At 61.5% G+C, this 57,671-nt stretch carries 47 protein-coding genes, 1 other RNA gene and 1 riboswitch; of the genes, 14 read left to right on the forward strand and 34 right to left on the reverse strand.

The features are described from left to right. The first annotated feature begins 39 nt into the window (after positions 1-39). The 3 genes from ssrA (at position 40) to H3T90_RS02330 (ending at position 1,204) form a co-directional block, all read left to right on the forward strand. Positions 40-438, forward strand: a transfer-messenger RNA (tmRNA) gene (gene ssrA / locus H3T90_RS02320). A gap of 240 nt (positions 439-678) precedes the next feature. Then, a complete protein-coding gene (locus tag H3T90_RS02325) occupies positions 679-933 on the forward strand; it encodes a type II toxin-antitoxin system RelB/DinJ family antitoxin (RefSeq protein ID WP_198190621.1) in 255 nt (84 codons plus the stop codon). Beyond that, complete coding sequence (locus H3T90_RS02330) at positions 926-1,204, forward strand: type II toxin-antitoxin system RelE/ParE family toxin (protein ID WP_198229453.1); 279 nt, start codon at positions 926-928, stop codon at positions 1,202-1,204. The genes H3T90_RS02325 and H3T90_RS02330 overlap by 8 nt, the downstream gene beginning before the upstream one ends. Before the next feature lie 323 nt (positions 1,205-1,527). Here the strand turns inward: H3T90_RS02330 and H3T90_RS02335 are convergent, their stop codons facing one another. Further along, the gene (locus H3T90_RS02335; protein ID WP_198229454.1) at positions 1,528-2,862 is read right to left on the reverse strand and encodes an FtsX-like permease family protein; all 1,335 of its coding nucleotides are present in this window, start codon (positions 2,860-2,862) and stop codon (positions 1,528-1,530) included. Positions 2,863-3,170: 308 nt separating this feature from the next. After that, positions 3,171-3,234: riboswitch (guanidine-III (ykkC-III) riboswitch) on the forward strand. A 135-nt stretch (positions 3,235-3,369) separates the two neighbouring features. Between H3T90_RS02335 and H3T90_RS08855 the strand changes: the two genes are divergently transcribed. Both H3T90_RS08855 and H3T90_RS02345 read left to right on the forward strand, forming a co-directional pair. Then, positions 3,370-3,558, forward strand: coding sequence for a DMT family transporter (locus H3T90_RS08855; protein WP_232350489.1), 189 nt, complete (start codon positions 3,370-3,372; stop codon positions 3,556-3,558). A 68-nt stretch (positions 3,559-3,626) separates the two neighbouring features. Next, entirely contained in the window at positions 3,627-4,145 is a 519-nt protein-coding gene (locus H3T90_RS02345; RefSeq protein WP_198229455.1) for a GNAT family N-acetyltransferase, read from the forward strand. 216 nt (positions 4,146-4,361) lie between these two features. Here the strand turns inward: H3T90_RS02345 and H3T90_RS02350 are convergent, their stop codons facing one another. Continuing rightward, positions 4,362-5,927 carry an oligopeptide:H+ symporter gene (locus tag H3T90_RS02350; RefSeq protein WP_198190616.1) on the reverse strand — a complete coding sequence of 522 codons (1,566 nt, stop codon included), beginning with the start codon at positions 5,925-5,927 and terminating at the stop codon, positions 4,362-4,364. 458 nt (positions 5,928-6,385) lie between these two features. Between H3T90_RS02350 and H3T90_RS02355 the strand changes: the two genes are divergently transcribed. The 3 genes from H3T90_RS02355 to dtd all read left to right on the forward strand — a co-directional run bounded on the left by H3T90_RS02355 (position 6,386) and on the right by dtd (position 10,147). Continuing rightward, positions 6,386-8,704, forward strand: coding sequence for a beta-L-arabinofuranosidase domain-containing protein (locus tag H3T90_RS02355; protein WP_198229456.1), 2,319 nt, complete (start codon positions 6,386-6,388; stop codon positions 8,702-8,704). A gap of 111 nt (positions 8,705-8,815) precedes the next feature. After that, entirely contained in the window at positions 8,816-9,628 is an 813-nt protein-coding gene (locus H3T90_RS09015; protein WP_332468229.1) for a helix-turn-helix transcriptional regulator, read from the forward strand. Between the two features lie 18 nt (positions 9,629-9,646). Beyond that, positions 9,647-10,147, forward strand: a complete 501-nt coding sequence (gene dtd / locus H3T90_RS02365; RefSeq protein WP_198190612.1) for a D-aminoacyl-tRNA deacylase — start codon at positions 9,647-9,649, stop codon at positions 10,145-10,147. Here dtd and H3T90_RS09020 read toward each other — a convergent pair. From H3T90_RS09020 to mraZ, 12 genes are all read right to left on the reverse strand, one after another. Next, on the reverse strand, positions 10,140-11,417 hold the full coding sequence (locus H3T90_RS09020; protein WP_332468223.1) for a cell division protein FtsQ/DivIB: 1,278 nt from the start codon (positions 11,415-11,417) through the stop codon (positions 10,140-10,142). The genes dtd and H3T90_RS09020 overlap by 8 nt on opposite strands. Further along, positions 11,414-13,024 (reverse strand): UDP-N-acetylmuramate--L-alanine ligase, encoded by a 1,611-nt coding sequence (gene murC / locus H3T90_RS02375; RefSeq protein ID WP_408610684.1) that lies wholly within the window; start codon positions 13,022-13,024, stop codon positions 11,414-11,416. The genes H3T90_RS09020 and murC overlap by 4 nt, the downstream gene beginning before the upstream one ends. Before the next feature lie 97 nt (positions 13,025-13,121). Next, positions 13,122-14,354, reverse strand: coding sequence for a UDP-N-acetylglucosamine--N-acetylmuramyl-(pentapeptide) pyrophosphoryl-undecaprenol N-acetylglucosamine transferase (locus tag H3T90_RS02380; protein WP_198229585.1), 1,233 nt, complete (start codon positions 14,352-14,354; stop codon positions 13,122-13,124). Positions 14,355-14,424: 70 nt separating this feature from the next. Further along, positions 14,425-15,657 carry a peptidoglycan glycosyltransferase FtsW gene (locus H3T90_RS02385; protein ID WP_198229459.1) on the reverse strand — a complete coding sequence of 411 codons (1,233 nt, stop codon included), beginning with the start codon at positions 15,655-15,657 and terminating at the stop codon, positions 14,425-14,427. Beyond that, entirely contained in the window at positions 15,641-17,080 is a 1,440-nt protein-coding gene (murD, locus tag H3T90_RS02390; RefSeq protein WP_198229460.1) for a UDP-N-acetylmuramoyl-L-alanine--D-glutamate ligase, read from the reverse strand. Before murD ends, H3T90_RS02385 begins: the two co-directional genes overlap by 17 nt. A gap of 80 nt (positions 17,081-17,160) precedes the next feature. After that, positions 17,161-18,264, reverse strand: a complete 1,104-nt coding sequence (gene mraY, locus H3T90_RS02395; protein WP_198229461.1) for a phospho-N-acetylmuramoyl-pentapeptide-transferase — start codon at positions 18,262-18,264, stop codon at positions 17,161-17,163. Between the two features lie 74 nt (positions 18,265-18,338). Then, positions 18,339-19,865 (reverse strand): UDP-N-acetylmuramoyl-tripeptide--D-alanyl-D-alanine ligase, encoded by a 1,527-nt coding sequence (locus H3T90_RS02400; protein ID WP_198229462.1) that lies wholly within the window; start codon positions 19,863-19,865, stop codon positions 18,339-18,341. Positions 19,866-19,874: 9 nt separating this feature from the next. Beyond that, positions 19,875-20,756: a hypothetical protein gene (locus H3T90_RS02405; RefSeq protein WP_046322684.1), complete on the reverse strand. Its 882-nt coding sequence runs from the start codon at positions 20,754-20,756 to the stop codon at positions 19,875-19,877. A gap of 46 nt (positions 20,757-20,802) precedes the next feature. Beyond that, positions 20,803-22,584, reverse strand: a complete 1,782-nt coding sequence (locus H3T90_RS02410; RefSeq protein WP_198229463.1) for a peptidoglycan D,D-transpeptidase FtsI family protein — start codon at positions 22,582-22,584, stop codon at positions 20,803-20,805. After that, positions 22,581-23,072 (reverse strand): cell division protein FtsL, encoded by a 492-nt coding sequence (locus tag H3T90_RS02415; RefSeq protein WP_198229464.1) that lies wholly within the window; start codon positions 23,070-23,072, stop codon positions 22,581-22,583. Before H3T90_RS02415 ends, H3T90_RS02410 begins: the two co-directional genes overlap by 4 nt. Continuing rightward, positions 23,069-24,160, reverse strand: a complete 1,092-nt coding sequence (gene rsmH, locus H3T90_RS02420; RefSeq protein ID WP_408610679.1) for a 16S rRNA (cytosine(1402)-N(4))-methyltransferase RsmH — start codon at positions 24,158-24,160, stop codon at positions 23,069-23,071. The genes H3T90_RS02415 and rsmH overlap by 4 nt, the downstream gene beginning before the upstream one ends. A gap of 11 nt (positions 24,161-24,171) precedes the next feature. Further along, positions 24,172-24,654 carry a division/cell wall cluster transcriptional repressor MraZ gene (gene mraZ / locus H3T90_RS02425; protein WP_198207184.1) on the reverse strand — a complete coding sequence of 161 codons (483 nt, stop codon included), beginning with the start codon at positions 24,652-24,654 and terminating at the stop codon, positions 24,172-24,174. A gap of 277 nt (positions 24,655-24,931) precedes the next feature. Between mraZ and H3T90_RS02430 the strand changes: the two genes are divergently transcribed. After that, on the forward strand, positions 24,932-27,166 hold the full coding sequence (locus tag H3T90_RS02430; protein WP_198229465.1) for a HelD family protein: 2,235 nt from the start codon (positions 24,932-24,934) through the stop codon (positions 27,164-27,166). A gap of 164 nt (positions 27,167-27,330) precedes the next feature. On the opposite strand, the gene nrdR is transcribed toward H3T90_RS02430, so the two are convergent. Next, positions 27,331-27,813 (reverse strand): transcriptional regulator NrdR, encoded by a 483-nt coding sequence (gene nrdR, locus H3T90_RS02435; protein WP_046322678.1) that lies wholly within the window; start codon positions 27,811-27,813, stop codon positions 27,331-27,333. An 839-nt stretch (positions 27,814-28,652) separates the two neighbouring features. On the opposite strand from nrdR, the gene lexA reads away from it, so the two are divergent. After that, positions 28,653-29,366 (forward strand): transcriptional repressor LexA, encoded by a 714-nt coding sequence (gene lexA / locus H3T90_RS02445; protein ID WP_232346878.1) that lies wholly within the window; start codon positions 28,653-28,655, stop codon positions 29,364-29,366. Positions 29,367-29,369: 3 nt separating this feature from the next. Here lexA and H3T90_RS02450 read toward each other — a convergent pair whose 3' ends face one another. From H3T90_RS02450 to hflX, 3 genes are all read right to left on the reverse strand, one after another. After that, positions 29,370-30,299: a cation diffusion facilitator family transporter gene (locus tag H3T90_RS02450; RefSeq protein ID WP_121913731.1), complete on the reverse strand. Its 930-nt coding sequence runs from the start codon at positions 30,297-30,299 to the stop codon at positions 29,370-29,372. 71 nt (positions 30,300-30,370) lie between these two features. After that, a complete protein-coding gene (locus H3T90_RS02455; RefSeq protein WP_046322674.1) occupies positions 30,371-31,333 on the reverse strand; it encodes an L-lactate dehydrogenase in 963 nt (320 codons plus the stop codon). Between the two features lie 97 nt (positions 31,334-31,430). Continuing rightward, the gene (gene hflX, locus H3T90_RS02460; protein WP_408610680.1) at positions 31,431-33,035 is read right to left on the reverse strand and encodes a GTPase HflX; all 1,605 of its coding nucleotides are present in this window, start codon (positions 33,033-33,035) and stop codon (positions 31,431-31,433) included. Positions 33,036-33,119: 84 nt separating this feature from the next. Between hflX and H3T90_RS02465 the strand changes: the two genes are divergently transcribed. Genes H3T90_RS02465 through H3T90_RS02475 form a run of 3 tightly spaced genes read left to right on the forward strand, consistent with a single transcriptional unit; the run spans position 33,120 to position 38,754 of the window. Further along, on the forward strand, positions 33,120-33,782 hold the full coding sequence (locus H3T90_RS02465) for a class I SAM-dependent methyltransferase (RefSeq protein WP_046323699.1): 663 nt from the start codon (positions 33,120-33,122) through the stop codon (positions 33,780-33,782). After that, positions 33,779-37,870: an ATP-dependent RNA helicase HrpA gene (hrpA, locus tag H3T90_RS02470; protein WP_198229467.1), complete on the forward strand. Its 4,092-nt coding sequence runs from the start codon at positions 33,779-33,781 to the stop codon at positions 37,868-37,870. Before H3T90_RS02465 ends, hrpA begins: the two co-directional genes overlap by 4 nt. After that, the gene (locus tag H3T90_RS02475; RefSeq protein WP_198229468.1) at positions 37,867-38,754 is read left to right on the forward strand and encodes a hemagglutinin; all 888 of its coding nucleotides are present in this window, start codon (positions 37,867-37,869) and stop codon (positions 38,752-38,754) included. The genes hrpA and H3T90_RS02475 overlap by 4 nt, the downstream gene beginning before the upstream one ends. A gap of 9 nt (positions 38,755-38,763) precedes the next feature. Here the strand turns inward: H3T90_RS02475 and glnA are convergent, their stop codons facing one another. From glnA to H3T90_RS02555, 16 genes are all read right to left on the reverse strand, one after another. After that, positions 38,764-40,101 carry a type I glutamate--ammonia ligase gene (gene glnA / locus H3T90_RS02480; RefSeq protein WP_110425037.1) on the reverse strand — a complete coding sequence of 446 codons (1,338 nt, stop codon included), beginning with the start codon at positions 40,099-40,101 and terminating at the stop codon, positions 38,764-38,766. Positions 40,102-40,147: 46 nt separating this feature from the next. After that, positions 40,148-40,879, reverse strand: coding sequence for a bifunctional 1-(5-phosphoribosyl)-5-((5-phosphoribosylamino)methylideneamino)imidazole-4-carboxamide isomerase/phosphoribosylanthranilate isomerase PriA (gene priA, locus H3T90_RS02485; protein ID WP_110425036.1), 732 nt, complete (start codon positions 40,877-40,879; stop codon positions 40,148-40,150). A 1-nt stretch (position 40,880) separates the two neighbouring features. Further along, positions 40,881-41,654, reverse strand: a complete 774-nt coding sequence (gene hisH, locus H3T90_RS02490) for an imidazole glycerol phosphate synthase subunit HisH (RefSeq protein WP_198229469.1) — start codon at positions 41,652-41,654, stop codon at positions 40,881-40,883. A gap of 32 nt (positions 41,655-41,686) precedes the next feature. Beyond that, positions 41,687-42,439: a hypothetical protein gene (locus H3T90_RS02495; protein ID WP_198229470.1), complete on the reverse strand. Its 753-nt coding sequence runs from the start codon at positions 42,437-42,439 to the stop codon at positions 41,687-41,689. Next, positions 42,436-43,038: an imidazoleglycerol-phosphate dehydratase HisB gene (gene hisB / locus H3T90_RS02500; protein ID WP_198229471.1), complete on the reverse strand. Its 603-nt coding sequence runs from the start codon at positions 43,036-43,038 to the stop codon at positions 42,436-42,438. Before hisB ends, H3T90_RS02495 begins: the two co-directional genes overlap by 4 nt. Before the next feature lie 99 nt (positions 43,039-43,137). Then, a complete protein-coding gene (locus tag H3T90_RS02505) occupies positions 43,138-44,286 on the reverse strand; it encodes a histidinol-phosphate transaminase (RefSeq protein ID WP_198229472.1) in 1,149 nt (382 codons plus the stop codon). Next, complete coding sequence (gene hisD, locus H3T90_RS02510) at positions 44,283-45,680, reverse strand: histidinol dehydrogenase (protein WP_198229473.1); 1,398 nt, start codon at positions 45,678-45,680, stop codon at positions 44,283-44,285. The genes H3T90_RS02505 and hisD overlap by 4 nt, the downstream gene beginning before the upstream one ends. A gap of 82 nt (positions 45,681-45,762) precedes the next feature. After that, on the reverse strand, positions 45,763-49,320 hold the full coding sequence (gene dnaE / locus H3T90_RS02515; RefSeq protein WP_198207208.1) for a DNA polymerase III subunit alpha: 3,558 nt from the start codon (positions 49,318-49,320) through the stop codon (positions 45,763-45,765). Positions 49,321-49,363: 43 nt separating this feature from the next. Next, positions 49,364-50,293 carry an RluA family pseudouridine synthase gene (locus tag H3T90_RS02520; protein WP_046322661.1) on the reverse strand — a complete coding sequence of 310 codons (930 nt, stop codon included), beginning with the start codon at positions 50,291-50,293 and terminating at the stop codon, positions 49,364-49,366. Further along, positions 50,290-50,802: a signal peptidase II gene (locus H3T90_RS02525; RefSeq protein WP_198229474.1), complete on the reverse strand. Its 513-nt coding sequence runs from the start codon at positions 50,800-50,802 to the stop codon at positions 50,290-50,292. The genes H3T90_RS02520 and H3T90_RS02525 overlap by 4 nt, the downstream gene beginning before the upstream one ends. A gap of 30 nt (positions 50,803-50,832) precedes the next feature. Further along, complete coding sequence (locus H3T90_RS02530; protein ID WP_110412575.1) at positions 50,833-52,137, reverse strand: DivIVA domain-containing protein; 1,305 nt, start codon at positions 52,135-52,137, stop codon at positions 50,833-50,835. A gap of 91 nt (positions 52,138-52,228) precedes the next feature. Continuing rightward, on the reverse strand, positions 52,229-52,513 hold the full coding sequence (locus tag H3T90_RS02535) for a YggT family protein (protein WP_198229475.1): 285 nt from the start codon (positions 52,511-52,513) through the stop codon (positions 52,229-52,231). A 41-nt stretch (positions 52,514-52,554) separates the two neighbouring features. Beyond that, complete coding sequence (locus H3T90_RS02540; RefSeq protein ID WP_121913743.1) at positions 52,555-53,022, reverse strand: cell division protein SepF; 468 nt, start codon at positions 53,020-53,022, stop codon at positions 52,555-52,557. Positions 53,023-53,040: 18 nt separating this feature from the next. Then, a complete protein-coding gene (ftsZ, locus tag H3T90_RS02545; protein WP_198229476.1) occupies positions 53,041-54,222 on the reverse strand; it encodes a cell division protein FtsZ in 1,182 nt (393 codons plus the stop codon). Positions 54,223-54,453: 231 nt separating this feature from the next. Beyond that, complete coding sequence (gene dusB / locus H3T90_RS02550) at positions 54,454-55,632, reverse strand: tRNA dihydrouridine synthase DusB (protein ID WP_198229477.1); 1,179 nt, start codon at positions 55,630-55,632, stop codon at positions 54,454-54,456. After that, the gene (locus H3T90_RS02555; RefSeq protein WP_198229478.1) at positions 55,619-57,136 is read right to left on the reverse strand and encodes a glycine--tRNA ligase; all 1,518 of its coding nucleotides are present in this window, start codon (positions 57,134-57,136) and stop codon (positions 55,619-55,621) included. Before H3T90_RS02555 ends, dusB begins: the two co-directional genes overlap by 14 nt. 198 nt (positions 57,137-57,334) lie before the next feature. Here H3T90_RS02555 and H3T90_RS02560 point away from each other — a divergent pair, with 198 nt between their 5' ends. Next, positions 57,335-57,667, forward strand: a complete 333-nt coding sequence (locus H3T90_RS02560) for an MTH1187 family thiamine-binding protein (RefSeq protein ID WP_198229479.1) — start codon at positions 57,335-57,337, stop codon at positions 57,665-57,667. The last annotated feature ends 4 nt before the right edge of the window (positions 57,668-57,671 follow it).

A 57,671-nucleotide genomic window follows, 5' to 3' on the forward strand; every position in this document is an offset into this window, starting at 1 on the left:
GTCCGGAATGGCACCAGCGGAGCTTGATAATTCAAGATTGGGGCTGATCGGTTTCGACGGTGACCTGTTCGTCGCAGGGAAGCGTGCCGAGAACGCGGGGGTCCGCTCGTTAATGTCCTCCCGCAAACAACAAGTGCTAAATCTAACCGCACTGAGTTCGCTCTCGCTGCCTGAGCTTCGCGCCAGGATTAACCAGTGAGCAGCTGCTCCGTTCACTCCCCTTCGCCTTCGGGGGGATGCTGAGCGTCATTAAGAAGACTTGCCTGGACTGCCGCGCCACAGGGCGGTTCGGGGACTTTTTCTGCGGCTATGCCCGCCACCGGTTGTCTGCGACACAGGTGGGGGCAGACAGATAGCCACAAAGGCCAGCAGACTACGCACGTAGAAGACTGAGGGTGCGGTCACCGGACCGGGGTTCAATTCCCCGCAGCTCCACAAGACAAGGGCCAGCCGAGGCAACTTGGCTGGCCCTTGTCATACCGTTTTACAGTTCAAGGATCCATCTTTCCGGATTACTTTGTACATCACACTGTCAATAACCTTACTCATGAATCTCAGGCCATCCTCGTTTCTTTACTTGCAGTGTTTAAATGACTCCAAGGTAACTCCATCCGGAGCAATAATGATATAATTTTGGAGCTAAGACAAATAATTGAGCAATTGAAGCAGGCGAAAGCAATGAAAGAGACAGCGAGAATTCAAATTCGCACCAGCGAGGATATGAAACGTCGGGCCTCACAGCTTTTCGAAGACCTAGGCCTTGATCTCGGCACGGCAATTAACATGTTCCTCTCTCAGTCGTTGCGCGAGGGAGGGCTTCCATTCCGCTCCCAACTTTCCAAATTTGACAGGGAAATGGAGGAAGCCGAGGCTTCACCGGTCACTCACGTGGGTGATGCAGAGAATATGAAAGACATCATCCATCATGTATGAGTTTGCATATACGCAAAAATTCCTGCGTGATGTCAAGAAAATCAAGAAGAAGCATTTCGACTTAAGCAGGCTCGATCAAGTGCTCGACGATTTGGCTAACTACAATTCAGCACTGCTTAAACGTAAATATCGAAAGCACCAGTTGAAAGGACGCTGGTCCGAATACGAGGAACTACATGTCGACGCAGACTGGCTCCTAGTGTACAAGCGCGATAAGAATCGAATGGTTCTTACCTTGATGACCACCGGCAACCACGACCAAACACTGTGACATAAGTGAAAGTCTCGGCAATCAAGCCTTGTTCCGACCCACACGACTCACTGTACTCGATACACAAATTTGACCGCTAATTGTTTATCTACTCCTATGTTAAAGGTTAACCGTCCACAGGATCTCCTAAAGAATAACTTGCCATAATGGCGATACTCATCTTCGAGCATCCAGCATGTATTTATCGTATTGACCTGTGTTGGCCTATACGACAAGGAACTGCCCGTTGATGAATATGCCACACACAGCCATGGCCGAAATCAATGCTTGGCAAGACCGCTCAATTACACATCGCGGACCCAACAATTAAAGCTCACTGCCGATCATTCGCCTATAGCGCCTTGCAAAATGGCCATGGGCGAGCGCTTCAAAGCAGGCCGCGCCGTCAGCATGGTCGCCAGTGACCCGACAATGATGATCGGCAACCCGCATATAAGGAAGAACTGCCAAGGAAAGACTATGGACAAAGTGTGGACAAGAGGCCAGTAGACCGTAGCTGTGCTTAGTCCGACCAGTCCGGTGCCGCCTGCTGCGATGATAATGCCTGTAGTCATCACGATGGTGCCGTCCAATGTGGATATAGCAGTAAGCTGCTGCGGGTTTGCCCCAGCGATTGACAGGAGCGCCAGATCGAGGTCACGATCCCGAGCGGCGATGGCGAACCCCGCGATCACGCCGACCAGGGCGACCAGCAGCGCTGCCCAGAAACCATAGAGCAACTCCAAAGTCCCGCCCGCTGTGGCACTCGGTATTCCCGGCACCTTGTTCATAGCGACGGTACTGGTGCCTCCGGCAGTCAGCAGACCGCCGACCAGAAACATGCAGGCGGTCAACGCTATGACCGTTGAACCGAATGTCGTGTCTTTGCTTCTGACCACAGCCTGTGAACGCGCTACCCGCCAGACGGCAGACGATGACGGCACCAGAGCAGTCCAGAGTTGAGTGACCCTGCCTATAACCGGCCCACCAGCGCGAGCCAAGGCTATCAGCAGCAAGAGAATGGCGAAAAGCGGTCCACTTCCAACGGCACTTATGACCGCCCGGACTTGCTTAGGATCCAAGGACCCAGAGTCGCTGTGCGAAAGATAGGCAAAGACAGGCAACGGCAATAGCAGCAAGGCCAGCCCAAGGAAAAGGGCCACAAGACCACGTCCATGTCTCGGCCGTTCAACCGATTCGCTCTCCTCAGCACGGTGCACCATCCGGACTGGTGTCATCTTCCTCAAATCCCGCAATGTCCGGCTGGTCGCCAAGACGGCCGTGGCCAATCCCACTGCAAGACCAGTCAGGGCAGACCTAGGAAAACCGCGCCAGGTAAAAGCGAAATGTACCGGCATTCGCATCCCGGTGGAATACCAATCGAGGATCCTTACAGCCAGCGCAGGTGAAAGAGCCACGGCAACAAGGGAGGCCGGCAGAAGCAAAATCATCACCTGCAAAAGCGTAAGCACCAGGACCTGCTTAGGCGTAGCTCCCAGCAGCGAGAGAAGGGCCAGCCCCTGCCGACGTTGGCGAATTGATGCCTGCAGGGTCTGCTTGATCACCAGACAGCCGAGCACAATGACCGTGAGGAAGACCAGACTCAGAGCCGAAGCCAAGCTCTTAGCAGGATCCCTGGTCTTGACCGACAGACCTTGGTAATAGCTGTTGATTCCCATGCTCACACTCATGGCACAGAGCAAGGTTTGTGTGACCACAAGAACGATAAAGACGCCAGCCCAAATGCCGCTATTGGCTTTCAGATCACGTAAGGCCCAAGTCATGATTCATTCACCTGCCACATCCTCGTGCGTACACTCTGCCAGTTCCTTATATGTATATGAATAGCCGATCGACACAGAAGACAACATCCGGCAAACCCCTGAAACGACCCTGAACTAACCCTGATTCCTTCTTACAATGGACCGTTGGCCACTCCACCTGCTTATTCATGTATCAGAGTGTTACCCTCGTGCTATTTTGATGCTCAGAATCTGATTCAGGTTCCCGGACGATGGTCAGGTACCCGGACAGCGACAAGACTTGCCGAAAGGGAACCATGTCCTCGTGGATCGTACTCATACTCGCCGGCATCTGTGAATCGGCCTGAGCAACCGCCTTAGGCAAGTCTCAAGGCTTTACCAAAGTCGTCCCCGACATCTTTTTTATCGTGGGATTGATCTCAGATGGTTGGTCTGGCCTTTGCCATGCACAGCATCCCTACCAGTACAGCCTACGCGGTCTGGGTCGGCATCGGAGCTGCCTTGACTGTCCTCTACGCCATGGCTACAGGATCGGAGCCAATTTCGCTTGCCCGAATTCTGCTCATCATCGGCTTGGTCGCCTGCGTGTTCGGGCTCAAGATCGTCAATTGAGAATAATGCCCCATCAGCACAGATATATCCCAACAACAAACAAACTCAAGAGGAAAGGAGTCGCCATCATGACCGCAGTAATACGGCAATGCACCTCGGATGATGCCGGGCTGATACGTTCCATGGGCATGATCACCTTCCGTGACACCTTCGCCGCCGACAACAGCCGGGAGAACATGGACGATTACCTCCGGCACTCCTTCTCCCCCGAACTGGTCAAGTCGCAACTGTCTGAACCCGAATCCGTTTTTATGCTGGCCAGCGTGGGCGGCACTCCCGCAGCCTACATGCAGCTCAACATTGGGAAGGCCCAGACGGAGCAGTTCGGTGATACTTCCATGGAGATCGAGCGGCTATACGTTCTATCAGACTTCAAACGCCAGGGACTGGGCACCATGCTGGTCAATCAGGCCTTCGAACGAGTCAGGAACCGGGATCTGAGCACAATCTGGTTGGGCATATGGGAGCGCAATGAACCCGCTCAACGTTTCTACCAAGCCATGGGCTTCAAACGGACCGGCGAGCACACATTCACCTTGGGCACAGACATTCAGACCGACTGGATTATGACCGCAGCGGTCAATTGATGGCTACCTCTGTGCAAACACGAGGCACCGGGTGCCGCTTTAGAAATCGGCGATACCCGGCATCACCAACCCCAAGCACAAACTTGCGCGTCTGACGCCCGAATCAGGGCAATCGGCCCTGACCCGAGCACCAGACGCGCAGGTCATTCATACACACAACTGTCATGTATCACGGTTCCCTGCAGAAGACCGATCCTCCGGCAGGGAACCAGTTGCTCAATCCGACATGACCGTCGCGTCGATCTTGCCTCGGAAGAGCATGACCGCCACAGCCACGACAATTTCAATGATGCCGATGATCAGCATCAACGGCAGCTGCTGGTCCAGGGTGGTCAGTTTGCCATAAACCAGCAGCATGATAGCCGTGCCGATGGCAGCTGACAGAGTGAAAGCGGTCTGCATCTGTGTCTCATAGGACTTGGGGGCTATGGCCGCTACAGTCGAGTTGGCTGCAACGCCGTAGGGGAAGCCGCCGAAGTTGGAGACCACATAGTAGAGCAGCAGCCAGAGCACGGAATATCTAGCCGTATGAGGATTGAGCACCACAGTGGGAACGATCAGCAGCAAATTAGAGATGCCGAAGAAAGCGAATCCGAACCAGAGACGGTTGGTGGACTTCCAACGCTTGCCCGTGTCGGTCAGCCAGAACCAGCTGAAGAAGATGCCGGCCAGCATGGCGATGATGCCCACGAGAGTGTTGAAGGAGCCCGGCGCGATTTCAATACTGCCGAACTTTCTGTTGATCCGCTGGTCCAGGAACATGAGCAGGGTGGTGCCCTGAATGGCGTAATCCACCCCTGCAACAATCTGCATGATCACGATGGGTACGAAGGCCTTGAGCCGACGACGCTCCACACCGACGATTCTCTTGGAACGCCAGATGACCAAGAAGAAGGCGATGGCCACCACGAAGGTGCAGGAGCTGACCGTATTGGCCAGCGCATTGACGCTGATCTTGTGGGTGACAAGAAGGACGGCGATGAACAGGCCGATTACCACCAGCACACCCAGGGCACCCCATCCGTAGCGTTTACGCTCCTGGCTGTTGAGCGGGCGTGAGGGCTTGGAGCCCAGCGAACCGAAGAAACGATTGCCCGGCACGCCGATGATGGCGGCGTAAATCAGCGCGGCTACTGCTCCGATGGCGAATCCGTAATGATAGTTGAGCAGACCGAGCTGAGCAGAGATGATTGGGGTGATGAACCCGGCGATGTTGTTGGCAATGGCGTGAATGGCGAAAGCGCCGTCACGACGGTTGTCCTTGCGGTGGAAGAGCATGCCGGTCAGCGAGGCGTTCGAAGCCCCCATGATGGGTAGGTTCATGAGGATCATGCCCACGATGGCCATGGCTCGGCCCTGACCGATCGAGAATGCCGGAATGGCCAACAGCCCGCAGGACAGTCCCTTGACGATGTTGCCGATGACCAGGGCCTTGCGCGCACCGAACACCCTATCCGCCAGCCAGCTGCCCACGATGCCGAACATGGAATTGATGGCCGCAACGATGGCTATAAGCTGTGCTGCCTCCCCCTGGCTGAATCCCAGACCCTGGGTCCAAGGCTTATAAAGGTAGTAGATCGTCACGGCCCCATAAGAGGCCCAACAGATCGAATTGAAGAAATTGCCGGCTGCCAGGGCACCGATGCCCTTGGGGTAGCCGAAGAAGGAGCGGTCCGCTCTCAGCTGGTTCAGCTCCTCCTCCTGTCGTCGGTCAACCTTGAGGCCGGATTCATCGACCACAATGTCCGGTTGTTCGCCGCCGTTTTCCGTTGGTGTTGCCATACGTTTCTCCTCGCTTCTCACTGGTGCCTACCCTCGTTGTGCGGGCACCCCTTTGCTCTGCGTGGAACCACAGGCTGTTCCACTCTGAACCGTAAATCCTCATCCCGTCGGGCGTAGGTGCAAAGAGAATGCGAAAAGGTGGATATTTCTCGGTAATGCCACCTGGCCGCTACCGGACAAGGCTTCCCGGGCAGGTCGTTCCTTGCTCAGAAAGCCCGCCATTGCAAGGATTGGGAAGAAATAGAAGCTAACCAGAACAACTCCAAGCCAAAGGCACAAGATTGTCCACCCATTCGACGATTTCCCCCACCTTCCTGACCGGGCTTCCGTCCATAGACTGATGAGGTAAGGCGCACGAAGGCGTCGGGGCAGAGCGGCGCCGACGGATCGGAGACGACCCGACGGAAACCATGACCGGCCAGAATCCGCCTGTCAGCGGAGGAAGTAGGTAATTCATCATGACATCATCCATGCACACTGATCAGGACTGCGTCGACGAGGCGGCCCGTCAGATCTACATCGGCAACACAGGCACCGTGGACTTCGACCTGAAACTACCGACCGAGGGGGTGGAGGGAACCACCATCGAATGGGCCAGCAGCGACGATCGATGGGTGAACCCTCAAGGCAAGGTCAATCAACCCGAATATGGTCGAGGCGACCGGAATGTAACCCTGACCGCGACCGTCACCAAGGGCGGCGCCAAGGCGCAGCGCAACTTCGATGTGACCGTGCTGCAGATGCCCAACAAGATCGAAGTGCGCAAGGTCTACCCCATCGAGATCAAGGCGCGCAAGGGCGCCACCTACTATCTGCCCATGTTCACGGCCGTGCTGACCAAAGACGGGCAGAAGGTCTCCCAGCGGGTCAACTGGGACGAAGGCGTTGAGCAGCGGGACGAGCAGACCGGCGAGCACGACTTCCAGGGTTCCATAGACGGCAGCGACATCCGTGTGCAATGCAATGTTCAGGTGATCGATGAAGACCCCGAACAGCCCGTAGATTCGAGCCCTAAGGTCCGCCGCGTGCCCATCTCCCGGGTGCGGCTGACCGGTGATGGCATGCTGGCAGGCAACCAGCGCCGACGGATAGCTTTCCTGAAGACCCTGGACGACGATCAGCTCCTGGTGGAATTCCGCCGGGCCGCCCACCTGGACACCAAGGGAGCCAAGCCCATGATCGGCTGGGACGCTCCGGACTCCAACCTGCGCGGCCACACCACCGGGCATGTTCTGTCCGCATATGCTCTGGGGTATGCCGCCACCGGCGACGAGGACATTCGGACCAAACTGACCTATCTGGTCGACGGGCTGGCCGAGGTCCAGGCCGCCTTCGCAAAGAGCGGGACCACCAAGCCGGGCTTCCTGTCCGCCTACGACGAGAGTCAGTTCGACAAGTTGGAGCAGTATGCGCCCTACCCCACCATCTGGGCGCCCTACTACACCCTGCACAAGATCCTGGCGGGGCTGATCGACGCCTACCATTTCGCAGGCAATGAAACGGCTCTGCGCGTGGCCTCGGACCTGGGTGACTGGGTCTATGACCGCGTCCACCGGCTCCCCCACGAGCAGCTTCAGAACATGTGGAGCATGTACATCGCCGGCGAGTTTGGCGGCATGAACGAGTCCCTGGCCCATCTGTACGCCATCACCGGCCGCAAGGAGCACCTGGATGCCGCCCGGCTCTTCGACAACGACCGCCTCATGGTTCCCATGCGTCAGAAGGTGGATGCCTTGGGCGGACTGCATGGCAACCAGCACATCCCCCAGGTCATCGGCTCGGTGGAGCTCTTCCGCCAGACCGGTCTGCCCTACTACCTGCAGCAGGCGGAATTCTTCCTCAAGTCGGTCATGGGTCATCACATCTACGCCATGGGCGGCACCGGGCAGGGCGAGATGTTCCAGCAGCCCGACGTGATTGGCGCCCTGCTCAAGGACAACACCGCCGAGTCCTGCGCCTCCTACAACCTGCTCAAGCTGTCGGCACTCCTGTTCTCCTTCGACCCGGATCAGGAGTATGCAGACTACACCGAGCTGACCACACTCAACCACGTCGCCGCCAGCACCGACCATGTGCCTCAGGGCGGCAGTCTCTACTTCTTCCCCACTCAGCCGGGTGGCCGCAAGGAGTTCGATGAGGAGAACAGCTGCTGCCACGGCACCGGCCTGGAATCGCACTTCTACTACGCCGACGGAGCCTTCTACACAGATGAGAAGACCCTGTGGATCGAGCAGTATCTGCCCTGCAGCCTGAACGACATCGACCAGAAGATGGCGCTGAGCGTGGACGTGGACGACCGCCACCCCGAGAAGGTAACCATCACCATAGAAGCCCTGGACAGACCGCGCCTGGCCCTTCGCATTCCCGCCTGGACCCGCGGCAGGGTCCACATAGACATCGACGGAACCCCGGTTTCCCAGGCTCTCATGGGCACCGACCCGGCTGTGGCGGTCCTTGATGCGAGCGCCTGCGGTCTGAATTCCTGGTCAGGAACCACCATTACACTGACATTCGACCCGACCATCCGGCTGATCGGCACCCCGGACAGACCTTCCCTGGCTGCCGTGGCCTGGGGACCCTACGTGCTTGCCGCCTTGAGCCCCAGCACCGATATGCAGAGCCTTAACATCGACCGGAAGGATCCCGGGTCCGCCTTCGAGCGCCAGGGCGAGAAGCTGGTCTTCCGTCACCGGGACAGCGGCCTGGAATTCGTCCCCCTCTGGACCATTGACCATGACCAGCCCTATCATGCCTACGTCGAAGTGGCCAGCCACTGACCGCGTCCCAAGGCCAAGGTTTCAGCTACAGGGAGGACGGTCAGCACGGATCAGGCAATCATCACCAGTTTCCCCAACGATGCGGCGGTCTTCAAATCCGCGGGGCGCTTCATCGGCACCCCCGGATGGATCCACGAGCGCCGCACCGTTGACAGCTTTGAGCTGATCCTGGTTGAAGAGGGCATCCTTCCGCTGACCGTAGCCGGACGGCATCATGATTTGAAGGCAGGCGGCCTGCTGCTGATCCCGCCCGGCACCCCTCATGAGGGCAGTCGACGGCTGGGACAGGAGCCTCTGACCTTCTACTGGGCCCACTTCACCTTGCCTGACTGGCATAGGGTTCAAGGCCTGCCTGACGAACAAAGGGATGGAAATGACCAGGGCGCGGCACGCGTGGTGCTGCCCCTGGATTTTCGTTTGGCAGACAACAATCGGCTGACCGTCATGTTCAACCAGCTGCTGGACATCTACCAGCGCACCTACCCGGATCCCAGCCCCTACTGCAGCTATTTCATGACCTGCCTGCTCATGGAGATCTCCATGGGAAGACCCACGCCCAAGAACCATCAAGAAGCTGACGACGAGGACAGCACCCTCCAGAAGGTCCAAGATTGGATCCGTATCAACGCCTGCGACCGGATCAGTGTTGCCAGCGTAGCAGAAAACTTCAACTATTCGCCCTCGTACCTATCGACCATCTATAAGCGGCGGTTCGGCATCGGTATCACCGGACAGATCAGGCGGATCCGCATCGAACGAGCTCAGGAGCTGCTCCTGTCGACCTCCATGGGCGTCAGACAGATAGCCGAAGCCTGCGGATATGACGACCCCAAATATTTCATGCGCGTCTTTAAACGGTTCTCCGGCCTGACCCCAACCAGATACCGATCCAGCTTTTCCCAGCGACACTACAACAACGCCTGAAGTCCTTAGACTGGAACCATGAGAATCGTCATACAGCGGGTCAGCCGTGCCCGGGTCGATGTTGTCGATGAGCAGGGGCGGCCGAATCCCGATTTTAAACCCCAGAGCATCGGCATGGGGCTCATGCTTCTGGTAGCCGTCCAGGATGGCGACGGGGCAGACCAGGTGGACTATGCCGTCCGCAAGCTGACCCGGATGCGCATCTTCGCCGACGAGAAGGGCCGGATGAACCGGTCGATCCTGGACTGTGGCGGCTCCATCCTTTCCATCTCCCAGTTCACTCTTTACGCGGACCTTCGTCGCGGCAACCGTCCCAGCTTCATGGCTGCGGGAGAGCCCCAACACGCCCAAAGCGTCTGGCAGGATCTGAACCGGGCCCTGGCGGCAACCGGTGTGCCGGTTGCCGTCGGACGCTTCGGCGCCCACATGCGAGTGGATCTGGTCAACGACGGACCGGTGACCATCCTGCTGGACACCGACAGGTTGATGAAGCCGGCAGCTCCTTCAACGACTATTTGACAATGGGCCTAAGGGGCGCCGAGACATCCAGCTGATGCTTATCGCCAATCTTGGATGGATCGTTGATGATCTTGTCGACCACGGCCTGCTTGAGCTTCAGATCAGAGCCATCACCCCAGATGATCACATGTTTGCCCTGGTCCAGCTCGGTGGTGATGGAGTCTTGGGTTTTCGCAGTCACCTTGGTCACCGAATGGCGCATGGCCTCCGGCATGGTTGACAGAATCCGAAGAGTCTGCCTGACCGCCTGATCCTGCTGGGCACGCTTGACGGTGGCAACCTGGATGACCGGCACCCCCTCCACTGGCTTGGACACAGTATTGAGCACCCTGCCCTGCCTGTCTACAGCCGTCAGTTTCCGCTGCGCATCCTTGAAGACCGCAGTAGGCTCCTGGGCATCGAAGGTCACCTCCAGACCATGCGGAAAACTCTTACGGACCTTGGCATCGGTCACCCCGGCCATGCCGCTGATCTCCTGCTCGACGCCATTGGTGGAAATCAGCAGCAGAGAGCGATCACCCTGATTGGCCACGATTGAGACCACTCGATCGTTGGACACCCAGGCATTGCCGCCACTGACGTTGATCTTGTCGGTCTGCAGGCGAAAGACCGGCGAGAGAAAAAGCAACCATGCCAGTCCTGCTATCAGAGCCATGACCACGACGACGACACCCGTCCGGATCAGGACCAGCCTGCGGCTGACCTTCTTCTTCTCGCGCACCCGAGCCTGAAAATCCAGAACCTTGGGCCGAACAAAAATCCCCAGCCCCTGATCTTCCTGATCAGTGCCTATTCTGCCTGAGACGGGTCGGTCCGGCGGTATGGCCCGGGCATCGACGAATCCTCCGGCCGAACTTGTCGAGCGTGAGGTCGCGGACTTGGATGCCGCAGACCTGGAGACTGATACGCTACTGCCTTTTATCAGAGCGCGGGAGGATGATGAGGCGGATCTGGCGCTACGAGTACGTGAGCTGCTTGTATTCTTGGAACGACTCGGACGACCCCTGAAACGCTTCGAACCTTTGAAACGCTTGGACCGCTTAAGGCGCCTGCCCTCACCACCTGTTTTTTCCACCTTGGACCGGCTGGCCTGTGCCGAAGCATCGGAGGCGGCCGACTTGCCCGATCTGGCGGTTCTACCGGTCCGCTGCTCCTCTTCCGAAGGCCTGGTGCGCCCAGACCGGGCAGTCCGTGCGGCCTTTGCAGCCCGGACTGCCCTGGTTCTGGACGAGGCTCCGCTGGAGGCCCTGCGACTCTTGCCGTTCTTCACTGCTCATCCCGTTCAGCCAGCTTATCGAGAATGACCGGCCCCATGGCCGTGACATCGCCGGCGCCCACGGTCAGGATCACATCCCCAGGCTCCGCTCGTTCGGCCAGATCCAGAGCGGCCTGACGCATGTCCGAACAGGCCCGGAAGACGGTCTCAGTCGACTTATGCCCTGAGTCCTGGGGCTTGTGGTCCGATGCCTTGCGGGCGGTGGCAGGGATGGTGCCGGCATCCACGCCCGGAAAATCGCTGGCCAGCTCACGGGCAGGGAAGATGTCAGTTACCGTCACATCGTCCGCTAGGGACAGAGCAGCAGCGAACCGGTCGGCGAAGATGGCGGTGCGCGAATACAGGTGAGGCTGGAAGAGCACCCTGATGGTCCGGCCCGGATAGCGTCGCCTGGCGGCGGTGAGCAGGGCGGCGATCTCCGTGGGATGATGGGCGTAATCGTCCACTACGGTGACCCCATGCTGGCATCCGCGGACCTCGAAGCGTCGAGAGGCACCACGGAAGTCGGCGGCGGAAGCGGCGGCCGTATCAGGATCCATCCCCAGCAGGACGGCGGCGATGACGGCTGCTGCTGCATTACGGGCGTTGTGGATGCCGGGAATCGCCAAATCCACCTGCAGATCGAGCGGCTTGCTGGCATCCAACCCTGCCGCCTGAAGCACCTGCACGGGGAGAGCCAGACGGCAATGTTCACGGCCGCTGCCGCTGCTCTCGGACTCGGACCCGATGCGGACCAAGCCCAGAACCCCATGCAGGGAGTCAATGCTCAGCTGGGGATCTGATGCATAGACGATGATCTTGGCGCGGCAGTCCCCTTGCAGCCGCCGCAACACCTCCAGGGCCCCCTGGTCGTCCCCGCAAATCACCAGGAAACGTCGGGCATGCCGGGCATGTTCCACAAAGGCCTGGTGGAAGGCATCAGCCGTGCCGTAGTGGTCTAGATGGTCGGGCTCCACGTTGGTGATGATAGCGATGTCAGGAGTGTACTTGCCAAAGCTGCCGTCGGACTCGTCCGCTTCGGCCACTAGAACCCGTCCGGCTCCCACGTGCCCGCCGTCCATAGGCCCCTGGCTGCTCTGGAGGCTGCCCCCGATGGCGTAGCTGGGATCAGCCAGATCCCCTCGTCCGCCCTTGGTCAGCAGGTGGGCCAAGAGCGCGCTGGTGGTGGTCTTGCCGTGGGCTCCGGCCACGGTGACTGAAATCCTAGAGGCCATAAGCAGGGCCAGAATGTCGCTGCGATGGACCAGCCGGGCGCCCGCGTCACGAGCTGCCAGAATCTCGGGATTGTCAGGTTTGATAGCACTGGACCAGACCACCGTGCGGGCCCCGGCCACATTGCTGGCTTGTTGACCGATGACGACCCGGATTCCTAGCTGACGCAGGCGTCGGGTCTTGTCCCCCTCAGCACGGTCGGATCCGGAGACCTGCACCCCCTCCTGGTGGAGCATCTCGGCCAGCACGCTCATCCCGGCACCGCCGATGCCGATGAAGTGTGTGGGCCCCAGATCCTTGGGGTCGCACACTCCGGCCTGGGCCAGAGCGGGCAGGCAGGGATCCAGGACCGGCAGGGACCTGTCACCGCCGTCCTGCCGACCGGGCACTGTATTCAATTCATGCTTGGGCACAGTAGTTGCATCTCCTCCAACAGTTCAGGACCATTCAGGACGGCCGCGCATCTTCTGCCTCCATTATGCCCGATTAGTCCCTCCCAGAGTCCTTGCGGGCAAGGTGTTGGTCGGCCATGGTCAGGATCTGCTCGGCCATCACCTGAGCGGCATCGCGAATCCCGTACCCCCAGGCTCGGCGGCGCATGTCAGCCAGCCTATCCCCGTTGGCCATAAGGGCAGGAATGTGGTCGGCTATCCATTTAGCATCCAAGGCCGCATCATCGACCATGAGCCCTCCCCCGGCATCAACGACCGGTTGGGCATTGAACCGCTGCTCACCATTGCCGATGGGCAGGGGCACGTAGACGGCCGGCACGCCCAGGGCGGCCAGCTCGCTGACAGAACCTGCACCAGCCCTGCAGACCACCAGATCAGCACAGGCGAAGGCCAAATCGATCCGCTCCAGGTATTCAGCCATATGGTAGTCCCCCTGGCCCCGGTGAGCCGGGTCCAGATCGTTGATAGCCGCATCGCCCAGGTCAGCCGTCACTTGTTCCCTGACCTGGTCGGCCTTGCCACGGCCCGTCAGATGGATGACCTGTGTCCGATCCAGCAGCTGCCGGGCTGCGCCAGCCACCGCCTTGTTCAGGCTGAGCGCTCCCAAGGATCCTCCAGTCACCAGCAGGATGGGCCTATCGGGATCCAACCCCAGAGAATGCGCAGACTCCCGGCGGGCTCCTGCAGGGTCAGCCTCCATCTGCTTAGCCAGTCGGGCGATGGTCGGCCGCAAAGGCAGACCCACGCGGCGCACTGGTACTCCGGACCGGGCCCGTATGCCTGTATTCTCATAGGCTGTACCTACGAAATCGGCCCAGCGGGCACCCAGCTTGTTGGCCATGCCCGCCCGGGCGTTCTGCTCGTGGACGACGATGGGCAGACCCAGGTTCCGTGCGGCCCTGTATGCCGGCGCCGAGGCATAACCGCCAAAGCCGACCACCAGATCGGCTGACCGATCCTGCAAATACCCTCGGACTCGCTGCACCTCACGCCGCCAACGCCGGGGGAAGTCTAGTGCGGCCTTGCCAGGACGACGAGGGAAGGGCACCTTCTCAATCAGGTCAAGGGGAAGTCCGGCGGCCGGCACCAGGTCGTGCTCCAGCCCGACAGCAGTGCCAATTACGCTGACAAAAGCCTGCGGGCAGCGCTCCCTAATGGCCGCAGCCACACTGAGCAGGGGGTTGACATGCCCTGCCGTCCCTCCCCCGGCCAGCACCAGATGGGGACCAGCACCTTTCCCGGAATGCTCCTGGGCATCCCCAGGCATCCCTTTCTCGGTCCTCGTCGCTGTCGTCATCCGCGAATCCGCTTCCTTTCCGCCATGTCCATTCCGCATCTCAGGACCCGTCTGTGGCCGCCATGGCCGCCATCACGTCTGGTTGGGTCCGAATCATCTTCAGAGCCACCCCGGCCGAAGCCAGGCAGGAGATCAGGGCGGTCCCTCCAGCCGACACGAAGGGTAGGGGCAGCCCAATGACCGGCAGCAGACCCAGAACCACACAGATGTTGATCAGGGCTTGGCCCACCAGCCACACATCCAGGCAAATCAACACCATGCCCGCATACCGGTTCCTGGTAGTCAGGGCGATTCTCAGCATGCACCAACCCATGACCACGAAGACCAGAATAAGCATAGCCGCCCCGACAAAACCCAGCTCCTCGCCGATGACAGCGAAGATGAAGTCATTGTGCGCCTCGGGCAGATAGTTCCACTTCTCCCTGGAGTTGCCCAGACCGACTCCGGTCAATCCTCCCGAAGCCATGGCGTAGAGCCCATGGATGGACTGGTAGCAGACACCCTGGATGTCATCCGCCGAGCACTTGCCGTAGGCGGCCATGATCCGCTGGGTCCGGTTACTGTTGCCATAGACCGAAAAACCGATGACCGCAGCCATCCCCAGGACCGCCAGGCTGAGCAGCCAGCGCAGGGGGAAGCCTGAGACCAGGAAGGCCACGAAGCCAATGATGACGATGATCATGGCGGTCCCCAGATCCTTGCCCAGCATGATGAACATGAAGCTGATCAGAAAGCCGAAGGCCGGCTTGGCATAGGCCTTGGCCAGGCTTTTCAGGTCAGAATCCTTGCCGAGCTGCCGCTGGGCTTCGATCAGTGCCTGGGGCAGCCACAGACACAGGGCCAGTTTGAGCAGCTCGGCCGGCTGCATGGAGATGCCCCCTATCGAGATCCATCCCTCGTTGCCGTTGGCGGAGCGCCCGAGCGGGGTGCGAGTCAACAGCTGGATGCCCTGGCTGGCAATCAGAAACCAGGTGCTCCAGTTCCGGTAATGATCAATGCTGATCCTCACGGCCAGAAGGGCCAGCAAAAGCCCCAACACTGCGTATATGGTCTGGCGGATGACCTGACTCCAGGGTGAGCTGCCCTGGGCCACCAGATCCACAGCCGAAGAGGAGAATACCATCATCAGGCCGAAGACCGTGGTGGCGACGACTGTGGCCAGAAAGCCGTAGTAGCACCAGAGCGGGTTGAGAATGGCCCGCCAGCCCCGGTAGTCTCCCTTGCTGCCAGACCCTCGTGAGTGGGCCTTGCTCGGATCAGTGTTGCGTTTCATGCTCGTGGACCCACTGTTTGGCCTGCTGGGCAAACTGGTCGCCCCGGTCAGCATAGGAGGCGAACTGATCCATAGAGGCGCAGGCAGGTGCCAGCAGGACCACCTGGCCGGGCTGTGCATAGGAGCCAGCCGCACGAACAGCCCGGGCCATGACCTGATCTCCAGCACCAGGATCAATCAAGGTAACCGGCAGATCGGGCGCCTGGTCCTTGATGGCTTGGACCATGGGCTGCTGGTCCTGACCGATGACCACGGCTGCGGCCAGCTTGGACCTGCGGGACCGGACCAGATCGTCGAAGCGTGCGCCCTTGGCCAGTCCACCGGCCAGCCAGACCACCTGGCCGTCATGGTAGCTGGCCAGGGAAGCCTCGGCCGCATGGGCGTTGGTGGCCTTGGAATCGTCTACAAAGCGGATGGCCTGCGCACCCTGGCCCAGAGAGGCCACGGTGCTAATCCTGTGGTCGCCGGGCGTGAAAGCGCGCATGGCCTCGATCGCCGCATCGACCTTGGCTCCAGCACCCAGTGCCAGAGCCAGGGCACAGAGAGCGTCGGCCAGCAGGTGAGGGTAGACCGTGCCGTCAGGCTCACACAGATCCGTCAGGTCGGCCACCCGGACCAGCCTGATGCCCTCATCACGGTCCTGACCGGTCATTCCGCTGCGGTCCATGACCCAGCCGTCCTCCACGCCCAGCTGCCCAGACTCGGGCCGGCCCAGGGTGAAGCCCACCCGTCGGCAACCTGGGGCTGGCTGCGCCTGTCTGGCCAGGTTGGAGACCCGGGAGTCATCGGCGTTGTAGACCAGGGCCTTGCGCACGCCCCTGTAGATACGCGCCTTGTCGGCCGCGTAGGCCTCGAAGCCCCCGTGCCAATCCAGGTGGTCGTCGGCCAGATTGGTGATGGCCGCGCACTCCAGGGCCGGCGAGAAGGTGAAATGCAGCTGGAAGGAGCTTAGCTCAACGCAGAGCATGTCATTGTCGGGATCCAGGACGGCTGTGGAGACGGCCTTGCCGATATTGCCCACCGCAGGGGCCGTGAACCCGCTGGCCTGCATCATGGCGGAGACCATCCTGGTGGTCGAGGTCTTGCCGTTGGTGCCGGTGATCCCGATCCAGGGTGCCGGCCGGCCTGTCCGGGCTGAGGGTACCCGTAGCAGCCAAGCCATCTCCACCTCGCTGACCACGGGGATGCCCCGACGCTGCGCCTCAAGGATAAATGGGGTGCGCGGATTGAAGACTGGCGAAGCCATGACCAGATCCACCCGACTCCAGTCCACCTGGTCAAAGTCACGAAGATCGGCCTGCGGGGCGCGCTGGTCCACAGTGGTCACTCCGGCCGCCCGGCCTCGCAGGGCTGCGGCCACGCTCCGTCCGGAAATGCCCAGCCCGGCGACCAGTACACGCTTCTGGCTCAAGTCCATATCCATGAACACCTCATTCCGCTAGCTCCGGCATCTGCTTGGCATGATACCGGCTGCCGAAAGTCCGGTACCGTGAATGGACGCACTCAGATGGGCAGTCCGGAGCGGACCACCCAGTCTGCATAGAAGCAGACCAAGGCCAACAGGACGAAGATCAGGTCCACCATCCAGAACCGGACAACCACCTTGGACTCCTGCCAGCCCATCAGCTCGAAGTGGTGGTGGATGGGAGCCATCTTGAAGACCCGCTTGTGGGTGAGTTTGAAGTAGCCCACCTGGATGACATCGGAGGCGGTCTCTCCCACAAAAAGCCCGCCCAGGATGACCGCCAGCAGTTCGGTATGGGTAGCGATGGACAGGGCTGCGAAGAGCCCGCCCAGAGCCAGGGATCCCGTGTCTCCCATGAAGATGGAGGCCGGATTGGTGTTGTACCAGAGGAAGCCGAAGCAGGCCACAGCAGCGCAGCAGGCGATGATGGCCAGGTCCAGGGGGTCGGAGACAGCGTAGGCATGGCCTGGATGGCCGCCGCCCTTCAAGTGGTAGCTCTCCCAGAAGGCGATGATCGTGTAACCCACGAAGGCGATCATGGAGGAGCCCGACGCCAGCCCGTCCAGGCCGTCGGTCAGGTTGACCGCATTGCTCCAGGCCGTCATCAGCAGATTGACCCAGATGATGAATAACACCACGGAAAGGACGCTGCCCGCCATTCGGAAGTCGATGATGGGCTGCTCCACGAAGGATATGCCCGCCTGTGCGCTGGGGTAGCCATTTTTGGTGGGCAGTTTCAGGGCCAGCACCGCGTATATTGTGGCCAGAATAAACTGGCCGGTGAACTTGGCCCTGACCGACAGGCCCAGGTTCTGCTTCTTGCGCACCTTGGCGAAGTCGTCAATGAAGCCCAGTAAGCCCATGGAGAGCATGGCGAATAGAACCAGCATGGCAGACAGGGACACGGATTCCCCCCGCGACAGGTAGCGGTAAAGCGCCGAGGCTGCCCAGCCCAGCAGGATGGCCAGGTTGATGACCAGCCCGCCCATGGTCGGCGTACCACGCTTGACCAGGTGGGACTTGGGCCCGTCCTGGCGGATGTACTGGCCGTAGTGCAGCCGATGGACCAGCCGTATCAGCAGGGGGGTCCCCGCCAGCGTCACCACTAGGGCGACCAGGATTCCGATGATGAGGGCAATCACAGTGTGTACTCCAACTCTTGGATTCTGTCCTTGAACATTAGACCCCGCTGCGGGGATGCCAGTAGATTCATAGCTCAGCCCTGCCACCGGTCGGCCAGAGCGGACAGGCCGGACATGTGCGAGCCCTTGAGCAGGACAAGATTCTTCCGGTCCGAATGCTTGGCGCACAGACGGCGGACCATCTGGTCAGCCTGGTCAGCGTCCTGAGCAAAGAGTACCCGCATGGCCCCCGGCTGATCATCGCTCGGATCAGACGGGCCGCCGGCACCACGGACCAGGGCCTGGACCAGACCGTCCATCTGCTGATTCCGGCAACCCACTGCGACCAATGCATCAATGTCCTGACGACGGCAATAGGCACCGATCTCCTGGTGCAGCTGCTCCCCTCGATCGCCGAGCTCGAGCATGACTCCTAAGACCGCTATCCGATAGACCGGGCCATCGAATCCCCTCCAGGCAGCCAGGGCATCCAGACCTGCCCGCACGGAGTCGGGATTGGCGTTGAAGGAATCATCGATCAGAGTGAAGGAGGCACCCGGCAACTGGACCGAAGACACGGCCATCCGATGCGGGCTGATCCGCTGCTGTCGACCGAGCTCATCGGCGATACGCTCTGCATCCAAACCCAGGGCGTGGGCCACCGTGGCGGCAGCCAGGGCGTTCATGACATTGTGTCGTCCCGGGATGCCCAGACGAAGCCGAACCGGCTGCTGGCCACACAGGCGCAGCTCGAAGGTCGGCCTGTCCAGGCTGTCACTGTCCAAGTAGCGAGCCGAACCATCCAGGTCGCGGTCCTGCCCGCTGTCCTCAGTGGCCAAGCCAAACCGCAGAACAGGCCCAGAGGCCAGATCGGCCATGGCCGCCACCCGGGAATCGTCTGCATTGAGCACGGCGGTCCCACCCGGCACCAAACCTTGCACGATCTCGCTCTTGGCTTGGGCGATGCGCTCCACGGAGCCGAATTCACCCAGGTGGGCCACCCCCACCTTGAGGACCAGGGCCATGTCCGGAGGAACCATCCGGGTAAGGCTTGCTATCTCGCCCACGTGATTGGCACCCATCTCCGCCACAAGGTAGCGGGTGTCCGGCCCGACCTCCAAGGCAGTCAGAGGAAGACCGATCTCATTGTTGAAAGACCCGACCGGAGCCACCACAGAACCCAACAGGGCCAGCAGGGAAGCCAGCAGATCCTTGGTCGTGGTCTTGCCGACAGAACCGGTGATGCCGATGACCGTGAAGGGGCCTGAGTCCTTGCGCCGACGGTCTATGTTGGCCCGTGCCAGCAGCCCCAGGGCAGCAACCGTATCGTCCACAAGAATCTGCGGCAGGTCAGCGCCCGGAACGAGGTGATCGACCAAGGCCGCGCGGCAGCCCTTGGCCCCCAGGCCGGGAACATAGTCATGCCCGTCCACGTGCTCGCCCTTGATGGCTATGAAGAGCCCATCGGCTTCCACCTGCCGGGAGTCCGTCACCACCCGCATGCGCACAGACCTGCGATCGGGTTCGCGACCAGGACCGGCCTCGACCAGCCGACCGTGCACATATTCGACGACCTCTTCCAGGGTCATGGGCATGGACCCGGCCCCTACAGACTGACTCATCCTCACCTCTCAGGACATTTCACGGGAGACACGCAGGGCGCTCCTGATGTTGTTGCGTTTGACGCCGGCGGCCATGGTCATGGCGATGCACAGGGACAGGTCGTCACTTTCTGCGTCTGCGGGCAGGGACTGGCGGGCCAGTCCGTCTGATTCCTCGTTGCGCCGGGCCACGATGGTATGCCCGCCCAGGTTGAACCCATATCGGCGGGCCTTGGAAATCAGCCGCAAGTGTCGCATATCGCGGGTGGAGCCCTCCTGGGCGCCCAGGGCCACCACATCCAGGTCCACCGCCTGCAGGGCATCCTTGGCCAGGGTCTGTTCATCCACGGAGATGACTACAGCGGCCGCCCCGTCCTCCAGCGTAATGGACAGACTGCGCTGCACATCGAACATGCTCAGGGGATATTCGAGGTCCAACCGGCGATCCAGCGAATACGAGCCCTTGGCACTGAGAATGCCGACGGGATTGCCCAACACGTGCAGGAAGTCGGCCAGGAGATCCACCTGGTCCTGCACCTGGGAACCGACCAAGGCGAAGACAGCCAGGGCTCCCGAAGGATCCCCTGCGGCATTGGCCAGCAGCTGGCCCATCTGCCAGGGGTGCATGGTGCCGAAGAGCAGGGGTATGCGGGCTCGTCCCACCTCTTGGCGGGCCGAAGTCGGCAGCAGGGCTGCATAGGCCCCACGGCGCTCGGCCTCCTCGATCATGCCCTGGTCCACCTGCTGGTCTGCAGGCACGTACAGGCTGCCGGGGCGCACTGAGGGCAGGTCGTCCACCAATGAGGTAACCGTGACTGGTTCAGCGAAGTCAGGGACCAGGGTCAACCCGTAGCGCCCTTTGAGCTGCCCCAGGGTCAACCGTCGGGAGATTGATTCACTCAGCGCGCTCATGCTGCAATCTCTCCTTCGTCCGGGAACGCCATGATGCCTGCCGGTATCACCATGTTACCGGGATAGCATCGGTCCTTGGCTGCGACGCGGGTACCTGGTATTTCTGCATAAGGAATTCACCGATCTGGGCAAAGATGGGCCCGGCGGTCATACTGCCGAAAACCCCATCGCTACTGTGAGGGTTCTTCAGCGCCACAGTGACCACAAAATGGGGGTCGTCGGCGGGCAGGATCCCCACCCAGTCGCTGATGATGCCGCCCAGGTGACCCGAGCTGTCAGCCACCTCGGCGGTTCCGGTCTTGGAAGCCACCCGATAGCCTTCCACCTTGGCCGTCTTCTCGTACTTCTCGGCCACCGATTCCATGCCGTTCATGACCGCAGCCGCAACCTTCTCATCCACGACCCTGACTTGATTGGCTTTGACCGCGCCCTGCCCGCGGATGATGGTCTGGTCGGACCGGACCCCCTTGTTGGCCAGGGTGGCGACAGCATTGGTCAACTGAACGGCGTTGGTGGCATAGCCTTGGCCGAACAGAACCGTGTTACGGGTGCGGCGGTCCCAGGTCTGAGGCGTGGTCAGCAGGCCCTTGGACTCCCCTGGCAGGCCCAGGGCCGAGGCCTGGCCGATGCCGAAACGGGTCAGATAGTCGTAACGCTTCTGATCAGAGTAGCGATCCGCGGCCATGATCATGCCCACGTTAGAGGAGTTCTGCAGAATGCCGGCAAGAGTCCAGTGCTCAGCGGGATGGTAGAAGGCGTCCTTGTACTGCTGGTTGTCCACGGTGATGTGGTCGGGCACGGTGAAGCGGTCGCTCATGGAGTGGACCTGCTCCTGAAGCATGCCTGCAGCAGAGATGGTCTTGCCTATGGAGCCGGGCTCGAAGGTCTCCGCCACCGCCCGTGAGGAGTTGACCTTGGCTTGGTCGCTACCCGCCTGGTAATCGTCGGTGTCGGCCAGGGCCACGATCTCGTTGGTGCGGGTGTCCTGAACCACCGCCAGGCCCCAGTCCGCATGGTAGCGCTGGCAGCCTGACTTGAGGGCCTGACGGACGTACCAGAGCACGTCCTGATCAATGGTCAGGGTCACGTCCTTGCCGTTGACCGGATTGCGCTGACGGGTCACGGTTCCCGGGATCTCCTGGCCCAGCATTCCCTGCTGATAGACCGTATAGCCGTCAGTGCCGGTCAGCCGCCGATTTTCCATCTGCTCGATCCCGGCCACGCCCTTGCCGCTGTCGTCGATGCCCCCGATCAATGCCCCCATCAGATCCGCATGCGGATAGGTGCGTTCACTGCTCAGCTCGGCCGTGATGATCCCCTGCAACCCGAGCTTGTCAATAGCGCGCTTGGCCTCGGGAGTCACCCGCTTGGCCAGGACCACATATCTTCCAGGGATGCTGAGCTTGCCACCCAGCTCCATGGCGTTCATCCCCAGGGCCGGCGCCAGGAGGCGGGCCACGCCGGCAGCACCGTCGGCGCCCACTGGATGACCCTTGATACTGTGGCAGTCGCTGCCTGTGCGCTTGGTGCAGTTGATAGGTATGAAGGAAGCCGCAGCCTCGGGGTCACCAATGATGTTGTAACGCTCCAGGCTCTGGGCCAGCACCCGGCCATTGACATCCAGAATGCGGCCGCGCTGGGCCTTGATGGTGTGCGGCACGGTGCGACTTGCCGCAGCGGCCTGGGCTATGGACCTTCCATCGAAGAGCTGGATGTAGGCCAGCTTGCCCAGGGCCAACGCAGCTACCACGATCAGGATCAGGCCTACAGACAACGAACGCTTGCAGAAGGAGATGTGCCAAGAACCCTTGGTTCCCTTGCGGCTCATGGTTGCCCCGCCTTGCCCTGGGCGTTCTGAGGGGGCTTGTAGCCCTGCAGATCGATGGAGTTCAGACCTTGCTGGGGCTGCATGCCCAATTCCTGGGCCTTGTCCGGCAGGGAGGCCTGGAGCTGGTCGAGCTTGTTCTGGTCATCCTGGACATCCTGGTTGAGATTACTGATCTCATGCTGGACCCGGGTGGCCTCGAAAGAGTCCTGGACCATCTGGGTGCGCAACATCAGGGAACCGAACATGCAGGCTGCCAGAAAAACAACCGAGATCATGATGCGCAGCAGAGGATTGCCGCGGGTTCGCGTCCAGCCGATCAGACGCTGGGCTCCCTCAGCCACTGGACCTCGTTCCGGCTGGCGCGCCTTGCCTGCCTTGCCTGTGCCCTTGATCAGACTGAGCTCAGGCCTGGTGGGCATCTCTTGGATGCGGGGATGCCCTTTGTCCGGGGATGCCTTGGAACGGACTGAACGTGCTGGCATGCTCATGACCGGCGCCTCGATTCCGAACCATGGCCAACATTACGGTGGCGACCATCTGAAACCTCACCACTTGCCTCGGCCTGAAGCCGACGACGACGCTCCTCGGGAATGGATCCGATCATCTCCACGGCCCGCAGGCGCACTGAGGCGGACCGGGGGTTGCGTTCCCGCTCGGCAGGATCGGCCTTGATGGCCCCATGAGTCAGATCTAACAGATAGGGGCGGGCCTGATCGGGCACCACCGGCATGCCTGCCGGCAGGTCCACATGCAGCCCGGGCGCCATGAAGCGCTTGACCATGCGGTCCTCCAGGGAGTGATAGGACTCCACGACCAAACGACCTCCCTGAGCCAGTCGCAGAATGGCCTGGGGCAGGGTGCGCCTCAGACGGTCCAGTTCCCCATTGACCTCGATGCGCAGCGCCTGGAAAACCCTCTTGGCCGGATTGCCCGGGGGACGGTGGCCACGCGGCACGACCCTGTCGACCAGACGGTCCAGCTGCGCCGAGGTGGTCAGTGGCTGTTCCTGCCTGGCCTCGATGATGGCCCGTGCGATGCGTCTTGCATAGCGCTCCTCCCCATACCGGGAGAAAATGTCGGCCAAGTGTTCCTGGTCATACTCGGCCAGAACCTGCGCGGCCGTCAGCTCCTGGCTGGTATCCATGCGCATGTCCAGCGGAGCGTCCTGCCGGTAGGTGAATCCCCTGTCGCGCTGGTCAATCTGCAGGGAGGAGAGCCCCAGATCCATGAAGACCAAATCCACCTGGCCTACTCCCAGCGCATCCAGCTGCTGGTCCAGCTGGTCAAAGGGGGCGTGCACCGGCGTGAAGCGATAGGCAAGACCCTCGTCGCGCATCCGGCCAGTGGCTAGACCCAGGGCCTGACGATCCCTGTCAATGCCTATAAGACGGGCCTCAGGGCAGGACCTGAGGAAGGCGGTGGCATGACCAGCCAAACCCAGCGTGCAATCCACAGCCACCGCCCCCGGGTGCTCCAAGGCAGGCCGGGCCAGTGCAAGGCAACGCTCCAGCAGAACGGGACGGTGGACCATGCCCCTGTCCACAGCTTCCTGGTCGGGTGGATTGCGATTTTCCATGAGGGTCTCCATCAGCAATCCACCGCCGGAAGAACATCGTCAGCGATATCGGCGTAGCCCTGCTCCTTGCTCTCCAAGTAGGCAGTCCAGGAATCCTGATCCCAGATCTCAGCACGGGTGCCCACACCGATGACCACAACAGAGCCGGTCAGCCGTGCATAGGATCGAAGCATGGGCGGGACCAGGATGCGGCCCTGCTTGTCAGGGACCTGGTCGACGGCGCCGGACAGAAATACACGCAGGTAGTCTCTGGCCGACTTGTCGCCCATGGAGGTGTGTTGGATGCGCACGGCCATCCGCTGAAATTCCTCAGGGGGCAACAGAGTGACGCAGCGTTCCTGGCCGCGGGCCATGACCAGGCCCTGACCTAGCTGAGCGCGGAACTTGGCTGGCAGAGCCAGACGGCCCTTGGAATCCATCTTGGGCGTGTAGGTGCCCAGAAGCATGGGCGGCAGGGAAGGCGAGGCGGCCTCTGCGTCGTATGTATCAGCCATGCCCCACCTCCAATGCCAGTTTGGTAACCAAGAGACGGCCCCATCGGGTAGCGTCCCCTACGCAATGCTCCCCACTTTACCCCACTTATCCCCATTGCTCACCACCATGGCACCACTTCAGGCCCAAACCCAACCATTTGCCTCACCAAAGGGTCCGCCTCGGCGTTTCGCCACCCGGCAAAGACGATGCGACCAAGGGTCTGCCGGGCTGAAAAAGTAGAGGTCGAGCGGTATATTGGATCATCCGATTTTTGAACATTCCACAGAACGGACACACATGTCGAGCTATTCCTCACAGCTGCATGAAGAGCAGGCGGCGGTGGACAAGGCCTACGGCCGTCTGGACGAGCTGCGGACGCAGGCCAGGACCAGACTGGACGCGGTTCGGGCCGCCGGCTCCCACGGATCCCCTACCCAGCGCACCGAGCGGGATTCCTTCGCCAACATGTATGAGGACCGGCTCACCCAGCTGCGGGCCGTGGAGGACCGTCTGGTCTTCGGCAGACTGGATACTGACCAGGGCAGCCGGCGATATATCGGACGGCTGGGCCTTCTGGACAGCAACCACGAGCCCATCCTGACCGACTGGCGGGCCGAGGCCGCACGCCCCTTCTACGAGGCCACACCGGCGGACCACGGTGACATCGTCATGCGTCGGCACATCACCCTCAACTTCCGCCAAGTCACCGGCATCGAAGATGAAGTCCTAGACTTGTCGGCCCCCGAGGTAGACAAGGCAGCCCAGGGCGGTACGCTTGCCGGCGAGGGTGCGCTGATGGCATCCCTGTCCAGCCGCCGGACCGGGCAGATGACCGACATCGTAGCCACCATCCAGGCTGAACAGGACCGGATCATCCGCTCCTCCATGACCCGCCCGCTGGTGGTCCAGGGAGGACCCGGCACCGGCAAGACAGCCGTGGCCCTGCACCGGGCAGCCTATCTGCTCTACACCCATAGGCGCAGACTGGAAAGTTCAGGCGTACTGATTGTCGGGCCTAGCAACGCCTTCCTGCACTACATCGACCAGGTCCTGCCCTCCCTGGGCGAGACCGGAGTGCTCAGTCGTACCTTGGGCGACCTCATCCCCGGCATCAGCACCGAACGGCAGGAGGATCCGCACGTGGCCCGGCTCAAGGGAGACATCCGCATGGCCGAGGCCGTAGCCAACGCCGTCGCCTCTCGGGAGCGGGTGCCTGCCTCCCTGCCCACGGTCAAGGTGGATGGGGTTGCCGTACCCATGCTTGCAGTTGACCTGGAGCAAGCTCTGGTCGATGCCCGACGCAGTCACCAGCCCCACAACAAGGCCAGAAACACCTTTGTGCGCTCGGCCCTGAACGCCATGACCGCCCGTTATGCCGAAGGAGTGGACTACGAGCCCGGAGCCGAGGAACTCGCCCGGGTCACCTCATTGCTGCGGCTGAACGACCAGGTTCGGAGGACCCTCAATCTGGCCTGGCTACCTATGAACCCACGCTGGCTGGTCAACGACCTCTGGTCCAGGCCGGATCGTCTGCGCCGGTTCGCCCCCTGGCTGACCCCGGAACAGATTGACCTGCTGACCCGCCAGGACGGCGCCGAATTGACCGTATCCGACATCCCCATCCTGGATGAGGCCATGGAACTGCTGGGCCCCGACCCACGCCAGGCGGATCGTGACCAGGCTGAAAAGGCACGTCGCGATGAAGAACGTCGGTTTGCCAGCGACACCTTGGCCCAGAACGGCATTGGCACAGGCATCGTGACCTCGCAGATGCTGCTGGATTCCATCAACGGCCAGGACGATAACCAGGCAGCCACTCAGGCGGCCGCCGACCGTGAATGGGTCTACGGGCACATCGTGGTCGACGAAGCCCAGGAGCTGACGGCCATGGACTGGAGGATGCTGGTCCGGCGCTGCCCTTCCCGGTCCTTCACCATCGTAGGAGACGTGGCCCAGACGGCGGCCCTTGGCGGCACCCGGTCCTGGGCCTCCACCATGGACACGCTTTTCGGACCGGACGGATGGGACCTGAGGCAACTGACCATCGACTATCGCAACCCTCGTCAGGTATCCAACCTGGCCTCCTCCTTCGCAGCCTCCGAGGGTCTCGAGGTTTCAACGCTCAAGGCAGTCCGCGAGGTTGAAGGATCGGTCAGCCACCTGCGAGCTGACGATCAGGCCAACCTGCTGGACCAGCTGCCTGCTCTGGTGGGCGAACTGACGGAACGCCATCTGGGCAAAGACGGTACCGGACGCCTGGCGATCATCGTTCCCAACGCTCTGGAAGCGGAGGTCAGCTCACGGCTGCATATTGATAAGGCTCAGGAGCACCAAATCTCGGTCACTACCACCGGCCACACCAAAGGGCTGGAATTCGATGCCGTGGTTCTGGTTGAGCCTGGAGCCATCCAGGATGAAGCCCCTTCCAGGCTGAGCGCAGCGGCCGACCTTTATGTGGCCATGACGCGACCCACTCAGGAGTTGGTCATCGCCCAGACTTCTGAGGATCAGAGGCTGCTGGATCTGGGATGATGTACCTGGGTGCCAGGCCTGCATCATGCCTGGCTCCTCTGTTTATTCCCCGTCACAGTTCAATCCCGCCATAGGCCAATCCCAACGCACGCCGACAGAGGCAACTAGCCTGCTGCAATGTGGACCTGTTCCGGTCACAATGGCCGGTGGCAAAATTGCTAATTTCAGGACTGCACAGTAGGAGATTGGCTTTCAGCAGACTGATCTTCAGCGCGCAGGGTGTCAATGGCCTGCTGGAAGTCCTCCAGGTTGCTGAAGTTGCGGTAAACCGAAGCAAAGCGCAGGTAAGCCACCTCGTCCAGCTCCCTGAGGGGCTTGAGGATGGCCCTGCCGACCTCTTCCGAATCGACCTGAGCCAGGCCGCGTGAACGCAGATCCTCTTCAACCTGCTGGCCTAGGAGCTTCAGGTCATTCTCATCGATGGGCCTGCCCTGACAGGCCTTCCTCACGCCAGAGATGACCTTGTCGCGGTTGAAGGGCTCAGCATTGCCTGAGCGTTTCATGACCAGGAGGATTGAAGTCTCCACCGTGGTGAACCGACGCGAGCATTGCGGACACTCACGACGACGCCTGATGGCATGGCCGTCGTCACTGATTCGCGTATCTACAACCTTGGTATCGGGATTCTGGCAGAAAGGACAGTGCATATGCAATATCATAGCGCCTAAGGACCGCAAGACCCACGTATACCGGGCCTATCAGCATACAACCCTGGACATACTCCTCGAATTCAGCTAGTGCATTCATCCATGCGAAAAATCATTGAAGTCCCGTCATTTATTTCCTGGATCGAAAAACACTGCCTCAATCGTCACTGGGAATCAGAATTCGGTCACCAACGCGCAGATTGGGCGAGGACATATTGTTGATCTGCATGATACGGTCTACGTTTTTTGTGACATCCTCGCCTTGCGGAGTGATCGAAGTCGCAAAGGACCAGACATTATCACCCGGTCGAACCGTTCTGGTGACAACCTCCTGCGGTCCTGGAGCGGAGCTGGCCGGTCGAGCCATCCATCCGACCCCAGCAAGGGTCAGAGCGCCGACAGCCAAAGAAACCGCGAATCTACGCACAATGACGCCTACAAAACCTTGCCCGGACACACATACTTTTGCAGCTCCAAGAAGACGAGCCATGACGGACGAGAACACAGATCTTACATACGCCCGGCAGGCCGAAAACAGGTTCGACGGCGCAGACATGCTGGAACTGGCACAGGTACGAACAACCATGGCACACCTCTTTCGAACATTTGTTCTATCGAACAGATGTTCTCATTCTGGCACCGCGATAGTCATTTGGCAAGGCCGATTCGAACATTTGTTTGATTTTTCACTTCAAGCGGGTTAGACTGAGTTCAGTTTCCTAGGAAAGGAGCCCATCGTGAGTACCATCCCTTTTGTCGGATCCACGCCCATGGGCTCTCTCAACCAATCCACTGCGTCTAAGAGCACCGACTCTCAGAAAACAGCCGAAACTTCAGCCATGAACACAACGAAAGAAAAAGCAGCCGGCGCCGAGAGCCTGAAGCATGGGTCCAGGCCCAAGCTGACTGATCGCCAGGCCAGGGTGTTGGAAGCTATCAAGCGGCACCTGTCAGAGCGTGGATTCCTGCCCTCCTATAGGGAAATCGGCAAAGACGCAGGACTACGCAGCACTTCTTCCGTCAAGCATCAGCTTCAGGTCTTGCAGGATCTGGGATACATTCGCCTGACTGCCAACAAGGGCCGTGCCATAGAGCTGGTCCAGGACCAGCCTGAGCCGACTGCAGGAACCGCCAGGATCGTGCCCTTCCCTGACACGCAGACCGACGAGGCCATCATGCAATCGCGCGACGTGCCCCTGGTCGGCAGAATCGCCGCCGGTCAGCCCATTCTGGCCGAGCAGCATGTGGATGATGTCATGCGTCTGCCCGAACGTCTGACTGGATCCGGCGAGCTCTTCATGCTTGAGGTCCACGGGGATTCCATGGTCGATGCCGCCATCTGCGACGGAGATTTTGTGGTCGTCCGCCGCCAGCAGGAGGCTGAAAACGGAGACATCGTCGCAGCCCTGCTGGACGATGGGGCCACGGTAAAGACCTTCCGCCGCGAGGACGGTCACGTTTGGCTGATTCCCCACAACCCTGCCTACTCCCCCATTGACGGCACCCACGCCGTCATCATGGGCAAGGTGGTCACCGTCCTGCGCAAAGTCTGAAGGCTACATGTCCAAATGCTCGCCGCTACTGTCCCGGTGCCCCTGCTGTTCTATCTGAAAGGTAGTGTGCTCGACCGAGACTGGGAAATGATCACGCAGGCAGCGTTGCATGCTGGTCAGAATACGTTCGTTTTCGACAGGCGAGGTGCCCTGACGCACAATCACGTGTGCTGTCAGCTGCGGCAGGCCGGTGGAGACACTGTTGGCATGCAGGTCATGAACCTCAAGTACGCCGGGTACGCCCTCTAGGTGCTTCCTGACCTTGGCCATATCAAGATCCGCTGGGGTCTCCTCAAGAAGTACAGAGACGCTGCTGGCCAGCAATTTGATTGCGCGGGGAATCATCAGCAGAGCAATTACGCCTCCCGCTACAGCATCGAATCCAGCCCAGCCGGTGACCATCATGACCACGGCTGATACCAGGACCGCCACAGAGCCCAATGCGTCGTTGACCACTTCGAGAAAAGCGGCACGCATGTTCAGGTTGTCCTTATGGCCGGAGGCCAGGACCAGGATGGACCCCACATTGGCAGCCAGACCCAAGATGCCGAAGAAGAGCAGGAGCCCCCGTTGCTGGACCTGGTCCCGCCCGGGTGACAAGAGCCGCAAGACGGCCTCTACAATGGCGTAAATTCCCACAGCCAACAGAACCAAAGCCCCGCCAGCCGCCGTGATGACCTCCAGACGGGACCAGCCCCAGGTCCGCCGATTTGTGGGGCGGCGTTCCATCAACACAGCGGTGACAGTGGATGCGATCAGCACGGCCATGTCGGTCATCATGTGCCCAGCGTCGACCAGCAAGGCCAGGCTGCGGGTGACCAAGGCGCCGACGACTTCAGCTACGAAGACCGACCCAGTTAGAGCCAAGGTCGTCAGCAACTGTCGACGATGGGCGGATCCGCCACCCTGAACAACACCTTCATGAGCGCTCATGCATACCCCGTTTCATCAATCACCAAGGTATGCCACCAGGGACTGCGAGGCAAGAGTTTCCTGTGAAATACTCAGAAACCGAACTTGCTTGCCGTCTCCTTGAGGGTCTCGGCGGAACGCTTCAGAGCGGCCAGCTCGCCGTCGCTCAGCGGGGTGTTGATGTGGGTGTTGACCCCTTCGCGGTTGAGCACGCTGGGCACCGACATGCACACGTCCGATATGCCGTGGAAGTCTTCCAGCAGGGAGCTGACCGGCAGAATCCGGTCGGTGCCGTTCAAGATGGACTCGATGATGTCCACGCCGGACATGGCGATAGCGAAGTTGGTCGCCCCCTTGCCCTCGATGATCTGGTAGGCGGCGTTCTTCACCTCCTGGTGGATCTCCTCGCGCTTGGCCGCATCCAAAGGCTCATGGCCGGGCAGTTCCATCCAGTCGCACATGGGCACGCCGCCGATGGTTGCCGAGCTCCAGAGCGGGACCTCGGAGTCGCCGTGCTCACCAGCGATGTAGGCATGAACGTTCTTGACATTGACCCCGGTCTGCTGACCGATAAGGTAGCGCAGGCGGGCGGAGTCCAGGTTGGTGCCCGAACCGAACATCTGGTTGACAGGCAGTCCGGACAGCTCCAGCGAAACCCTGGTGACGATGTCGACGGGGTTGGTGATCAGCAGGAAGATGGCATTGGGAGCCACCTCGACCATCTGAGGGATGATGGACTTCATCATATTGATGGTGGCACCTGCCAGGTCCAGCCGCGTCTGCCCCGGCTTCTGCCTGGCTCCGGCCGTGATGACCACCATGTCGGCATCGGCGCAGATCTGCGGATCGTCCGAGCCGTCGATGGTGACCGTGGGGTAGAAGCTGGATCCGTGCTGCATGTCGCGAACCTCGGCCTCAACACGCTGGGCGTTGATATCCTCAAGAACGATCTCTCGAGCCACGCCGCGCTGGGCCGCTGAAAAGGCCAGAGTCGACCCTACGGCTCCAGCTCCCACGATCGCTAGCTTGGTTGGCTTGATTGATGATTCCGCCATATTTTATGGACCTCTCTTATCGGAACCCGATAAACGGGTTTGCCGCTGACAACATACGTAGTCTACCCAGCATAGGTGACCTGGTTCGCTTCTGCCCTTACGAGTTCAGTCCGGACGATGGCGTGTCACCCGCTGGAGCCTGCAAGGGCTTCTGATCAATGGCCTGGTCAAGCACGGCAGCCGCCAGCCGGTCATCCACGTCAGCGCTCAGCGCAACCCCATCGGCCCGGTATTCCAATGAATCCACCCGTCCCAACTGCCGTACCTGCTCCAGCAGGGAGCCGCTGGTATAGGGCAGGATGGCCTGGACATGCACAGCAGGGGCGGGCAACAACTCCTCCACCCGCCTGCGCAGAGCTTCCAGACCCTGACCCTGCCTGGCCGAGACCAGGAAGGCCTCCGGCTCAAGATTGGCAAGCCGCTGTCGGGCATCCTGGTCGATCAGATCCACCTTGTTGAAGACCAGCAGGCGGGGAATGGACTCGGCGCCGGGGATGTCTGCCAGTACGGCGTCCACAGCTCTGATTTGGCCAAAAGGATCGGGGTGGGAGCCGTCCACGACGTGCAGAATCAAATCGGACTGCCCCACCTCCTCCAGCGTGGATTTGAAGGCCTCGACCAGCTGGGTGGGCAGGCGGCGGACGAACCCAACGGTGTCCACATAGACGTAGATCCGGCCGTCTGCCGCCTTGGTGCGCCTGACGGCCGTATCCAGAGTGGCGAAGAGGGCGTTCTCCACCAGTTCCTCGGAACCGGTCAGCCGGTTGGTCAGCGAGGATTTGCCGGCATTGGTGTACCCCACCACAGCCACAGCCGGCAGCTGGTAGCGCCGCCGGGATCCGCGCTTGACCTGACGAGAGGGGGCCATCTGGGCGATCTGGCGCTTCAGCCGGGAAATCCGCCGTCTGATGACACGCCGGTCTGTTTCGATCTTCGTCTCGCCTGGGCCGCGCGAGCCTATGCCGCCGGCCTGCCCGGCAGCCTGGCCACCAGCCTGGCGGGAGAGGGATCCACCCCAGCCACGCAGCCTGGGCAACATATACTCCAATTGAGCCAGCTCCACCTGGGCCTTGCCCTCGCGGCTTGTTGCATGCTGGGCGAAGATGTCCAGAATCAGGGCCGTCCTGTCGACCACCTTGACCTTGGTGACATCCTCAAGGGCACGTCGCTGGGAGGGATGAAGGTCGTCATCGGTAATGATGGTGTCGGCGCTCAGCCGGGCCACAATATCTGCCAGCTCCCGCGCCTTGCCCGAACCCAGGTAGGTGGCCGGATCCGGCTTGACCCGCTGCTGAAGCAGTCCGTCAAGCACCTCGGCCCCGGCAGTCCTCGCCAGGGCAGCCAGCTCGCGCAGGGACTCCTCGGCCTGACCGACCGTGGTCCGCGAACCCGACCAGACGCCGACCAGGACCACCCGCTCCAGACGGACCTTGCGGTATTCCACCTCGGTCACGTCCTGGAGCTCACCCAGCCCCTCGACATGGCGGAAGGCATTGCGCCGACTGCGCTCCTCCCACTCCTGATCCTGGTCCTGCCCGGCCTGCCCTTCACTGCCGGTCAGTACCTCGGATTTGTGAGAGAGCGGGTCCTGATGGGCATCGTCAACTGCTGAACCATGCTCTTGGGTCGGTTTTTCTTGGGTCAAAGGCACCTCTGCGTTGATCTGTGGACTAGGGAACGAATCCGGTATAGGCGGAATCATGACACAGTCTTTATTATCATCTTCTTAGCAGACATCAGCGGGTGCCCGAGGGACGGGCAGACTTCAAAGACGGATGGGATGGACATGACGCACAGGGACCATGGCAGCAGCCGGGGGCAATCCTCCAGGACCGAGACGGACGGAGGCGAACAGTACTTCGTGGCCCGTCCGGCCTCCCCCGACCAACGGCGGACCATCAAGGTGGACTTGGCCGACCGCACCTGCCAGGTGGAGGTCTCTCACGGGGTCTTCTCGTCGGGCAGGCTCGATCTGGGCACTTCGGTCTTGCTCAAACGCGTCCCTCAGCCACCGACAGAGGGCGACTTTCTGGACCTGGGCTGCGGATGGGGGCCCATCGCCCTGAGCATGGCCATGCAGTCGCCCAAGGCCAACGTCTACGCTGTGGACACCAACCTGCGGGCCCTGGATCTGACTGCCCGCAACGCCCGATCCCAGGACCTTGACAAGGTGCGCACCCTGACCCCGGAGCAGGTGCCGGACGATTTGCGCTTCGATCTGATCTGGTCCAACCCGCCCATCCGAGTGGGCAAGACGGTCCTGCACGACCTGCTGATGACCTACCTGCCCAGACTGAAGCCCCAGGGCCGGGCCTATCTGGTGGTCCAACGCAATCTTGGTGCCGACTCCCTGATCCCCTGGCTGGCTGACGCCCTGGGCCCCGGTTGGACGGCCGAGAAGTATGCCTCAGCCAAGGGCTACAGGATCATCGAGGTGGGCCGGGCATGAGGTTCGAGTATCCTGCCGAGCTACCCATCAGCGCGGCCAAGGAGGACATCGTCCATGCCGTGCAGTCCTCCCAGGTGGTCATCGTCTCGGGTCAGACCGGCTCGGGCAAGACCACTCAGATCCCCAAGATCCTCCTGGAAATGGGTCGCGGCGACCACGGCCGCCAAATCGTGCACACCCAGCCCAGAAGGATCGCCGCCAGAACCGTAGCTGAGCGCATTGCCTCGGAGACGGGCACCAGGCTGGGCGACCAGATCGGCTACCAGGTGCGTTTCACCGACAAGTCCAGCCGCAGCACCCGCCTGCGAGTGGTCACCGACGGCATCCTGCTTGCGCAGATCCAGGGCGATCCCCAGCTGCGGGCCTACGACACCATCATCATCGACGAGGCCCACGAGCGCAGCCTGAACATCGACTTTCTGCTGGGGTATCTGACCGCCCTGCTGCCCAAACGGCCCGACCTGAAACTGATCATCACCTCGGCCACCATCGATTCGGTCAAGTTCCGCGATCACTTCGCCAAGGCCTTGCACGCTAAGGTGCCCGTACTCGAGGTCTCGGGCCGCACCTATCCGGTCCAGACCCTCTATGAGCCCGCCGGATCGGCTCCGGCCCTGATGCGACACGTCCCCGGATTCGACTCCGAGGATGGCCAGGACAGGGAGGATCCGGACATTCCCAAGGCGGTGGCCCGGGCCTGCGCCGAGCTGGTCATTCACTCCACCCACACGGACGGCCCCAGGGACATCCTGGTGTTCGCCGCCGGCGAGCGCGACATCCGCGAGTACGAAACCGCACTGCGGCGCCATTTCGGCCCGCGGACCTCCGACATGCGCCGCCCGGACGCTTTGGAGATCATCCCGCTCTTCGCCCGCCTGTCGGCCAAAGAGCAGCACCGGGTCTTCGAACGCCACGGCCATCAGCGCATCGTCATTGCCACCAACGTGGCCGAAACCTCCCTGACGGTGCCGGGCATCCGATACGTGGTGGACCCTGGACTGGCCAGGATCAGCCGATACTCCAAGTCGGCCAAGGTCCAGCGGCTGCCCATAGAGCCCATCTCCCAGGCTTCGGCTGATCAGCGTGCGGGCCGTTGCGGACGTGTGGCCGACGGCATTGCCATCCGCCTCTATGCCAAGGACGACTATGACACCCGCCCCAAGTTCACCGACCCGGAGATCCTGCGAACCTCCCTGGGTTCGGTCATCCTGCACATGCTCTCGGTAGGCGTGGCCCATACGGCCGAGGATGTCACCGACTTCGGCTTCATCGATCCACCCGACACGCGGGCAGTCAGTGATGGTCTGCGTGAACTGACCGAGCTGCAGGCCATCTCCCGCCAGCAAGGCCTTATCCGGCTGACCAAGCTGGGACGACAGCTGGCCAGGATCCCCATCGACATCCGTCTAGGCAGAATGATCCTGCAGGCCGGCCAGGATGCCACCCCGGACACCCTGGCCGCCGTTCTGGTGGTCGTAGCCTTCCTCTCCCTGCAGGACCCTCGTGAACGCCCGGAAGAGAAGCGCGAGGAGGCCGACCGGATTCATGCCCGCTACGAGGACCCCTCCAGCGATTTCCTGACGGCACTGAACATCTGGAACCGCTTCTTCCCGCAGGACAAAGAGCCCTCCAACGGAGCTCTGCGCAAGGCCTGCAAGCAGGAGTATATGGCCTTCCTGCGCATGCGGCAGTGGCATGACCTTTACCAGCAGCTGACCCAGATGTGCCGGGGTCTGCATATGAAGGTAGGCTCCCCCGTCCCCGTCAAAGCACCGGATCAGGCCCTGCTGGCCCTGCCTATTGGGCAGCAGGCAGCCCATGCCCTGGTCTGCTCCTGGGACGACCAGGGCATCCACCGGTCCATGCTGGCCGGTCTACTCTCCAGCATGGGCATGCAGGTGGTCCACGAGCCCAAGGCTTCCGATTTCGCTGGCCTGCATGGCGCAGCACGGACCAAGGCCATGAAACGGGCGCGCCGGCAAGCCAAGAACGACTATCAAGGGGCGCGCGGCACGCATTTTGCCATCTTCCCCGGTTCTGCCCTGGCCAAGGCCAATCCGCCTTGGATCATGGCTGCCGAGTTGGTGGAGACATCACGGCTCTGGGCACGTTGCTGTGCGGCCATCGATCCGGCCTGGGCCGAACCGCTGGCCAAGTCCCTGACCAGGACCACCTACGCCGAACCCCACTGGTCGGCCTCCCGTGGCGCCGCAGTGGCCACTTCCAAGGTCCTGCTCTACGGCCTGCCCATCGTGCGCGACAGGACGGTCCAATGGGCCCGGATCAACCCCGGCCAAGCCCGGGACATGTTGATACGCCAGGGCTTGGTCCAGGGCGAAGTGCGCGAGCGCTTCCCGCATGACGGCTTCATCAAGGCCAACCGGCAGGTGCTCAGCGAGGCCGGCGAGCAGACCAGCCGGACTCGCCAGGTAACCAGCACCGTCACCGAGGAGGACCTTTACGATTTCTACCAGGAGCGCATTCCCCAGGAGGCCACATCACTGGCCGCACTGGGCTCTTGGTGGCGGAAGCATCACGATGCGGACCCGCACCTGTTGGACTTCGATCCTGACAAAGTGGAGCGTCTGAACGACCAGTCCGCCTCCTACCGACCCGGGGACTACCCCGACCATTGGCACACCTTGGGCATCGACGGTCGGCCCATGGATCTGCCCCTGACCTATCGCTATCAGCCGGAAGAACCGGATGACGGCATCACAGTTCACATCCCCTTGCACTGCCTGAACCAGCTGACACCCGGACAATTCACCTGGACAGTGCCAGGCCTTCTGGACGATCTGATCACAGCCACCATCAAGTCCCTGCCCAAGGCCCTGCGAGTCCAGTTCGTTCCCGCACCAGACGCCGCCCGGACCATCCGCACCTGGATAGACGGTCACTATCCCCTGCTGCCCGGCACCGACCCTGCGTCGGCAGAACAAGCCACCTACGGGTCGGCAGAACAGTCTGTACCCATGGATGAAAACGGTGCTGGAGCCATCCCCGCCGGGGGCTGGCCGGACTTCGAGCAGGCCTTCACCGCCGCAGCCATAGACACGATTGGAGCCCAGCTGCATCCGGAGGTCTTCACCCAAGCCAGGCTGGAACGACTGCCCGACTACCTGCGGCCCACCTTCCAGGTGGAGGATGATCGGCGCCAGGGTCACAGCCCCGGCCGCAAGAGCCAAGGCCACCCCAAGGTCCTGGGCCGGTCCAAGTCCTTGACCGACCTGCAACGTGACCTGGCCGGACAGGCCCGGCAGTCGGCCCGGTCCCGGGTGGACTCCCAGGCCAGCAAGGCCGCCCGTCAGGGTCAGGTGGTCAAAAGCGCCGATCTGCTCCACAAGTCCGGCGCCACGACCAAACCGCGCGAGGAACTGATCTGGCAGGCCGCCCTTGACAAGCTCCACCTGCCTGCACAGCGGATCTCCTCGCGCTGGCTGAGCCGGGAGGCCCTGATGCTGGCCTCGGCCCCCTATCCCGACACCTCCGCCCTGGCCGAGGACTTGCAGATGGCCGCCGTCAAGCGCCTGATCCCCCACACCGAGGCCATCACCAACGACCAGACCCTGCAGGAGGCTGTGACCGGCGTCAGCCAGGTCTACGAGGACACTGTCTACCAGGTGGCCAAGGATGTGGTCGCCATTTTGGAGACCTCGGCCCAGGTGGACAAGGCCGTGTCTGGCCCGGCCGATCTTCCCCTACTCTCTGTCCTGCAGTGGATACGCCAGCATTCGGCGGACCTGGTAGCCAAGGGCTTCATCGGTGCCGACCCGCCCTATGCCATCCCACGCCTGCGCACGTATCTGAAGGCGGATCTGATGCGCTTGGACAAGGCCCGCAGGGACAAGGACCGTGACGTACGATGGGCATGGCAGGCGCAGACCGCCCAGGATCTGGTAGACCAGGCGGCCAAGGCGGCCCAGGCTCTACCCGCCGGTCCCGGACGAGACCAGGCCATGGACCGTACGCGAAGGGGACGTTGGATGATGGAGGAGTACTTTGTCTCCATCTGGGCCCAGGAGTTGGGGACGGCCATCCCTGTCAGCCTGCAACGAATCAGGAAGGCGCTGGAAGAAAAACCATGAGCACAAGGCCATCGGGACGAAGACAAAGGGGCGGGACCAAACGCGGACGAATGACCCTCCGCCGCGCGCAGACCCTGGGGGCCACCCTGATGGCGATAGTCCTGGTGGTCGCCCTATGCATCCTGGCCGTCCGCTTCGTCTCCTACCGGCTGATGGTCGGCCGCGCCATCCGCCACCAGGAGCAGCTCTCCCAGGAGTACGTCTTCAATCCGGGCAGAATCATCACCGATCACCGCTTCCATGACACCTTGGACATGAATGCCGACGACGTCCAGGCTTTCTTGGACCAGAAGGGGGCATCCTGCAACGGATCCACCTGCCTGCGCAGCCTGCATATGGATGTCCCTGACCGCCCCAGCGACGGTCTATGTGATGCCTACAAGGGCGGCAAGGGGCAGAGCGCGGCTCAGATCATCGACGGGTCCGCCCGCTCCTGTGGGATCAGTCAGAAGGTCCTTCTGACCATGTTGCAAAAAGAGCAGCACCTGGTGGCCACAGACCAGCCCGCCACCCAGGTCCAGCTCAAGTCGGCCATGGGCCTTTCCTGCCCTGATGATGCACACTGTGACGCCAGCTATGCCGGATTCTTCAACCAGGTCTACGGAGCCGCCCATCGATTCCGCTACTACCAAGCCCATCGGGACCATTACGCCTACCAGACCAAGGCTCTGAACGATGTGCGCTTCAGCCCCGATGCCTCCTGTGGCAGCGGCAAGGTCTACATCGAGAACGATGCCACTGCCCTGCTCTACATCTACACGCCCTACCAGCCCAACGAGGCAGCGCTACGGGCAGGCGACGGCGAGGGCGACCGCTGCTCAAGCTATGGCAACCGTAACTTCGTCATCATCTACAACAGCTGGTTCGGCCGATCTGACCAGTAAGCCCCGGGTTCAAAGCTTGGGCAGGTAGTAGGCCAGCTCGTAGGGGGTGACCTGCCGGCTGTATCCGGCCCACTCCCGGTGCTTGTTGCGCAGGAAGTACTCGAAGGTCTGCTCGCCCAGCACCTGGGCCACGAAATCCGACTTCTCCATGACCTTGAGTGCCGCGTCCAGGCTGTCAGGCAGGGGCTCGATGCCCATGGCCTGCCGCTCGGCGTCGGTCAGCTCCCAGACGTCGTCGCTGGTAGGCTCGCCCAGGGTCATCTTCTGCTCGATCCCGTCCAGTCCGGCAGCCAGCAGCACCGAGTAGGCCAGGTAGGGGTTGGCCCCCGGATCCAGCCCGCGGAACTCCATTCTGGCCGAGTTGCCCTTGCCGGGCTTGTACTGCGGGATGCGCAAGAGGGCAGACCGGTTGTTGTGACCCCAGCAGACGTAGCTGGGCGCCTCAGCCCCGCCCCAGAGACGCTTGTAGGAGTTGACATACTGGTCGGTCACCGCGCAGATCTCGGCCGCATGGGCCAGAATGCCGGCGGCGAACTGCCGGGCCGTCTGGGACATGTTGAACTCCTGGCCCACCTCGTAGAAGGCGTTGGTGTCCCCCTCGAACAGGCTCAGATGGGTGTGCATGCCCGATCCTGGCTTATCGGTGAAGGGCTTGGGCATGAAGCTGGCGTAGATTCCCCGCTCCAGGGAGATCTCCTTGACCACGGTCCGGAAGGTCATGATGTTGTCAGAGGTGGTCAGGGCGTCGGCATAGCGCAGGTCGATCTCGTTCTGCCCCGGACCGGCCTCGTGATGGGAGTATTCCACAGAGATGCCCATCTGCTCCAGCATATTGACGCAGGCCCGACGGAAGTCCATCCCCGGGCTACGGGGCACGTGGTCGAAGTAGCCGCCTTCGTCGATAGGGGTCGGGACCTGGGACCAATCATCCTGGTTCTCAAACAGGTAGAACTCGATCTCCGGATGGGTATAGAAGATGAAGCCCTTCTCCTTGGCCTTGGCCAGGGCCCGCTTGAGCACGTGTCGGGGATCCCCGCTGCTGGGCTCGCCGTCCGGGGTGAGCACGTCGCAGAAGATCCGCGCTGTGCCCTGTGGCCCGCCCCTCCAGGGAAGTATCTGGAAGGTGGACGGATCTGGCTTGACGATCATGTCGTCCTCGGAGACCCTGGTCATGCCCTCGATGGCCGAGCCGTCGAAGCCCAGCCCCTCCTCGAAGGCCACCTCCAGCTCGGTGGGTGCTATGGCCACTGACTTCAGGGTGCCCAATACGTCAGTGAACCAGAGACGAATGAACCGGACATCGCGCTCCTCGACAGTGCGCAGCGCGAACTCCTCTTGCTTATCCATAGAGCTTATGCTCCCATTCCTATATTTCGCAGACTTGCTTATAGCGTTAACAATGACCCGAGACCAGGTTCAGCGCCTGTTCCAGGGTGAAGGCCCCCTCATAAAGGGACTTGCCCAGGATAGCGCTGTCCACGCCCCGATCGGCCAGGTCCAGAATCCTGCTCAGGTCATCCAGGCTGGATATGCCCCCAGAGGCGGTCACCTTGGCCGGAGTCCGGTCAGCCACTTGACCCAGCAAATCCAGGTTGGGGCCGGTCATCATCCCGTCGCGGGTCACATCGGTGACCACGTATCGGCTGCACCCGTCCCGGTCCAGTCGCTCCATGGCATCAAAAAGGTCCCCGCCCTGTCTGGTCCAACCCCGGGCGGCCAGGGTGTGTCCGCGTACATCCAGACCCACACAAACCCTTTCGCCGTAGCGACCCAGGACCTGGCTGGTCCACTCCGGATCCTCCAGAGCCGCCGTGCCGATGTTGACCCGGGTGGCACCTGCGTCCAGGGCAGCCTCCAGGCTTGCATCGTCGCGGATGCCGCCGCTGAGCTCCACCTTGACACGATCCCCCAGTTCGTTGACCAGGGCAGCCAGCTTGTCACGGTTGTCTCCGGTGCCGAAGGCCGCATCCAAGTCGACCAGGTGGAGCCACTCGGCACCTTGGTCGACCCAAGTCTTGGCTGCATCGGCAGGCTCACCGTAGACCTTCTCGGAGCCGGAGATCCCTTGCCTTAGGCGAACCGCCTTTCCGTCGCGGACATCGACAGCCGGTAAAAGCGTGAGCATCTCATTCACCTTTCTCGCAGGAGAGTCCGGAAGCCCCAGAAAGGGTCCGTACCCAATTGGTCAGCAACCGTGCTCCGGCCTGGCCGGACTTTTCAGGATGGAACTGAGTGGCGCTCAAGGGTCCGCATTCGTAGGCCGCCACGAACCTGCTGCGTCCATAGGTGGCCCAGGTAACCAGCGGTTCACCGAAAGAAGCACCCTGTGAAATCTTGTCAGACACTGACTGAGCTGACCTTGGCTGGCTGTCACTCGTCCGATTCAATGCTGACACTCGTAGGGACAAATCGGGCTGGGTCCCAACGGATCGGTCATCCCCCTTCGCCGCCATGGCGGCATAGGAGTGGACGAAGTAGAAGCGTTGATCCTGGACCCCTGCCAAGAGTCGTGTTCCCTGGGGTGCCTGGACACGATTCCAGCCCATATGGGGCACTACATCAGCGTCCAGTTTCGTCACACGACCGGGTATCAAGCCCAGACCGGGCTCGCTGCGGCCGTCCTCGTCCCCGAACTGGAACATGACCTGAAGGCCTATGCAGACCCCAAGAACCGGCAGCCCCTGGGCCAGTCGATCCAGGATGATGCGGTCGCCGCCGACAGCCCGTAACCCCGCCATGCAGGCCCCGAAGGCCCCCACTCCGGGAATGACCAGCCCGTCGGCCTTCATGGCCAGGTCCGGGTCGGCGCTGATTTGCGCATCAACCCCCAGCTGGGAGAGGGCATGCACCATGGATCTGACATTGCCGAACCCATAGTCAAGCACCTGTATCCTGGTCATGTTCCTCCTAGCCAAGCCGTTTGCTTGCGCGATTACTCGACGCGACCCTTGCGAGTCGATCCTCCGGCCCCGAACCTGGTGTGCGAGGCGATGATGCCCATGGCCTTCTCGCGGTTGTACTCCCCCGAGTCGAAGATGGCGGCCCCATCCTGGCGCAGCCTATCCACTGTGGTGGTCCCGATCATCAGGTCTTCTACGAAGTCTGCAGTGGCGGCAAAGAGGATGGGCGGCGCGAGCGTCTGTCCCGACTGCCCGCTGATCCATAGGGTCACCTCGAGCTTGTCGGCCCGGTTGACGGCCAGGATGGCGCTGAGCCCGGATACGACCGTGGTCAAATCGCGGATGGCTGCCTCGGGTCCGTCCCCGTCCAGATTTCTCAGGACGGCCACAGCACCCTCACGGGCCTGGATGCAATAGGCGGAGATATCGGATATCTGGCAGAAAGCCGCCAGAAGCTCTGCCGATGCCAGGCGTGTCACCATTACGGCGGCCTTGGCCCGGTTGCCGATCAGACCTTCAAGCTCTTGGTCGAAATCGGCAGCAACGCCATCAGCCCCATCCGGTTTCGCCGAAGATTCGTCAGCGGGCGCGGAATCCAAACCAGCCTCGTCATCCACGCCTGATCCGGAGTGATCAACGGGCTGATCCGCTTGATTCTGGCCCTCATTGAACTCAGCCTCAAAGCTGGCCAGAGCCCGCTCGACCTCTTCCTCACTCAGATGATGGCCGGAATCCGGCAGGTCTTGATCCCTGCTGTCATTGTTGTCGTATTCATCCGCGCTCATAGCGACCCCTTGGTGCTGGGGATGCCCTTCACCCTGGGATCAGGCTCCACCGCGAAGCGCAGAGCCCTGGCTACGGCTTTGAACTCTGCCTCGGCGATGTGGTGCGGATCTCTGCCCGACAAGAGGGTCAGGTGAAGGCAGATGCCGGCATGCAGGGCGATGGACTCCATGACGTGCCTGACCAGGGAGCCGGTGAAGTGCCCGCCGATCATGGCGTACTCGAACCCCTCAGGCTCGCCGGTGCAGACCGCATAGGGCCTGCCGGAAATATCGACCACGGCTCGTGCCAGGGCCTCGTCCAGAGGGACGGTGGCATCGGCAAAGCGCTTGATACCCCGCTTGTCGCCCAGGGCCTGAGCCAGGGCCTCGCCAAAGACGATGGCAACGTCCTCGACGGTGTGATGGACGTCGATCTGGGTGTCCCCGCTTGCCTTGATGGTCAGGTCGATCAGGGAATGCCTGCCCAGGGCCGTCATCATATGGTCATAGAAGGGAACCGAGGTGTCGATATCGGTCACCCCGGTGCCATCCAAATCCAGACTCAGGCTCACCTTGGATTCACTGGTCTGGCGGGTGATGGTGGCTGTTCTGCCTGCCATTGCTGCTCCTCCGCTTTCTGCCGCACATTGCAGTTCGCGCTGTATCTTCTGCGCGGCGTCTAGACCACCAGCATAGCCGTGCCGCTGGTCCGCATCCTCCTAGAACCGCTTGAGGACATGGACCAGCGTTTGGCGGAATCGCTCCATCTCCACGTCCGTGCCCATGCAGACCCTCAGATAGCCCTGGGGACCTACGGCCCGGATCAACACGCCTTCATCCTTCATGGCCTCGAATACGGCATCCCGGTCGGGGAAAATGCCGAAGAGGATGAAGTTGGAGGCCGAGGGAACCACAGTCAAGGGCTGACCATGGAACTTCTGTCCGGCCAGCCACTCGGCTGTCTGCCGACGGGTCTGGCGAAGCTGATCCACCCGAGCCAGCTGGAGGTCCGTGTGCTCCAGGGCAGCCAGGGCCGCAGCTTGAGTCAGGGCGCTCAGATGGTAGGGCATTCGGACGATGCGGACTGCGTCGACTATTCCTTGGGATGCAACCAGGTAACCCACCCTGGCGCCGGCGAAGGCGAAGGCCTTGGACATGGTCCGGCTGACTGCCAGATGGTCGTACTGACCAATCAGGCTGACCGCCGAGGGCGTGCCCGGGTCTCGAAACTCGATGTAGGCCTCATCCACGACGACGATGGGCCGGGCGGACGGGTCCGCGCCCGCCACGGGAATCTTAGAGCAGACATCCAGGAGCCTAGTCAACTGATCCATGGGCAGGGCCGTCCCCGTGGGATTGTTGGGGCTGGTTACCAGGACCATGGCTGGCCTCAAAGCCTTGATGCGCTCGATAGTCGTTTCAATATCCAGGCTGAAATCGGGCAGCCGGTGGGCCAGCTCCCAATCAGTGAAGGTGTCACGGGCGTACTCCTGATACATGGAGTAGGTCGGGTCGCAGCCCAAGGCAGTCCTACCCGGCCCGCCGAAGGCCTGGAAGAGCTGGAGCATGATTTCATTGGACCCATTGGCCGCCCAGATCTGCTTGGGTTCAAGCGAGGCACCAGACTCCTTCTTCAGGTAGACGGCCAGGGCCCGCCGCAGGTCCTCATGCTCCCTGTCCGGATAGCGATTGAGGCCGGGGGCCACCTGGCGCACACGCTGGCAAATGGCATCGACCACCTCCTGGTCCAGGGGGTAGGGGTTCTCGTTGACGTTCAGACAGACCGGAACATCCAGCTGGGGGGCGCCGTAAGGCTCCTCCCCTATTAGGTCCATGCGGAGGGGAAGATCAGCTGGTATGGCACTCACAGCAGACCAGCCTTCTCTTCGTTGGCTTCCAGGTCGGCTTTGTTGTAGGGGTCGTCCAGGAACCGGCTCAGGATGCACTCGCCATGGGCGGGCAGGTCTTCGGATACGGCAAAATCATTGATCTTGGCCGCGATGGGCTTGAGCCCTTCCTCGTCATATTCGATGACTTCGACAGGCTTCATGAAGGTGTGGACACCCAGGGCCACGTCGAACCGGGCTGTGCCGCCAGTGGGCAGAACGTGGTTGGACCCGGACATATAGTCGCCCAGAGGCACAGGAGAATAGGGGCCGCGGAAGATGGCGCCGGCATTCCGAATCCTGTCGATGACGGCATCAGGATCGGCCGTCTGAACCTCCAGATGCTCGGCGGCATAGGCATTGGCCACGTCGATGGACTGGTCGATCCCGTCGGTCAGGATGATTCCCGACTGGTTGCCGCCCAGGGAGGTGCGCACCCGGTCGGCATGCTCGGTTCGAGGCACCCTGCGCCCCAAAGCCTCCTGAACACCCTGGGCCAGTTCCTGGCTGTCGGTGATCAGCACCGAACCGGCAAGCTCGTCATGTTCGGCCTGGCCAATCAGGTCTGCAGCAACCCAGTCGGGGTTGGCCTGCTCGTCGGCAAGAATAGCAATTTCCGTGGGTCCGGCCACGGCGTCGATTCCCACCATGTCGGAGACCATCTGCTTGGCTGTCGCCACAAAGATATTGCCCGGGCCGGTGATCTTGTCGACCGGGTCGCAAAGAATCTCCCCATCCTGGGGCTCGGATCCCCTGGCCCCGTATGCAAACATGGCCACGGCCTGGGCACCGCCCACGGCATAGACCTCGTCCACTCCCAGAATGGCACAGGTGGCCAGGATGATGGCAGCCGGCAGACCCCGAGGGTCGTCAGAGGCGGGCGGAGTGGCCACGGCCAGGGAATCGACGCCGGCAATCTGGGCGGGCACCGCGTTCATGATGACCGAGGAAGGATACAGGGCCTTACCTCCCGGCACGTAGAGGCCTACGCGTTCGATCGGAATCCACCGCTCGCTGACCCGAGCGCCAGGTGCCAGGTCGGTGGCCATGGGCTTGGGCACCTGTGTGGTGCAGACCTTGCGGATGCGGGTAACGGACTCCTCGATTGCCGCCCTGACCTTGGGATCCAGCTGCCTCAGGGCCTCCTGCATGGCCGATGCCGGAACCCTCAGATCATGGGGACGCACATGGTCGAACTTCTCCTCCAGGTCGCGCAGGGCCGCTGCCCCATGCTCACGCACTTGATCAAGTATGGGCTGCACCTGGGCGCTGGCCTCCCGTGTACCCATATCGGCTCGGGGCATGGCGGCAAGGAGTTGGGCGCGGGACATGGTTTTCCCGCGCAGATCCATGGTTCTCATCATGAGCTTTGACATACTTTGATGGTAGTGAACTTTTGTGTCGCCAAAGCCAGCGACTCACCACCGTCCCAAATGGTGAGACGGTTCCGGGCGCGTCCTAGGCCGACGGCAGGCAGGAGGGTCCGAAGACCGACTTGATCTCGGCCATCATGGAGGTGTCGTGCCGGGTGCGGAATCCGTCACCAAAGGTCAACAGACGCACGTTGCCCCGGTCGTCGGTGACGGCCAGACGAACCTGACAGTAACCGGGGTGGGACTTGAGTATCCGAGCCAGCCGCTCCATGTGCCCCCGGTCCAGAGCCTGCTTGGGCAGGGTGATGGTCAGAGGCCGCTCATCCGCCGACTCCAGGACGGGCACCTCCATATCGTTGACGCGGATGTTGGTGGCCTCGTCACGAAGCTCGACCACTCCCCTCACCCTGATGACCGAGTCCAGAGCCAGGTCGTCGGAGTGGGCGTCGTAGACCTTGCCGAAGAACATGCATTGGATGGAGCTCTCCAAGTCCTCGATGGTGACGATGGCCCAGGGGTTGCCCTTCTTGGAGACCCGGCGGTCCACAGCAGTGACCAGCCCGGCCAGGGTCACCGCCTTGCCGTCCATGCTGTTAGACCGGTTGAGCAGCTGGGCGATGGACATGTCTCGCATGCCAGCCAAAACCGAGGTCATGCCGCTCAGCGGGTGGTCAGACACATACAGGCCCAGCATCTGCCGCTCGAAGTTGAGCTTGGTGGACTTGTCCCACTCGTCGATGTCGGGCACGGTCACCTGGGCATCGCCCAAGGCATCCTGCTGGGGGGCGTCCTCATCGGCGTCGGCGAAGAGGTCGAACTGGCCCTCGGCCTGCTTGCGCTTGATGGGCATGACCTGGTCGACGGCTTCATCGTGAATCTGGAAAAGCGCCCTCCGGTTGGGGTCAATGCCGTCGAAGGCACCGCCCTTGATCAGGGATTCCACGGTTCGCTTGTTGAGCACCTCCATGGGCACCCGCTTGATGAAGTCCATGAAGTTGACATACTTGCCCCGGGGTCCCTGGCGCTCCTTGATGATGTCCGCCACCACCTTGTCGCCCACATTGCGGATGGCTCCCAGGCCGAAGCGGACCACGTCGCCGACAGCGGAATACTCGGACACGGACTCGTTGATGTCAGGCGCCAGGATGCGGATGCCCATCCTTCTGGCCTCGCCCAGGTAGAGTGCGGTCTTGTCCTTGTTGGTCCGCTCGTTCTGCAGCAGGGCGGCCATGAACTCCACCGGATAGTGGGTCTTCAGATAAGCGGTCCAGTATGCGATCAGGGCGTAGGCCGCGGAGTGCGCCTTGTTGAAGGCGTAGCCCGAGAAGGGCACCAGGACATCCCAGACCGCCTGGGCGGCCTCCTGGGAGTATCCGTGCTCCTTCATGCCCTCGAAGAAGGGAACCTGCTCCTTGGCCAGGACGTCTGGCTTCTTCTTGCCCATGGCCCTTCGCAGCACATCGGCTCGGCCCAGGGAGTAGCCGGCCAGAATTCTGGCCGCGGACTGGACCTGCTCCTGATAGACGATCAGGCCATAGGTCTCATCGAGCACGCCCGCCAGGGGCTTGGCCACTTCGGGATGGATGGGCTCGATCTTCTGCAGCCCGTTCTTTCGCTTGGCATAGTTGATGTGCGAGTTCATATCCATGGGCCCCGGCCGGTAGAGGGCGATCAGGGCGGATATGTCATTGAAATTGTCGGGCTTGAGCATGCGCAGCAGGGAGCGCATGCCGTCACCATCGAGCTGGAAGACGCCCAGGGTGTCGCCCCGGGACAACAGCTGGTAGGTCTCCTTGTCGTCCAGGGGGACTTTCTCGATGCTGATGGGCTCCTTGCCGTTGCGCTTGATGTTGTTGACCGTGTCCCTGATGACTGTGAGGTTGGACAGCCCCAGGAAGTCCATCTTGACCAGCCCCAGGGTCTCGCAGGTGTGGTACTCGAAGGTGGTGGTCACCGTGCCGTCGGTGCGCTCCATCAGTGGCGAGGTATTGGTGATGGGATTGGAGGCCATGATGGTGGCGCAGGCATGCACGCCGGTCTGACGGATGATGCCCTCTATGCCCTTGGCTTCTTCAGTGATCCGCTTGACGTCCGGGTTGGACTCGTATAAGTCGCGGAACTCCTTGGCCTCCGGGTAGCGCTTGGACTGGGGATCGAAGATCTCCTTGAGGCTCATGTCCTTGCCATTGACCGTAGGCGGCAGGGCCTTGGTGACCTGGTCGCCCACGGAATATTCGTAGTCCATGATCCTGGCTGAGTCCTTCAGGGCCTGCTTGGTCTTGATGGTGCCGTAGGTCACGCACTGGGCCACCTTGTCGGAGCCGTACTTACGACCCACGTAGTCCAGGACCTTCATGCGCCCCTCGGGGTCGAAGTCCACGTCGATATCAGGCAGGGAGACGCGCTCAGGGTTGAGGAATCGCTCGAAAATCAGCCCATGCTTGAGCGGGTCCAGCTCGGTGATGCCCATGGCGTAGGCCACCATGGACCCTGCCGCCGATCCACGGCCCGGTCCCACCATGATTCCGTGGTTCTTGGCCCAGTTGATATAATCGGCCACCACCAGGAAATATCCGGTGAACTGCATCTGGCAGATGACCCCGCACTCGTAGTCGGCCTGGTGGGATACCTCCTCGGGCACCCCGTCCGGATAGCGATTCTTCAACCCCTCGTCCACCTTCTTTAGGAAAAGGGAGGTCTCGTCCCAACCTTCCGGGCAGTCGAAACGGGGCATGAAGGCCCCGTCCTCGTGGTCGTCGAACATGACGTTGCAGCGTTCCGCGATCTCCAAGGTATTGTCGCAGGCTTCGGGGAACTCCTTGAAGATCTCGCGCATCTCCTGGGCCGAGCGGATGTAGTAGCCGCTACCGTCGAACTTGAAGCGGCCGGGGTCGGTCAGCCGGGATCCCGAGTTGATGCAGAGCAGGGCGTCCTGGGCCGAGGCATCCTCCTTGCGCACATAGTGCGAGTCGTTGGTGGCCACCAGGGGGGCATCCAGACGACGGGCGATCTCCAGCAGATCCTTGGTCACCCGATGCTCGATCTCCAGCCCATGGTCCATCAGCTCGACGTAGTAGTTCTCCTTGCCGAAGATGTCCTGGAACTCCCCGGCGGCCCGCAGGGCCTCGTCGAACTGGCCCAGCCTCAGCCTGGTCTGGACGATGCCCGAGGGGCAGCCGGTGGTGGCTATGACCCCCTTGTGATAGGTGGACAGCAGGTCCTTGTCCATGCGGGGCCACTTGCCGACCAGACCCTCCAGGTTGGCCACAGATGAGGCCTTGATCAGGTTGACCAGGCCCGTGTCGTCACTGGCCCAGAGGGTCATGTGGGTGATGAAGCCGCCACCGGAGACATCGTCAGAACGCTGCTCGTCGGTTCCCCAGTGGACCCGGCTCTTGTCCTGGCGGGCAGTCTCAGGGGTCACGTAGGCCTCAATGCCGATGATCGGCTTGATGTCAGCATCTACAGCCGTGCGCCAAAGCTCATAAGCCCCGTGCATGTTGCCGTGGTCGGTAATGGCTACGGCCGGTTGCCCCAGCCGTCCCACCTCGGCAACCAGGTCAGGAATCCTGCTGGCCCCGTCCAAGGTTGAATAGTGGGTATGGGTGTGAAGGTGAACGAAGTCTGACCGGGTTGAGGACATATCTCCAATTTACCCAGGCCCCTGGCCGAATCGCCGGAGTCCGCTAGCTGCGTATACCGGTGGCGCCCTGACGTTCGATCTGCAGGGAGCGGCGCAGATCAGCCGGGTAGGAGGAGACCACCTTGGTCCAGATTTTGGTGCGGGGATGGCGGAATTCCAGGCGCATGGCGTGCAGCCACTGCCGCTTCAGGCCCAGCCTGTCCGCCAGGTCGGGGTTGGCCCCATACATGTGGTCGCCCACCAGGGGATGGCCTATGGAGGAGAAGTGCACGCGTATCTGATGGGTGCGCCCAGTCTCCAGATTGACGCTGACCAGGGTGGCCGAGCCGAAACGTTCCAGCACATCCCAATGGGTGATGGCCTCCTTGCCTGCAGGGGTGACCGTGAAGCGGAAGTCCGAGACCCGGGCGCGTCCGATGGGGGCCTCGATGGTGGCCTTGTCCTCGGTCAGATTGCCCTGGACCAGCGCATGGTAGATCTTGACCACCTCATGTCGGGCGAATTGCCGACGCATCTCCTTGTAGGCCAGGTCGGACTTGCAGACCAGCATGAGGCCGCTGGTGCCCGCGTCCAGACGAGAGACGATGCCCTGACGACCTTGGGCCCCCATGGAAGTGATGTGGGTACCCCGCTGCAGGAGGCTGCCCAGAACGGTTGGCCCGGTCCAGCCTATGGAGGGATGTGCCGCCACCCCCACCGGCTTGTCGACGACGACCACGTCCTCATCCTCGTAGACCACGGGCATGTCCTCAGCCACCGGCTCCACCTGTTTGGTTGACTCGGGCTCGTCCAGCTCTATCACATCACCGCTCATCAAGGTAGTGGCCTTGTTCACTCGGCGGCCCATGATCCGCGCATGACCCTGGGCCACCAGATCGCTGGCCTTGGCCCTGGACAGGCCCAGCATCTTGGACAGGGCCAGATCCAAGCGCCGACCTACCAAGGCATCCGGCGCAGGAAGAAGCCGTGTCACTTTGCCGCTCCCCCATGTTTTAGTGTCTTGGACCGGTCGCTGAACCGCACATTACAGATAATGAGCACCACTACGGCCGCGCCTGCCAGAGTCAGATAGACGTCGGCAACGTTGCCCACCGACCAGCCGTAGTCCAGAAAGTCGACCACGGCACCGTCAAGAAAACCGGAGGCATAGGCAACCCTGTCGATCAGATTGCCTGCTGCCCCGGAGAAGGCCATGGAGAGGACCACGGTCCAAACCATGGAGGTGGTGCGCAGAGCCAGAACAATGATGAGCAGACAGGCTGCTAAGGCAATCAGGGATATGACCCAGGTACTCCCAGACCCCAACCCCAGGGATGCACCGGGGTTGCGTACCAGTCGCAGACCGCGTAGAGGACCAGGCAGAACCACCCTGATACCGTTGCCCAGTCGGGCCAGTGCCAGGGCCTTAGTCAGCTGATCCAGGGCTATGGCCACTGCCGCCAGAGCGACGAAAACGGCCACGCGTCCGCGCAGCCGTCTCATAGATGTGTTCTTCGTCATTACCGGATGGAATCAGTGGGCCTGTTCGGACTTCTTTTCCATGGACTGATAATTGCTGGTGTCTGAAATCTGGTTGATCAGCTGGTTGAGGAACTCGGTCAGCTTGCTGCGGTAGCCCGCCTCGAACTGCTTGAGCCCCTGGATGTTCTCCTCGAGAACCTTGGACTGATCCATGAGCTTGTTCTTGACATCGGCGGCATAACGATCGGCGCTGTCGCGGGTGTTCTTGTCGTACTCCTGCGCCCGAGTCTGCACCTGTGTCTCGTACTCGTCGGCCTGGGTGTGCTGGCGCTTGGAATAGGCGTCAGCATCGGAACGGGTCTTGACCGAGTACTCGTCGGCCTGAGAACGTACTCGCTGCGAGTAGCCATCAGCCTCGGAGTGCACTCGCTTGGAGTACTCGTCCACCTCGGCACGTGTCCTCTTGGAGTAGTCCTCAGCCTTCTTGACGATGTCGTCGTGCTGGGCGTGGCCCTCGGCCACCAGCTGGGAAGCGTTGGCCTTGCCCTTGTCCACGTACTGATCGTGCAATTGCATGGCCAGGGTGAGCATGGCGGTGGCCCTCTCGGGCTCGCTGCTGGCCTCGGCACCAGCCCCCGCGATCCGCTGCAGACTGCCCGTTTCGGTGGAGGGCTCGGCCTTGGAGACCTGCTGGCGCAACTGCTCCTCGCGCTTGCGGGACTCCTCCAGCTGCTTGTTCAGCTGCTCGGTGCGCTGCTGCTGCTCCTGAGAGGCCTTCTGAGCCTGGGTGATCTGCTGGCGGGCCGTGGCCATGCTCTGCTGGGACGCATTGAGCTGGTTGGTCAGAGCCTGGACCTGCTGGCGGGCCTGGTCGCGTTCCTTTTGCATGGCCGTCAGTTGGTTGGTCAGAGCCTGGGTGTTGTTGCCCGCAGCGGCCTGAGCAGTCAGCTGGTCGATCTGGGAGTTGAGTTGCTCGACCTGACGCTTGAGCTGGTCATTCTGGGAGGCCAGGGTTTTGACCTGACTCTGGGACTCGGCCAGTAACCGCTTAGTCTGCGCATCCACGGCGGGCTGCTGGGCTGCGGAGCCTTGGGCCTGTTTCAGATCCCCATTCTCCTTTTGCAGCGATTCCACCTGAGCCGTCAGATCGGAGATCTTGGAGTTCAACGAGGCCACATCGGTGCCCAGGGACTGGGTGGAAGCGGCACTGCCTTGCACGGCCTGCTTGCCCAACGCTTCAACCGTGTCTGTGACCTGATCCAGGAAGTCGTCGACCTCGTCGACGTCGTAGCCTTCCTTGAACCGCACTGTCTGGAAGGTATGCTCCCTTATATCATTAGGCGTCAATAGAGCCATATGTTTCTCCACCTCGCTTCAGGCCAACCAGCCCGATTGTGTTCTCTTACTGCATGCTAGCACGGAGTATGCCGTATCCGCGGTCTTGCCTCTAGCCTATAAGCACCTGGATGATGATCAGTGCGGCGTAGAGCACCATGAAGGAGACATCAAGCTGAATCCTGCCCATGGGCAGGGGCGGAATGTACCGGCGCAGCCAGCGAAGCGGCGGCTCAGTCAAGGCATAGATAACCCGGATGAGCGAGGCTACGAAGCCACGAGGGTAACAGCGAGGCGACAATACCAGAACCCAGTCCAGAATCATCCGCACGAAGAGGACCAGCAGGTAGGTCTCGATAAGGATGTCTACAAGATAGCGAACAAAAGGAACAAGCATGCGTCTTCAGGCTCCTGCGGACACGGTTGCCAGGGTGTCAGTCACTGGGCGAAAAGCCCCTTGGCCGAAGAACCCGACTCAGGCTCCTCCACCTTGATGTTGACCTGTGCAGGACTGAGCAGGAAGACCCTTGGGGTGACCCGCTCAATGGACCCGCGTACTCCGAAGACCACACCGGCGGAGAAATCGACGATCCTGTAGGCCACAGACTCGGACACCCCAGTCAGGTTGAGGACCACCGGCACCCCGTCCCTCAGGGCCCTGCCGACCATCTGGGCATCCTCGTAGGACTTGGGATGAATGGTAGTGATGCGGTTGATCCGGCTCTGGAAAGGTGTGGGCTCGGCTTCCTGGCTGTTGGATGCAGATTGCTGAGCCATGGGGGTCACAGAGTGATCGGTGTCGAAACCGTCGCGAGCCTCGTCATCGTCGGCCAGATCGTCGTCATCGTCGTCCACGACATCCGACATGCCGAAAAAAGACATCGCGTTTTTCATCAATCCTGCCATATCTGCTCCTTCGCCTGATTACCGCAGAAAGTCAGGGATATCCAGATATCCCGGGTCGGAGGTGCCGTCATCGCCAGAGGCGGGGGGCACCACATCGTGTTCGGAGGTCTCATCGGACTCCGCCTGGACGGACGGATCCGCCATAGGTTGCTGGGGTTGCTGGGGCTCCTGGACCGGGGTGGCCACTGCCGGTGCAGCAGTCGAGTCTGCTGCGGGGGCTTTCGTCTCATCTTTCTTTGGGGTGGGATCGAATCCGGCGGCGATGACCGTGACCCGCACCTCGTCCCCATAGGCGTCGTCCAAGGCCAGACCCCAGATGATCTGCGCCTCGGGATGGATGGCATCCTGAACCAACTGGGCGGCAGCAGATGCCTCCTGCATGCTCAGGTCGCTGGGACCGGCCACATTGATAAGAGCTCCATGGGCGCCCTCGATGCTCTCCTCCAAGAGCGGGGAGGAGATGGCGATCTCAGCAGCTTGCGTGGCTCTATCCTCACCCCTGGCTGCGCCGATGCCAAAGAGGGCAGTGCCGGCATCCTTCAAAATAGCGGTGACATCGGAGAAGTCCACGTGAATGTAGGAGTTCATGGTAATCAGGTCGGTAATGCCCTGAACGCCGGCCAGCAGGGCCGTGTCGGCGGTTTTGAAGGCATCCATGACCGAGACCGTGCGATCCGAGAGATCCAGAAGCCGGTCATTAGGGATAACGATAAGGGCATCGACCTCCTTGCGGAGGTTCTCGATGCCCGATTCGGCGGAAGCGGAGCGCCTGGGCCCCTCAAAGGTGAAAGGCCGAGTGACCACGGCGATGGTGAGCGCGCCTTGCTGACGGGCTGCACGCGCAACCAAGGGGCTGGCTCCGGTGCCTGTGCCGCCGCCCTCTCCTGCAGTGACGAAGACCATATCGGCACCCTTGAGGACCTCTTCAATGTCAGATTGATGGTCCTGGGCAGCCTTGGCCCCCTTCTCCGGATCGGCACCGGCCCCCAGGCCACGGCTGTTGGCATCAGAAAGGGAGATCTTCACATCGGCATCTGAGCGCAGGAGATCCTTGGCATCGGTATTGATGGCCACAAACTCGACATTTTGCAGACCCTCGGCGATCATGCGATTGACAGCATTGCCACCGGCTCCACCAACACCAACGACCTTGATGTTGGTCTTGTCATTGAAATTGTCATTCTGGGCAATCTCGCTCACAGTATGCTCCCGTCACTCACGTTACGCTCAACTCTAGCGCAGGTCATATACGCCAACACGCATTTGCCCACAGGCGTTCCGACCCTCCCTGACGGCCGTGGGCCTAGGGTCCGGGAGGTCAGAGCCAACCGCCCTGGTCTTCCGAAAGAACCTCCACGCCGTTCTGTCCGTATTCTAAACCCTGATTCTAGACCCGGATGCACATGCTTGGCGAGAGGGATATTTCCGGCTTCAGTAGGAGGCGTCCATGGGATCATTGCCAAAGAGCGTTTCGCGCTCCTGATGGGTGGTAGTCCGCGAATCCAGCCAGCCATAGGGCAGGCGAACCTTCTTGGCATAGCGGACCCGGCCCCGGGGCTTGCCGGCCACGGCACGCGGATAGGGCATGTCCTGGTCCAGGTCGGCGATGCAGCGATCCAGATCCTCCAGGTTCTCGCATGCCATGAAGTCGCGGCGCACCTGTCCCCCCACGGCGAAACCCTTGAGGTACCATGCCACGTGCTTGCGCATATCATGGACGGCCATGCGCTCGTCGCCGTCGTAGAACTCGACCAGGAGCCGGGCATGGCGGGCCATGATGGCCCCGACCTGACCCAGGGTGGGTTCCTGCCGTTCCGGCGAGCCGGCCAGGGCCGCAGCGATGTCGGCGAAGAGCCAGGGACGGCCCTGGCAGCCCCGGCCGATGGCCACGCCTGCGCAACCGGTCTGGGCGAACATGTCCAGGGCATCCTCGGCTGTCCAGATGTCGCCGTTGCCGAAGACAGGGATGTCGACGGACTGGACCAGCTGAGCGATCCGATCCCAGTCGGCATGGCCGCCATAGTATTCAGCCGTGGTTCTGGCATGCAAAGTTACGGCGGCGCACCCCTCTTCCTGGGCGATGTGAGCCGCTTCCAAGAAGGTCTCGTGCTGGTGGTCGATGCCCACCCGGATCTTTGCAGTGACGGGGATTCCGGCAGGCGAGCAGACAGCGACCACTCGATGAACCAGTTCGGTGAAGAGGTCGGTCTTCCAGGGAAGGGCGGATCCGCCGCCATGTCTGGTGACCTTGGGGACTGGGCAACCGAAGTTCATGTCGATATGGTCGACCCAGCCCGCATCAACCACCATTCTGGTGGCCTGCTCCATGATTTGAGGGTCCACCCCGTACAACTGCAAGGAGCGCACCTTCTCTTGAGGAGCGAAGCGACACAGCCGGAAGGCCTTGGGGTTGCGCGCCACAAGGGCCCGAGCCGTAACCATCTCCCCCACATACAGTCCGTCGGATCCATACTCCCGGCAGAGCAAACGGAAAGGCCAGTTGGTCACGCCCGCCATGGGCGAAAGCATGACCGGCACAGGCACGGTTATAGTGCCCAGCTGCACCGGAGCAATCTTCTGGGTCGGGCGATCAGTCTCAGTACCGGCCACCGGCCTCGGCCACCTTGATGGGTTCGCTCTCGTCCGTGCCCGGCTCGCTGGCCAGGTCCGTGTAGCCGTCGGCGGCACGCGCGCCGGTCAGGTCGGAGGGGCCCATGGGATAGCGCACCCGCTGTTCGCCGACGACCCGACGCACGTAGTTCTCCACCTGGTCCAAGGCCACTCGGTCCTGCTGCATGGAGTCGCGGTTGCGGATGGTAACCGCCTTGTCGTCAAGGGTATCGAAGTCCACGGTGATGCACAGGGGCGTGCCGATTTCGTCCTGACGACGGTAGCGGCGGCCGATAGCGCCGGATTCGTCATAGTCCACCATCCACTCGTTCTGGCGCAGGTCGGCGGCCAGGTCATGGGCGATCCGCTGCAGATCTGGCTTCTTGGACAGGGGCAGGACGGCGGCCTTGACCGGGGCTAGCCTCGGATCCAGACGCAGCACGGTGCGCCGGTCGACCCCGCCCCTGGTGTTGGGAGCCTCGTCCACGTCATAGGCATCCACCAGGAAGGCCATCAGCGAGCGCGTCAGACCGGCCGCAGGCTCAATCACATAGGGGATGTAACGCTCCCCGCTGGCCTGGTCGAAGTAGCTCAGATCCTCGCCCGAGTGCTCGGCATGGGCCTTGAGGTCGTAGTCGGTGCGGTTGGCCACGCCCTCCAGCTCGCCCCACTCGGAACCCTGGAAGCCAAACCGGTACTCGATGTCCACGGTCCGCTTCGAGTAGTGGGCCAGCTTCTCCTTGGGGTGCTCATAGTGCCGCAGGTTCTCCGGCTTGACACCCAGGTCCACGTACCAACGGGTCCTGGCATCGATCCAGTACTGATGCCATTCCTCGTCGGTGCCGGGATGCACGAAGAACTCCATCTCCATTTGCTCGAACTCACGGGTGCGGAAAATGAAATTGCCCGGCGTTATCTCATTGCGGAAGCTCTTACCCATGTTGGCGATGCCGAAGGGGGGCTTGGAGCGGGAGGAAGCCATGACGGACTTAAAGTCCACGAAAATGCCCTGGGCAGTCTCGGGACGCAGGTAGTGCAGGCTCTTCTCGTCCTGGACTGGCCCCAGATGGGTTTGCAGCATCATGTTGAAGTCTCGCGGCTCGGTCCATTGGCCCTTGGTGCCGCAGTCCGGGCAAAGGATGTCCTTGAGGCCGTTTTCCGGATCATGGCCGTGCTTCTCGACGTAGGCCTCTTCCAGGGTGTCGGCCCGGTGCCGCTTGTGGCAGTTCAGGCATTCGATCAGGGGATCGTTGAAAACGGAGACATGGCCCGAGGCCTCCCAGACCGCCGTGGGCAGGATGACCGAGGTGTCCACGCCAACCACGTCGTCGCGGGTGACCACCATGGTCCGCCACCACTCACGCTTGATGTTGTCCTTGAGGGCCACGCCCAACGGACCATAGTCCCAGGCCGAGCGCGTCCCGCCATAGATCTCCCCTGCGGGAAAGACGAACCCTCGGCGCTTGGCCAGGGAGATGACCTCATCCAGTTTCGATACTGCCACTGATCACACCTTCTATTGGGGATTGCCGTATAGTTCATACGGACCAACGACTGGACTAAGCATACCGTTGACTTATGACCGAACATCAATCGGAAGAAAAGATCCGTCAGACCCCAAGCCTACGATTTTATTTATTGCGGATGGGATGAGTGCGCGATTTAGGAGATGTTTCATCTCAATCAACGAAAGGCTTCGGATATGGTTCAGGCACAAAATTCACAGGATTCTGCATATCTCAACACAGTGGCTTCGGTCACTATCGCTCCTATCGGCCTGGGCGAAGAGCTCTCAACCTATGTAGCTCAGGCTATCAAGGTCATACGGGATTCAGGATTGTCCAACGAAACCAACGCCATGAGCACGGTAATTGAGGGCGATCTGAGCGAAGTAATGCAAATCGTCGAGAAAGCCACCAGAGCTCTGGCTGAACAAGGCTACCGAACTGAAGTCAGTCTGAAGTTGGACATCCGCCAAGGCAAACGATCTCAAATTCACCAGAAAGTAGAGCTGATCGATAAAATTCTTCAATGAGACG

This window comes from Bifidobacterium polysaccharolyticum, from assembly GCF_016101585.1.
Classification (GTDB): Bacteria; Actinomycetota; Actinomycetes; order Actinomycetales; family Bifidobacteriaceae; genus Bombiscardovia; species Bombiscardovia polysaccharolytica.

What these genes read in the sequence shown, in the direction of transcription:
- H3T90_RS02430 (WP_198229465.1), top strand. Translation starts at nt 24,932, where the DNA reads ATGTCGAGCTATTCCTCACAGCTGCATGAAGAGCAGGCGGCGGTGGAC.
- H3T90_RS02560 (WP_198229479.1), top strand. Translation starts at nt 57,335, where the DNA reads ATGGTTCAGGCACAAAATTCACAGGATTCTGCATATCTCAACACAGTG.
- H3T90_RS02325 (WP_198190621.1), top strand. Translation starts at nt 679, where the DNA reads ATGAAAGAGACAGCGAGAATTCAAATTCGCACCAGCGAGGATATGAAA.
- H3T90_RS02410 (WP_198229463.1), bottom strand. Translation starts at nt 22,584, where the DNA reads ATGAGCCGCAAGGGAACCAAGGGTTCTTGGCACATCTCCTTCTGCAAG.
- H3T90_RS02380 (WP_198229585.1), bottom strand. Translation starts at nt 14,354, where the DNA reads ATGCCTGGGGATGCCCAGGAGCATTCCGGGAAAGGTGCTGGTCCCCAT.
- H3T90_RS02385 (WP_198229459.1), bottom strand. Translation starts at nt 15,657, where the DNA reads ATGAAACGCAACACTGATCCGAGCAAGGCCCACTCACGAGGGTCTGGC.
- H3T90_RS02330 (WP_198229453.1), top strand. Translation starts at nt 926, where the DNA reads ATGTATGAGTTTGCATATACGCAAAAATTCCTGCGTGATGTCAAGAAA.
- hrpA (WP_198229467.1), top strand. Translation starts at nt 33,779, where the DNA reads ATGAGGTTCGAGTATCCTGCCGAGCTACCCATCAGCGCGGCCAAGGAG.
- H3T90_RS02415 (WP_198229464.1), bottom strand. Translation starts at nt 23,072, where the DNA reads ATGAGCATGCCAGCACGTTCAGTCCGTTCCAAGGCATCCCCGGACAAA.
- priA (WP_110425036.1), bottom strand. Translation starts at nt 40,879, where the DNA reads ATGCTCACGCTTTTACCGGCTGTCGATGTCCGCGACGGAAAGGCGGTT.
- H3T90_RS02350 (WP_198190616.1), bottom strand. Translation starts at nt 5,927, where the DNA reads ATGGCAACACCAACGGAAAACGGCGGCGAACAACCGGACATTGTGGTC.
- murD (WP_198229460.1), bottom strand. Translation starts at nt 17,080, where the DNA reads ATGGATATGGACTTGAGCCAGAAGCGTGTACTGGTCGCCGGGCTGGGC.
- H3T90_RS02465 (WP_046323699.1), top strand. Translation starts at nt 33,120, where the DNA reads ATGACGCACAGGGACCATGGCAGCAGCCGGGGGCAATCCTCCAGGACC.
- lexA (WP_232346878.1), top strand. Translation starts at nt 28,653, where the DNA reads ATGAACACAACGAAAGAAAAAGCAGCCGGCGCCGAGAGCCTGAAGCAT.
- hflX (WP_408610680.1), bottom strand. Translation starts at nt 33,035, where the DNA reads ATGATTCCGCCTATACCGGATTCGTTCCCTAGTCCACAGATCAACGCA.
- H3T90_RS02525 (WP_198229474.1), bottom strand. Translation starts at nt 50,802, where the DNA reads ATGAGACGGCTGCGCGGACGCGTGGCCGTTTTCGTCGCTCTGGCGGCA.
- rsmH (WP_408610679.1), bottom strand. Translation starts at nt 24,160, where the DNA reads ATGGAAAATCGCAATCCACCCGACCAGGAAGCTGTGGACAGGGGCATG.
- mraZ (WP_198207184.1), bottom strand. Translation starts at nt 24,654, where the DNA reads ATGGCTGATACATACGACGCAGAGGCCGCCTCGCCTTCCCTGCCGCCC.
- H3T90_RS02540 (WP_121913743.1), bottom strand. Translation starts at nt 53,022, where the DNA reads ATGGCAGGATTGATGAAAAACGCGATGTCTTTTTTCGGCATGTCGGAT.
- H3T90_RS02475 (WP_198229468.1), top strand. Translation starts at nt 37,867, where the DNA reads ATGAGCACAAGGCCATCGGGACGAAGACAAAGGGGCGGGACCAAACGC.
- glnA (WP_110425037.1), bottom strand. Translation starts at nt 40,101, where the DNA reads ATGGATAAGCAAGAGGAGTTCGCGCTGCGCACTGTCGAGGAGCGCGAT.
- H3T90_RS02455 (WP_046322674.1), bottom strand. Translation starts at nt 31,333, where the DNA reads ATGGCGGAATCATCAATCAAGCCAACCAAGCTAGCGATCGTGGGAGCT.
- H3T90_RS02400 (WP_198229462.1), bottom strand. Translation starts at nt 19,865, where the DNA reads ATGAGTCAGTCTGTAGGGGCCGGGTCCATGCCCATGACCCTGGAAGAG.
- hisH (WP_198229469.1), bottom strand. Translation starts at nt 41,654, where the DNA reads ATGACCAGGATACAGGTGCTTGACTATGGGTTCGGCAATGTCAGATCC.
- hisB (WP_198229471.1), bottom strand. Translation starts at nt 43,038, where the DNA reads ATGGCAGGCAGAACAGCCACCATCACCCGCCAGACCAGTGAATCCAAG.
- H3T90_RS02355 (WP_198229456.1), top strand. Translation starts at nt 6,386, where the DNA reads ATGACATCATCCATGCACACTGATCAGGACTGCGTCGACGAGGCGGCC.
- nrdR (WP_046322678.1), bottom strand. Translation starts at nt 27,813, where the DNA reads ATGCACTGTCCTTTCTGCCAGAATCCCGATACCAAGGTTGTAGATACG.
- H3T90_RS02535 (WP_198229475.1), bottom strand. Translation starts at nt 52,513, where the DNA reads ATGCTTGTTCCTTTTGTTCGCTATCTTGTAGACATCCTTATCGAGACC.
- H3T90_RS08855 (WP_232350489.1), top strand. Translation starts at nt 3,370, where the DNA reads ATGGTTGGTCTGGCCTTTGCCATGCACAGCATCCCTACCAGTACAGCC.
- H3T90_RS02495 (WP_198229470.1), bottom strand. Translation starts at nt 42,439, where the DNA reads ATGAGCGCGGATGAATACGACAACAATGACAGCAGGGATCAAGACCTG.
- H3T90_RS02335 (WP_198229454.1), bottom strand. Translation starts at nt 2,862, where the DNA reads ATGGGAATCAACAGCTATTACCAAGGTCTGTCGGTCAAGACCAGGGAT.
- H3T90_RS02450 (WP_121913731.1), bottom strand. Translation starts at nt 30,299, where the DNA reads ATGAGCGCTCATGAAGGTGTTGTTCAGGGTGGCGGATCCGCCCATCGT.
- dnaE (WP_198207208.1), bottom strand. Translation starts at nt 49,320, where the DNA reads ATGTCCTCAACCCGGTCAGACTTCGTTCACCTTCACACCCATACCCAC.
- hisD (WP_198229473.1), bottom strand. Translation starts at nt 45,680, where the DNA reads ATGTCAAAGCTCATGATGAGAACCATGGATCTGCGCGGGAAAACCATG.
- H3T90_RS02345 (WP_198229455.1), top strand. Translation starts at nt 3,627, where the DNA reads ATGACCGCAGTAATACGGCAATGCACCTCGGATGATGCCGGGCTGATA.
- H3T90_RS02530 (WP_110412575.1), bottom strand. Translation starts at nt 52,137, where the DNA reads ATGGCTCTATTGACGCCTAATGATATAAGGGAGCATACCTTCCAGACA.
- H3T90_RS02405 (WP_046322684.1), bottom strand. Translation starts at nt 20,756, where the DNA reads ATGAGCGCGCTGAGTGAATCAATCTCCCGACGGTTGACCCTGGGGCAG.
- dtd (WP_198190612.1), top strand. Translation starts at nt 9,647, where the DNA reads ATGAGAATCGTCATACAGCGGGTCAGCCGTGCCCGGGTCGATGTTGTC.